Raw genomic sequence first — 57,671 nt, 5'->3', positions numbered from 1 at the left:
TTCGAGTCAACACCGGCGAGAGCAGCGATTACTAAAGAAATCACACCAAGTATCAGCACCGTAAAGATAAATTTTGACGCAGCCCTGAGAGATACGACAAGCACAACGAGCGACACACCCATCGCTATCATCGAACTGATGCTACCGGTACCGACCAAGGCCGCAGCGTTTATCGTCGCAAGAAAAAACCGAATAATTCGATGCTTTCCATCAGCCTTGACTCCAAGGCAAATAAGGATCGCTACTACGCACATAAGACCTAGGACGTTTGGGTGTCCGGCCAAACCATTCGCACGTCCACTATTCGCCACCATGCCCAGAATCGGGATGCCGGCCAACTGTAGCAATCCTGCCACAGCCGACAATGTCTGCACCCCAACAAACCCAACTAAAACTCTGCCAATGAATGGAGGAATCGCGTTTCGGTAGAACGAAAACACCATAGGAGAAAACCAGAGCAAAACCACAAATTTTATTGCAACGAGTATTGACGCGTTCAAGTTGGAATTAACACCAGAGAAAAGCGCAGCTAAAGGAATGCATACGACAGCAAAACGCCATTTCGCGACGAGTGCCGATGATTTAAAGTGCCCGAATGCCATGCAGGCTATCAGTAGCAGCGAAATCAAGTCTGGAATTCTACTACTGAGGGAGGAAATTTCCAGTCGATATATAGGGACGCATGCCAGAATTGCAACCCACATCCAGGACATGATGATCACTGAGGTCTTTGGCTCACACTGATCAGGTTGCCCGATAATGCCCGGCACTGTAGTCAAAGCAGTCTTCATGACCGGATTCCTGCCAGTCGCCGTAAATCCTCCACCAAACTAGCCCGATGGGAATTGGACTTTTCGAGCACCGAGTTGAGCGATTCGACGTAACTGGCACGTTGACGCTCATCGTCTAGAAGTGCACGCATTTGGCGTACAACTCTGAACGGTTCGAATTTGTTCACGTTGTGAACAAATGCGTCGAGCCCAAGATCTTCGAACGCTCCGAATCCCTTCCGCTCATACGCCAGATGAATTACGAAATGACCAGCTTGCAATGCCATCAGTGCAGCATGCAGTCGAACGGCGACCACTACTCGAGATTTCTCGCCAAATCCTGGACTCATTAGCTCTTGACGGGACAATATACGGCGAGGACCGATAGATCGCATCGATTCTGTATCGTTGTTTCCTGCAGTCGCACTTTGAACGTATCCGTCGAAAACCCCCACTTGGCGAGAAAAGTCAATTACAAGTGGACTTATCTTTCCTCGCACGGAACGGATCGAGACCACGGGGATCGAGTCGACATCGAATGACGCGGTTTGTCGAGGAGATGACGAGAGAATCGCCAGATCGCTAGTTCTCACAACACCCGCTTGCGCAAACTCTACCGAACTTCGATCGTCGCGAACGTGCACGATCTCCACGTTCGTGAGTCGCGAGTTCAACAGCCGTCCGATGAGCGGGGACGCCGGTCCGATACTCTGCGGGAGATAGATCGACGGCGTCCTTGTCCGCGATGCCGCCAACAGTTGAGGACCATGAACGAGCGCCATCTTGATTGCTTCAGTTGCATGCCCTGCACGTAGGTATCCACCGCCCACACCCACGATGACATCGAATTCGGACAGCGACCGGAGAGTCTTTACGTAGCTTCGGTTGTAACCGAACAAGCTAGGACTCGAGTCGACGATTTCAACGTCGAGTCCTGTGAATGTGTCGGGATGAGAAGCAGCGACTGTGATCTGCGCATTCGCGCCAAATGCGTCGCGGATTAGCGAGAGAGTCTCACGCACCAACAAGCCGTCGCCGGCATTCTCGGCGCTGTACGCGTGAAGAACCAAGACCTTCAATTTTCTAAGACCTTCCTGTACACAGCAAGATGTGCATCGACGCTCGCCGCCCACGAGAATTTGGACGACCACTCCTTGCCATGACGCGCCGCCGATGCGAGCCAGTTCGAATCAGCCAACGTCTCGGAAATCCCGCTGGAGATCGCATCGGTATCAACCGACTTCAAGATTCTCGACGGACCGGCGACCTCCGCGAGTGCGCCACAATTCGACGTCAGCACGGGAGCTCCCGCAGCCATCGCTTCGAGAACTGGAAATCCGAATCCTTCATATCGACTCGGAAAGACAAAAAGCGCGCACCGCTGCATCAACGCAGCACGATCGTCGTCAGAAACGAATCCTAGATATATGACATCGGGGCTGTTCTCGATGGTGGACATCGCTTCTCCGTAGTTCCAGGCCGGCTTACCCGCGATTACCAACGGCAAACCGAACCCTCGCACCTCTTTCGACGCTACTGCGTTGACAAGTGCTGGTATATTCTTTCGCGGCTCGATATTTCCTACATAAAGCATGAACTCATCGGGAATAAGATCAGATACTTCACGGGAAAGCGGTACGCGCGATGCAAACGAAGCCCAATCGATCCCGTGAGGTATGACTGAAATGCTGCCGAAGGAAACGTCGAAGATCTCGGCAATATCATATGCACTGGATTGCGAGACAGTAATTAGTGCATCAGTCGAAGAAATAGCTCGCGAGACCCGTGTGCGCCAAAGTCTTTCCTGAGCTGGCCCCCTAACGCCGCTGATCCACCTACTGGCGACACCGTGCACTGTAACGACAGACGGAGTGTTTGTAGACATCAAAGGTCCGGTGTCGGCTACATAGTGAAGAACATCAACGCCGCTTCTTTCGAGACCTACGCGTGTCTCCTCGAGCATCGTTCGAATTGCGTTACTCGAGAACGGCATGGAAACGACCTCGACATCACGCGCACGTAGTCCTTCGGCGAGAGTCCTCGCGTAGGTTGTGTTGCCTCCGACATGGCGGTCGAGTATGCGTCCCGGCATCGAAACCTTCATCGGTTACCCCCGTAGAGTATTTCGAGTGCTCGACTTTGTACTTCCGGAGAGTGAACCTCAAGCGAGTCTTCGGTTGCTGCGCGGGCAGCTCTTTGGAATTTCTGGTCCGTAAAGAATCGATCGACTGCAATGGCTGCCCCAGTCGCATCGTTCGACGTCATTGCAAACCCCAGACCTTCCAGACAATCGATACCCCTCACCAAGACCGGAGTTCCGAGGGAAGCGGCCTCCAGCAAGGTGATCGGAGCGCCTTCCCATTGCGCCGTATGCAAATACAAATCCGCCGAGGCAAGGTGGCGATACACTTGATCATTTGGCAGCCAACCGGTCACAACAACACCGGCATTCGTTAACTTCGTTCGCATATCAGAATCACCATCTCCCACCCATATCCACTGCACTTGCGCATTCGACGCCAGAGCGGTTTGCACCAGGAAGTCTGGATCCTTCTGCTCTGAGATTCTGCCTACCATCACTACCTTCGGCAGGGCATCCGAAGTCGATGTGAATTTGGGTGGCTGGTTCCGATGAGGAACCACGTTAGGGATATAGACAACATTGGCGCGCGCCCCTGCCAGTCGAACTGCAGATGACACCTCGAATGGACTGATTCCCGCTACGGTCTGCTTGCGTTGCGTCAAGAGGACTTCAGTTGCCCGGTACGCCATTCGCATGAAACGTCCGTAGTCGCGCCGCAAGAATGCGTATGCGTGTGGTGTGTACACGATTTTAGTTTCAGAGGGGAGGATGAATGCCCGCAAAAGCCCGGCAAGGCTGGAATGGAGGTGAACAACTCGCGGGCGGGTTTTCTGTATGTAAGCTCGGACATGGAGCAAAAAAGAAGGTAGCGAACCGTCATAGCCTTCCATAGTCGCTGTCGAGTGCTCGCCTATGTTGTGTTCAGCCCGCACACGAACCAATACGTGATGGGTGAAGCTCGGAGAGTTCTCGATGTATCGCGAGATCGCCGACTGCACACCTCCACCATATGCCTCCGAAACATGCAGAACGTCGATCGATTTGCACTCGAGCGTCGAACTTGTGTTGTTCATGACTATTCCAAACTCTTGTCTCTGGTTCTTATCGACCACTCAAGTTCTCAGCGATTTCTTCCGAGTTCTTCAACAAAAGCGAACGGAGTCCTCTCGTATCCCGCAGTGAATTCAGAACTCGCGTCAGCCGGTCAATTCAGGGAAAGCGCTTCTTCCCCGATCAGTCGGACTACGGCCTTCCCAGACCACGGTACGACCATCCTGCAGAACGCCATTGATCAGGATTCAAACAGTTCCTTCCATCAATCAAGTTCTTCTGCCGCACAACAGAATTCAACGAACGTGGCTTCAGATCCTTGAATTCTCTCCACTCTGTCAGCACGAGTACGACGTCCGCTCCCTCACACGCTTCCAAGGCAGACGTGCTGTATGTGAGTGTGGGGAACAGAGCGCGGGAGTTATCCATGGCTTTCGGGTCGTAAACGTTCACCGCTGCACCCTGAAGTTGGATCTGACCTGCAACATTCAGCGCAGGGGAGTCGCGAACATCGTCGGAATCGGGCTTGAAGGCGGCTCCAAGTACTGCCACTCTGGCACCCAACAGCGAACCGCATGCTTCCCGAGCCAGTTCAACCATTCGCGTACGACGACGCATATTGATGTTGTCGACCTCTCGCAGGAAGGTCAGCGCCTGGTCGGCGCCTAGCTCTCCTGCCCGCGCCATGAACGCACGTATGTCCTTTGGTAGACATCCGCCGCCGAATCCGATGCCCGCGTTCAGGAATTTCCGGCCAATGCGATCATCATGTCCGATCGCGTCGGCCAGCACTGTCACATCAGCTCCCGCTGCCTCACATACCTCGGCAATAGCGTTGATAAACGAAATCTTGGTAGCCAGAAAGGCATTCGCGGATGCCTTTACCAGCTCGGCCGTCGCCAGGTCGGTCACGAGGAACGGAATTTTCTCTCCGAGCAGCTGCGCGTAAACCTCGCGCGCCAATTCTTCCGCTCGTCCCGTTCGTTCTCGATCCACACCAAGCACCAATCGGTCCGGATGCAAGGTGTCCTTGACTGCGTATCCCTCTCGGAGAAACTCGGGATTCCAGGCAACCTCGACACCCTCGCCTGCGGGAGCGAGTTCTCGAGCCATCGTGCCAAGTCGTTCCGCTGTCCCCACAGGCACGGTCGACTTTCCGAAAATGACTGCAGGTTTGGTCAGCAACGGCGCCAGAGTTGCAACGACCGCATCTACGTATTTCATGTCTGCGGCATACTCGCCCTTCTTTTGAGGCGTGCCTACACCGAGAAAGTGCACCTCAGCGAACTCGGCTGCCTCCTCGTAGGAGGAGGTGAAGCGCAATCGGCCGGCCGCGATATTGCGTTGCAGGATCTCTTCGAGGCCCGGTTCCCAAAATGGAACCTCTCCGGCTTCGAGCTTCTGCAACTTCGATTCATCGACGTCCACCCCCAACACCTCATGACCTAATTCGGCCATACATGCCGCGTGCGTAGCGCCCAGATACCCGGTACCGAAGACTGTGATCCGCATGATCTTGCAATTCCTTTACGTTCAGCCGACAAAGTGTGGGCGATAGTTTGTCCGAAAATCTGTTCTAGGGGTCCAAAGGGACGGAGGCCGTGATCGAGTTGCCGCACCGTCCGTTGCCATGACATGACATGACATGACATGGAAGATTCCACGCAAATTCGATTGATGGGTGATGTGGATCAGTACGCCCCGTCGCTAGCCGCTACTGCCCGCAGAGTCTTGGCAACGATCAGAACGTCTCCCATCATCGACCAGTTGTCGACGTAGGAAAGATCCAGTCGCACAGTGTCTTCCCATGAAAGGTCGGAGCGTCCGCTCACCTGCCACAGTCCGGTAATTCCGGGCTTGACCAGAAGCCGACGACTCACTGTGCCGTCATACATCTCCACTTCCCGTCGAAGTGGAGGACGCGGACCCACAACACTCATCTCACGTCGTAGCACATTGAGGAACTGTGGCAGCTCGTCGATCGAGTATCTGCGTAAGAAGCGCCCCACAGTAGTGACCCGAGGGTCATCACGCATCTTGAACAACACGCCGGCACCCTCATTGTCCTGCATCAGGCTGTCGACTTGCTTGTCGGCATTCTGCACCATCGAACGAAACTTGAGCATGGGGAACGGTTCGCCGTACAAGCCCATCCGCTCCGACCTATACAGGATGGGGCCGGGGCTGGTCAGCTTCACTGCCACTGCCGCAGCAAGGAGCACCGGACTGATGAGGATCAAAATCGTTGTCGCAAAGACGATGTCGAACGATGTCTTCGCAAACTTCTGTGCGCTGTGATAACGCGGGCGCTCCACATGGATCAGCGGAAGGCCGGCAACGGGGCGCATCGAGAGTCTGGGTCCAGCCACATCGAGAATGCCAGGGGACACAACAAGATCCACCCTCTTGCTCTCGAGATCCCATGCGAGCTTGCGCATTCCGTCCAAGCCCAGATGTTCGGTAGCGGTCACCGCCACAGTGTCCGCGCCAACCACGTCAAGTGCCCGGGTGACGTCGTGTTCGTCGCCCAAAACGGGGATACTTCGGCCTCTTACCGTAATTACTTCATTCGCGTCACTGTTGTGACCCGGTGTGCAAACCCCTACCACTCTGAATCCGTCAGCTGATCCCCGCTCGAAGTTCTCGGCCAGGTTTACGACGCCTTGACGATTGCCCACGACAAGTACAGATGTCCTGAACTCGCCTCGCGCCCTTCGGCGGGCAATGACGCGTCGCCAGAACCAACGGTTGACCAGCAGCGCTACGATCCCGAGTGGAAAGGCAAAAGCCAGATAGAGACGTGCGATGTCGATCTGAAGTAGCAAGCTGCATATCGCAATCAGGCCGAATAGGCGTACCGTGCTCACGAAAATTCTTCGATACTCTTCCGGCCCGCTTCCGATCACTCGAATCGATCTGGTCCGGAATATGCTGAGCACCGCAATCCACATGGCGATCAAGACAAGCGAGACTGCGGTATAGCTGTAGTTGCCGAGTCCATCGGCACTTACCCCGCCCGAGTCCGCACCGAAGCGAAACCACTGGGCAAGAAACACTGCCACGGCAATAATTGCCGAATCACTGATGGCCAACCGTCGAATGTAGGCAGCTTGCCATCGATGCCGCGAAGACGCCTCAGGCTTGACATCAGGCGGAACTGGTTGAGCGTCAGGTCCCACGTAAGGGCTTGTGCGGGGCTCCTCGCTGTCATTGAGCGTTGTCACCTGTTCAGCTCTCCTTCCTCGTCGGATATTTCCGGATCAACCACTCTCTTGCAGTGCTCGAACAGTCCGAAATTGCCTGACCACCTGAACCAACCAGAGCACGTGGCAAGTGCTCCGCACATCGGTTTCACTTCGATTGGCCGGACTCTGCGAATGTCCGTTACGTACCAAGTGGGTTCTATTCCACCACCGTCTCGCGGCATGATCAAATGCAATAACACCGCAGGTTGACAGCGGTAACCCACCCAGATCCTCAAAGTCACTCGAAACGACTGATCGTCAACAAACAATCATTGTCGCTCGAGAAATTTGCGTGACCCGTCTACGCAATCTCCACCACCTTGGCAATCAATCAGCAAATACGGGATCCGGTCCTCTTTGCCCGGATCCCGACAGTGCGCCAATCAGTTGCCAGCCACCCAAACAGCGGAGATATGCGCAGATCAAATCTATTTCCGTCCCAGCAACTGTAACTTCGGCCGAACGAGGGGGATACGGACCAAATCACCCGGGAGGTTTGCGACCTTTGTCCCGTTTCGAATTTTGACCATTCGCAGCCGGAAACTACGGCAACCCAAAGGCGAATGAAACGGCCTCGTAAACTCGGGCCCACACAAGCCGATAGGCATCTGCTGGACATTCGTCCACTTCTCGGCGATATTATTTACCTCACATGAGTTAGAAATCCCACTATGTGACATAGTGCCGATTTCAAGTATTACCCTGGCGGCACTTCCTGCATCCTCGCTAAGCCTCACCATGTCGAAAACCAGCAAAATCACGCTTACCTGTTGCGCCCCATTGGGGTCGTTCCGCGGTCCACTCCCCTGAAAGCCGCCACGTCTCAACAATTCTGACCGAAAGTAACTATCAGTCGGGGACTTACGTCCCCCTGTGGCTGCATTTGATAATTTTCCAACGCGCAACAAAGCTGCAGATGCCTTTTCCTACGAATGGAGCACATACCTCAGCGGTCGTGATTCGATCGTGGTGCCGGCACTGTTGAAACGCCCATATCTCCCAATTCGTACATCACGCGGAATCGCGTAAGGTCAAAATTCGGACACGTCCGCAGGCTCCCGCGACGATCCGCAGCAGGCTCGTTCACCAGTCACGCTCGAATGGGATCACACATCTTGAAGATCAGCAGTATCCGCGCTGAGTCGGGAATTGTTCCGCGGCTCACAGTCCGTTGGTTGATGATTGCCGCAGCCACGATCTTTGCCTTCTGGCCGACGTGGAACAACCTCTGGCGTAGCACGGTAGACGGCACCGCGATCGGATTTGTATTTGTACTGCCATTGCTGTGCCTGGTCACTGCAGTGGGCACCGACCTCCGACGTGGTCCCGAACTCCCCATTCATGATCGCGAGACAGACAAGATCGTGGGCGGCATAGGGTTGCTGGTCGCGCTCGGGATGCAGGCATTGCTGATGCCGCGTTTCGCGGAGAACTACGAGCTAATGCACATCGATGTGCTCTCTGCTTGGATATTCGTCTGGGGTGCGGCGGTTCTCATGTTCGGGCTACGCCCCGTCAATCGATATTGGTTGATCTGGTTGGCACCTATGGTCTTGAGCCCCTTGTTCTATCGCACATTGGCCACAGAATTGGGTGGCACGCGGTTCGCGTACAGCGTCATCATGGTTTTTGTCGCATCAGCGGCTACAACCATCGCGGTCAGCCGAACTTGGAAACGAGGTTTAGTTGCATTCTTGGTCTCGACCGGTCTGGGCACCGCCTTGGTTTACTACCTTTCACATCAATATCCCACAGTTCCGCTCTTCATTATTCAGCTTTTCCCGACTGTTGGCATCGCCTTATTAGTCGGTGCACTATTTTATCTTTACGAACGACGAGGAAAGTCGCTGAAGCCGTTCGACCGACCGCTTCGAAATCCATCGACAAAGTCAAGTAATTGGACGATCGTCTTCGTATTCGGCGTGGCGATTCTGATGTTTCTCACTCCACTGCCCAATCAGCAGAGTCTTGCGATTTCCCAGGGACCACCCGCCACTGCAGACCCGAGGTTGGTAGTGCCCGCAGGCTGGAGCCAACTCTCGACTGAAGAATTCGACTGGCCTCGCCGGTACTTCGGGTCGACCTCTACATTGACGCGACAAACAATCCGCGCCGACACACCGAACCCGGCTTGGGACGCCCTGATGCGTCCGCGCACAGTGCAAATGGACGTCCTGCAAGTAAGACGCCCGACCACGCTCGCGGTCTACCCGAGTAGCTCGACATACGAGTTGCAGAATGCGCGAGTGAGCCCGACAGTTCAAGTTGAACTGACACGAGGCGTAACGGCCGAGATGTACACGATCGTCGACGACAATCTTCTCCTCACCTGGAGCAATCTCAACTTCATTTGGACTCGCGGTGACGGCGCAGCCCAACGAGTCAGTCTCATTACCGTCGACAACCATGAGCCGGATGCCTATTTCCCGGAGCCGAGTCCATCCATGGCTTCAAACGGAAGCAACTCTCTTGCTTTGCTTTTGCGTGGAAAGAGTTCGACTGAGGACAACGAATCACAGTACAAGGACCTCGGGATGCTCGAGGCAGTAGGACGACTCATCGTGGAGGCACAACAATGGTGAATCCCAACATCCTCGTGAACGGCGATCGCCAATCTGACGCGTTCAAGGAGGCAGCACTGCATGACGCAGTGAGCGGACTGCGTGAGCGTAAACCGATCTCCTCGGCCTCGGTAGCTTTCTACCCCTGGCAGCGCAATGTGTTGTGGGCCCTTCTGGCAATCACAATCCTGTGTCTCGTCTTCTTCCTCACTCCCACACTCATCACACTGACACTTATCTGCGTGGTCGGATACGTCTGGACGATGGTCGATAGACTCATCCTCTTCACCCGCGGTCTCGACGCATCGTCGATCATGACTATCAGCGACGAGGTTGCACTCGCTCTCGTCGATGACGAATTACCGCCGTACACGATCCTTGTACCGGCGTACAACGAACCAGAAGTTGTCGGCGATCTCATCTCCGCAATGAGGGCCATCGACTATCCGACCGACAAACTCCAAGTTCTCCTACTGCTGGAAGAAGACGACCTGATAACTATCGAGGCCGCGCAAAAAGCCGGTGTCGACAAAGTAGTCAGTATTTTGAAAGTCCCTGCTGCAGATCCGCGCACAAAACCCAAGGCATGTAACTACGGACTCCACTTTTCAACGGGCGAGATCATTACCATCTATGACGCCGAAGACTCACCCGATCCCCTTCAATTACGCCGGGTAGTCGCAACTTTCGCTCAATTGCCGTCGAATACTGCCTGCGTTCAGGCGAAACTCGCCTTTCACAACGGTACGCAAAATCTGCTGACAGCATGGTTCACCGCAGACTATGCCCTGTGGTTCAGCTTTATCCTGCCCGGTCTCATGCGCAGCAACTCCCCCATCCCACTCGGCGGGACATCAAATCACCTACGTCGCAGCGTGCTTGACGATATTGGCGCTTGGGACCCATTCAATGTCACCGAGGATGCGGATCTAGGTGTGCGCATTGCCGAGAGCGGATATCGCACGGCCGTCTTGGACTCGACCACACTCGAAGAGGCGAACAGCGACACGATCAACTGGATTCGTCAACGATCCCGCTGGTACAAGGGCTACTTGCAGACATGGCTGGTGCACATGCGCCGACCAGTCCAGTTGTGGCGTGGGATTGGAACGATCGGGTTCTTGCGATTCACTATCCTGATGGCAGGAACACCGGTAGTTGCCACTCTGAACACGATCTTCTGGCTTCTGAGCCTCGCCTGGATACTCGGACAACCTGAAGTCATCCAGGATATCTTCCCTGCTTACGTCTATTTCCCGGCCCTCGTATCGCTCGTCTTCGGAAATGCCGCAGTGATGTACATGAACCTTGTTGCCTGCAGGGAAACCCGGAATGCCGCTTTGCTGGTCGCCTGTCTGACTGCACCGCTGTATTGGGTCCTGATGAGCATCGCTGCGATCAAAGGCACATATCAGTTGATCATGAATCCGTCATACTGGGAGAAAACGTTTCACGGATTGAGCAATTGATCGGCTCTGCAACCAAATTCAACTGGCCCGGGACAATGTCCCGGGCCAGTTGAATTCAGTAAGTCAGTTGCGGATCTGGTTGCCGGAGACGTTCTTCCAGCCAGATTCGCAATGCCGGACCGTACTCCTCGCGTCCTAGAGCATGATCGAGTGAAGCACGCAGGAATCCGCCAGGGTTGCCGAGGTCGTGACGCGATCCCCGATGCACGACGACGTGAACGGGATGTCCCTCGCTGATCATCAGGGCGATCGCGTCGGTCAGCTGCAACTCCCCGCCCTTACCCGGTTTGATGGCACGCAATGCGTCAAAGATGCTGCGATCCAGCAGATATCGACCAACAGCAGCCAAGGTTGAGGGTGCGCTGGCCACGTCGGGCTTCTCCACCATGCCCACGACCTTCAGAACGTCTGGGTTGTCGGGGTCCGGTTCGACATCGAAGATGCCGTACGAACTCACGTCATCTCGCGGTACGTCGAATGCACACAGGACAGATCCACCACGCTCCGCCCTGACCTGCGCCATGACATCCAGAACGCCACAGGGCTGAACCAGATCATCCGGAAGCAGCACCGCAATCGCGTCCTCGTCTGCCCCGAGGACCGACTCGGCCAAGCCGACGGCGTGCCCCAACCCCAGCGGGGAATCCTGAACAACTGGTTCCACCGAGATCAGACCGGGTGCCTTACGAATCTTCTCGAGGAGATGGTGTTTGCCTGCGTCCAGTAACCTGCCTTCCAGGACAATGTCCTCCAGGAAATGTGCCATCACACCGGCTTTTCCGGGTGCGGTGACGATGACCAAACGTTGAGCGCCTGCCGCGGCGGCCTCACTAGCCACCAATTCGATCCCTGGTGTATCCACAACCGGCAACAGCTCTTTGGGAACTGTCTTGGTAGCCGGTAAGAAGCGAGTGCCGAGTCCTGCCGCCGGCACCACCGCAGTCTTGATCGAGCATGATCGCACTGTAGCCATCATTCACCTTTCCTGATGCAGACTCATTTTTCATCTACACGCCGCCGATGCCGCGCGGATCTCTTCGATGAGTGCCTATCGGATTCAGAGCTGCACGTTGCAAACTACTGCGAAACATACGTCAGTTTCGCACTACATTACACCGGCTCCGCATCATGAAAGAAGCTACACAATTCCCGCAACAAACTACCGAAAGACACAGCGCCCCTGGGACCTTCGTCCCAGGGGCGCTGTTAGAACCAGACCTCGTCAGCCCCATTCGGCTTCGGATGCAACAACTCCGTACAGCGGGTCGTCGTAGCCGATATCCATGGTGCATTCCGTCGGTCGAGGGTCCGGCACAAAGGCCCACAGCAACGCGCCGGCGGTGCCAGCCGTCTTCTGGCCCGCGATCTTGTCCCCGATGTGTGTCGCCCTCGTCGTAAGAGGCTCACAACTGCCTGCCAATTCACCGATCTCGGCAACCAACAACGGCTTCCCCGCGGAGTTGGCCTGGTCGATTCGCCGCGCCAAGCCGTTCCACTGATCACCAGGAAGAGGAACGCCATCTGCCCCGTAATCGTGGTATTGAACGACATCGACGTAGGGCGATTCGCTGACATACTCGTAATCGTCACCGCCAGTGCCACATTGGCCACCCCCCAGCAGCCCGGCTGTAATCAGAGTCTTCGGATCCAGCGCTCGGACCTCTGCACCAGCTGCATCGTAGAACGAGCGGAGAATCTGTGCGGTATCCGACGGACACGTCCTGGTCCACCAGTTACACGCCGCGTCGGTGCATAAACTCGGTTCCGGCTCACCCACCAACTCCCAAGCCGCCAGCGAAGGAGAATCCTTCCAGCGCGCGACTGCTATGTGCATCCAGTCCTGAAAACTGATCAGAGACTTCGCCGCGGTTGCGTCGAAATCCTTCCAGCCATCGACGTACCAGCTTCGTTCCTTGAAGGTCTCGTCCTCACACGCCCCGTCCTGAGGCGAGAGGACAGGCAGGATCATCTGATCGTGATCCTCGGCCGCTGCGAACACCGCATCCATGGGCCCGAAATCCAGTTCGCCCGTAGCCTTGTTGATGGCCAATGCTTGAAAAAGATTGAAGCGCGTCAACGACTTGGCCGGCAGAGATCCGAAATAGGCGTCGAGATCCACCATCGCACCGCAACCCCAGTTCACCGACCAGTCGGTGGCGAGCTGATATGCATTGAATCCCGTTGGCCACCAGTCTTGTCCGTCAAGTTTCAATCCGTCGACGGTGGCAGTTACGCGCGCTCCCGGTTGCGGAGCCGCGTCCACCGTACGTGTCGCCACGCAACTTACTGTAAGCACCGTCGCAGCACTGACGAGAACCGCGGCCGCTCGACGCCAGATCGACGTCCGATGCGCCATTTTTTTCACTCTCGGAGACATGTTCACCCATCACTCGAACGCAGCATCCCCCCGCGTCCAAAGTGTCCCACAAATCAGGTGGTTTAGCCTCCTGATTGGTGATTTCCTGTCAGCCGATACAGCCGCCAAGCAGGCGGTACTGTGCCGCCGTCATTTTCGACCTCGATGACCAACGCGCCTATTCCCCCGGACCCTGTTTCGTACATCGTCGGGTACCTCCGATTGATCGCATCTGCCACTCCCCGCTCCTCGTTCGGAACTGTCAAGATGTACTCAACGCCGTTCTCGGACGGGTTGTTCAGGATCTTCACGAAGTCGGTATCGGATGTAATCACAAACTGTTTCGGTTTGTCCGACGCGGTGACGACACCAAAGGCCAGCACGGTATCTGCCAACACCGATCCGTCCGGGAGATCGAGTGCGTCCAGATAGTCTGCAATCCTGCGTTCAGCGCCGAAAGTGCGCAGAATTGCTTGTTCATCGGGGTCTTGACGGCCGGGAATAATCACACTCGCAAGCGAGTGTTCCAATGAAGCCAACCGTGGACTGCCCATTGCGACAAATGTGAGCGCCGTCGACCCGAGCAGTAGTACCAGCGAGATTACAAGCATGATCGACGGGCCTGCATACTTCGGCTGATCAGGAATAGCCTCCGCAACGGCGGCACGCCCCGGCCTACGTGACACCACCGTTCGGTCGCGAGGAGCGATCAGCACGGCCAACACGAAGCACAGTGGGACTACCGCCAGATAGAAGCGCAGGAACGGAAAGGTCGAACCCATCATGTAGAGCAAAGTTTGTGCACCGATTACGGCTCCGAACAACAAGATCGGGACAACTACTTCGGGATCACGTCGTCGCCACGCCAAAATAAGTGCAGCGGCAGTAAGTATCGGGAACGCCGGCCCGAGTACAAAAATCTCGGTGAGCGAGAACATCAGTCTGCTCAATGGTGTATCGGCAGCGCCACCAGCCTGCTCGATAATTGCGCTGTTTCCGTATACCGACGAAAACTGTTGAAATGCTTGGCCTGTGATCAACCAACTCGAAGCTGACCAAGCAAGAAAGGCAATAAGTCCGGGAATCAGCACAACCGTCGCGTCAATTCCAGCTGCCCACCACCGATGAAACTTGCTGTCGTCATCAGTCTTCGGAAATCTGACCCAGCTGACGACGAAGACAAGGACTACCGCAACGAACATGGGGGCAAGCGCGTCGTATCTGGTCAAATATGCCAAGGCAAGCGACAAACCTGCCGCAATCAAGTCATGCGCGTCGTCATTGCGCATCCATCTGATCAGGCGACGAACGGCCCAGATGACGAAGAAGAGATACGGCGCTTCGCTCATGCCGTTTGACGCGTACATGAGGATCATCGGATTGACCGCAAACAACACAGTCAACGTCACCGTCACCCATTTTGCGCAACCTCGATCGAGTGCGATACCTCGAATTTGCATGACGGCGCCGGCCATGAACAGGGCGGACATCACTGATGCAGTGATGTTCCAGCGCAACAACTCCGGCCACAGTTGACCGAGGAGTCCCATCGGAATCTGTGCCACCGCAGGCAACGGAGTGAACACAAAACCGACAGCTGCAAAATGGGGATCTCGACTCCACAGCATCGCAGAGACTGCAGCAACGCGACTCATTGCATCGGTGAAGATGAACTTGACCTCAGCGTTCAACCACACACCGAGAGCGATATACACCACGGCCACTACGGAATACACGCCCCAAGGAAGTCTTTGACGATGCTCCCCACCTGGTTCGGCGGAACGTGGTCGCGACTCCTCTGCTGATTCCTCGGTTGCCTCTTCAGTTGAAGTGGCCGTCACTTTGCACGGCGCCTGAAGACTACGACACCACTCACGGCGATCACGAGCAGTGCTGCGGTGCCGGCTGCGATCAAACCCATTGTGGCGGTACTGATGCCACTGTCACTGTCGGTCGTCTTCGCGCCGCCTGCCGGCGAGACATCGACGCCGATATCGAAGGGTTCGACCCCACGAGGGGCCACGAGAACATCGCCGGTCAGCCGTCCGAACCGCGTCGTATCTGCCTCCAACCAGTTCAGCATGTTGTCGACGTCGGTTGCCTCGCCGTTTGAGGTAACCACGATAATTTCGTGATTCGGAACCACTGCAACCTGAATGCTTCCGTACGCAGCATCGAACTGGAGACCGCGCAAACGCAACAAACCTTGATCTGCAGTGTCCATCGGTAGCGGGAGATCCGTTCCCGCCGGTAGGTTTCCGTCAGCAGCGATCAGCACGGCCGGCAACGGACTCGACGCAGCGTTGCTGAATGTCTGAACTCTCGGCTGCAGTGGCAAGTAACTCATCCGCTGCATCGCCACCAGAACACGTTGCGCCCGAACGGCGTCAGCAAAATCGCCGCGGGTGGTTCCCACCTCAATGGTGGGCAGCATCGACTGTGGCAATGACTGGAAGCCCCCGGGAATGGGAGGATCTGCGACATTCGAGCTGATCGTACTTGCGGGATCAACCGTCAGCGTTGATCCATTGCTGCTTCCGCATTGGAAGTCACCGGCAACGTCCAGCGCTACAGTCACCCGCATGTCGCGGGTGACTAAGCCTTCAGGGATCATGAACTCGATGTCGAACCGACCGCTGTTGTCCACCGCTCGAGTGTCGAGACGCTGATCACCCACGCTGAACGACAACTCCGCACTCCGTGTACTCGGCATGGGAACGTACGAACCGATCATCCGCACCGTGACGTTTTTCATTGCTCGACCCAATTGGGACTGACTGAACGGCACTGAGACTTCGACATGCTCGAGCCCGGTCGATGTCAAGGATGCAAGCCGTAAGTCTCCGAGAGGAACAACGTCGCGAGAGATTTCAGCGACCGACTCCCCCGGCGCTTTCAGCGCCTGGCTTGCTGCCCAAAAACCGTTGAAGTTAGCCGCGAGAAGATTGACCTGCGGCACAAGCGATCTGTCGTCACCCACGATTCGCAGAACAGGATATCCGCTCGATCCGGCAACCAGGTCGATATCTCCGTCGCCCTCAGCGCCGATGAGGATATTGCGCTCGAACAGACCGGGGGCGTTTTCCGGAAGTAACTGCCCGGCCGGCAACTCGGCTAAGACCACAGAATCAGGTTGACTGCCATATCGATTGACTATCGATGTGCTGAGCAACAACGCAGCGCTCTGCTGCGACTGCGATGTGCTGTCGGCCAGATAGATCGTCGCCTTGCGCAGAATCGGTGGAAAGAACGATGACACCGTTGCCGGCTGTTGCTCGATACCCTTGTACACGACCGCAGTGTCGCGAAGCGCAAGTGGCTGATACTTGCTCCTGTCATAGCACCGATCATCAATGGGGACGAGATGTCCGATCATGGAAACTGCGATGCTTCTATCCACAACCTTCAAACCTGAGAGCGGAATGGAGATCGGTAATCCAGCGCCCACCTGACCCGCATCGAATTCCACTCGCGTCACGGGACGCCCATCGGCACTCACTTCGATCCAGCCTCGACTGAAATCGATGGGCGCCGTGACTGTCCCGACCAGAGCCGTTGCAGTAAGCCCGTCCGGCACCGGAAGCGAAACGGTCAACGGCTCGTCGTTCGCTGAGAACAGCACATCCGTGCCCCGGCCGAGTTCAGTGAAGGACACGGCCCCGACGTCGGTGTCCGCTGCCACTGACTGCTCGTCCACTTGCGCAGCCGCAACGCCGGTAAGCGGAGAGATCAGACAGAACACCACTGCGAGCGCTATCAGAGTGCGGCTCAGCCCGGTCGAACTCGGGACCATCAACAACTCTCCTCGGGATCGGACTCACGAAACACGAACGATGCTTCATGGGCAGAAGAGCTCGACGACCCCGTCCCACCCAAACGATCACGTGATCGGGTTGATTTCAACAAACAGACCATAACGGCCAATTAGTACGGTGGCTAATTATCCCGAACAATGAGATTTCCATCTCATCGCACGAACACGAAGTAGGTCACGAAAGAATGCGCCAAAGGTCCCTACATTCTGGACGGTATGTGAATTCACGACGAGTTCACTAGCGCCAGATAGCAATTGAGAATTTGCTATCCCACCGCAAATCTATCATCTCCGCCATCCAAGGGGCATGAACGCGATCCCGATCACCGGTTCGGTGCCACATCCTTCGTTTATCCACCCCATTGACTGTGCCATCAGCACCACACTGACGCCGACGCCCAATGCCTCGACAACGAATCAGTTCATGATTGCACTATTGCGCTGGCCCACCTGCGAGTTGATCATGCACCTCCCCTTACCAGGAGAAGCAAAGAATCCAGAAGAATAGGCGAAAAGCTCAGTTGCACTGCAGTAACAGCTTCCCAAGAGAACAAGAATAGTCGGAGTTTGACACCGTCAACGAGGTACGTGTCTGACCGTCGAAGATCACCACCAGTTGCGTCTATCCGGTTCGCCCGCCGGCCGACTCACCGTCCGAAACCCGTTTCTCCGAATCAACTCCGAACACTCGAATTCGCAAACGCTGCCAACTCTTGCATGACCCTGAACCAAGATCAACAAGATACCCGCAGATGGCCTGTGTCTCATAATCTTTCCGAGCGCCCCGGTAACCGGAGCATTGCCGAATTTTACGACCGGGTTCACGTATCGAACTCACACGACCAGTCAGTTACCTTGCAGTCATGGCGGCCCGGGGCGCCGATCCCTGCCAGAGCTAATCATGCCATCACTTTCTGGAAGTTGTGTCGCGGTTCTCCGCTTCGTGACTGTGCGTCGCCACCCCAAAGATCATTCGACGCGTCGAGTTGGGAATACCGAATGCTCGCGATCACGTCGCGATCGACGTACACGGAGTCGTTCACAGCAATTCGCAAAATGCCACGTGGACACGAGTAACTAAATATGTGGAAGCGCTAGGTCGAGAGTGGGCCCGAGCGACCGAGAGTAGGTAGCCGTCATGTGCGTGCGGTCTCGATAGACCATCACATCGCCGATAACCGGTGAGCAAGGGTCACGTGGACAAATCGCAGCAGTGACGTCAATTACGTTCACAGGAGTGGTTTCTGCGGCCTCCAACTGTGCTAGTCCTCGGGTTCCGAAAGCTGTTGCACGGTCAGTTGCACAGAGATCCGGCGAGCTCAGATGCCCAGCGAGACAATCGGCAGGATCGACTCCGGAGGCGGGGGTATCACGGAGGACAAATACGGGAATTCCGATACTTGTCACTTTCGTCCAGGCAGAGGCCATCCCCTCGACCATGGCCAGATGATTGTCGGTCGACCCGGAAATCTGATAATCGATATTCGACGTAAATACCGCCGCCGGTTTCATCTGTTCGATCTCCGACATGACTCGTGCATTCCACTCCGTGCATAACGGAGCAGGCGCACCCCGATTGATCACCGTCGCATCGATGAGGGCACAGGACGACTTCGTGAAACTCACCAAACGCCAACCTCGTTGTTGAGCGACGTATTCCATCGCATCCACCCAATGCGAAGCATGAGAGTCGCCAATCAAGGCGACGGTTGTCTCCGAATCGAGAACTCCGAACTCACAAGCGACAGGCTCCGATGAGCCGAAGCCCTGCTGACATCCGCGGGCGTACACCGGCGGATTGTCATCTGCTGCAACGAGGGGGCTCGGTGAAATCGCTTGCCCGGGCGTCAAACGATCGAAGCCTGGTTGCCCGATTCGTTGGGCACCGAAGTCAACCGGGCTACTTGCACTCGTATACACAGGACGTGGTGCCGATCGCTCAGCGAGCAACCCCGCAGCCGATACCGCTCCGCCGGCCACGAGCGCCACGACAATACCCATCGCACCGATCTGCATGGATCTTGTGGTGGAAAGACCTCGACGTTGATGGATCGGTACCTCGACGAAATAGTACGACAGCGCCGCGGGAATTACGGAGATTACGACGAGAAGGACGCCCATAGAAACGGAAAGCTCACTGATACCGCCTGTTACGAGGTAGCCACCGATTACGAGCACGGGCCAGTGCCATAGATAGAGCGAGTAGGACATCGCTCCGATCTTCTGCACAATGCCGTTTTGGCAAATCCGAACTGGCCCAACGCTCTTGGCCGCAGGCCCCGCCGCAATAATGACAGCCACCGCCAAGGTCGGGACAAGTGCGATCCAACCAGGAAACGGAAACGAGGGCGGGAGCAGCATTCCCGTTGCCAGCACGACGGCAACGCCGACCCAGGCCGCCACTGCAGCAACCACGCGGGGTAGTCGAGCCCACGTTGTCATCGTCAGCGCGACGATACCGCCAAGCGCAAGCTCCCAGATTCGCGTGGTTGTAACGAAATACGAAGGGCCCGGTGCCACCGGTGTCCGCAAAATTGACCAGCTCAGCGAAATCACGAAAGCCCCAACGAGTAGGCCGAGCACCAGCTTGGTTGCCGAAACAGCCCTGAGTTGCCGGACCACAACACCGATCACGACGAGGAGCAGTGGCCACACCAGGTAAAACTGCTCCTCCACCGAGAGAGACCAGAAATGCTGAACGGGACTCGGAGCTGCGTCTTGGGCGAGGTAGTTCGTGGAGCCCGACGCCAGCAGCCAGTTGACAACGTACGCACCGGCAGCTGCAATGTCCTGGCCCGTGCTCCACCAACGGGTCGGAGGAAGAATGAGCCACGTTGCGATTGCGGTTACAACAAGAGTCAGCGCGCTCGCCGGTATAAGCCGTCGAGCTCGTCGCGCATAAAACTTGACTATCGATACGGTTCCGGTATTCACCAGTTCTCGGTGGAGAATGCCGGTCATGAGAAAGCCTGAGATCACGAAGAAGACGTCAACGCCAACGAAACCACCCGGCAGCCAAGTGACTCCAGCATGCCAAATAAGAACGAAGAGCACGGCAACTGCGCGCAACCCTTCGATATCTGGCCGGAAATTCGGCTTCGATGTCGACTCTCTGCCGTTCCTGCCTCCGCGCTTGGACTTCTGCAGTAGTGAAGAAACCACGAATAAACCCCTCGATGACCGGCCCCCAAGTAGAGTTGGAGGGACTAACGAAATATAGCTGCCATAAGGGGCATTTGCCTTGTCATAAAATATGCAATGGACCTTGGGCCATATGGCATAGGGACATTAGTGCCCGATAACTGACCCGCCCGGCGTTCTGCCCTCCCATCCCACACTCAACCGCCGGATTCACTATTTGAACGAGCAGCTCCTGGCTCATACGTGGCCATCTCGACTCTTGACGATCGCCTAATTCGAAAGGACGGCGTCGGCCAGCTCAGCAGCAAGTCCCGTCGAATATTCTGGGGTGATATGAACGGTATCTCGCCGCATGGTTGTGGATCCGACGAACATCGGGCAGATGCCTTCCGCTGTGCAAAACCAGGACTGCGTGTCCACGTACGTGGCACCCGTTTGGGTGGCGGCGGCCTTCTCCGCCTCTGCTGCCGACCGCCAGAGCGGCTGTATGGTGCTCACGCAGTTGGACGGGCCACCAGTCCGCTTCACGCATGTCTGAGGATTCTTTCCTGTGGGCGCCGGCGATAGCACGACAACCTTTGCGCCGGTCGCCGCGTAAGACTGGTATGCAGCGACCGCGCCGGCCTGCCACTCTTGCGTTGCCTTTTCATCCGCGGCGCCTGACTCGAGGTACTTCATCAGCCCCTCATTGCCTGACGCGATAACGATGTCGGGCTTGAGTTCTGCGATTCGTCGCGGAACCCATTCATGGTGTGTATTGCACTCGGTGTTGGGGACGCCGTCCTTGGTCACTTTCACGTCGACCGCTGGGCACGCTGCACGGGTCAGTCCCTTCACCGTGTATCCAAGAGGAACGAGTGCTTCGCGTAAGCCCGACAGCCACGTGATGGAGATCGAATCACCAACAACAACTGCAAGCTTCTCGCCCGATCCGTAGGTGCAGTAATTCGGGTTGCCCGCATCGGTGTGCCCGCAGCCATCCGAGTCTTCCGGGGGCTTTGCGTTCGCGATATCGTCCAGTGCAGGGCTCAAGTCTGCAGGCCACTGGGATGACTTCAGCGCATCGGATATCTCCTTTGCCCGACCAGTCAATCCAACGACCGTCTCGGAACTATCCGCGTTCGACGGAACTGCGGAAACGTAGGCAGTACTCACTACTGGCGGCACGAGGGCGACCGCCATCAATCCAGCGGCGACTAGTGCGAGCGCACCAATTCCAATGCTCTGATTGGCCTCGCTCAATTTCACTGTGGGCAAACGCCAGCGTGAGACATCCAGGAATGAACGATCATTCCTCTCCGCTCCAGTCTCCAACCACTTCGAGGACCGAATCGGGTTCTCAAAGAAGTGATAGGCGGCGATCGCGAACCCGAACATCAGGAAAAGCGCTGCGATGTAGTAGTAAGTTCCGCTATCCATCAGTGCAGCGAGCAGAACGATCACCGGCCAATGCCACAAGTACAGCGAATACGAAATGTCGCCGATATAGGTGCTCACTCGATTTGTCAGTATCTGTAGATATTTCTGTGTGCCCCCAACACCAGCGCAAATTATCAGTGCTGCCCCCAACACTGGAACTGCCGCCCAGGGGGCGGGGAAACCACCACCACTTTCGGTGATTGCGAAAGCTCCGACGCCGATCATGATCAGTCCTGCCCATGCAAGAAACGGTCGGAGCCGATCAGGGATGCCTTCGAAATAAGCAACCGTGATAGCCAACAACGCACCGACCCCCAACTCCCACACCCTGGTAAGGGTGGAGAAGTATGCCCACGTGGGATTGCTCGCCGTGTCTAGAACTGAATAGACGAACGAAGCCAGAACCACGACGCCCATGACACCGCCCGCGAGCGCGATCCGGGCTCGGCCTGTCCATGCCATTCGTGCCGCCACGACCGCGATCACGAAGATGACCGCGGGCCACACGAAATAGAATTGTTCCTCGACGCTGAGCGACCAATAGTGCTGCAGAGGAGACACCGGTCCCGACGCAGTGAAATAGTCGGTGCCCTCGATTCCGAAGCGCCAGTTCGAGACGAAGAAGAATGCCGCGACACTGTCAAGGACAGTCGATTTGAAACGCGATCCTGCGTAGATGAAATACGCGGCTGCCACTGTCACGGCCAAAACTAAGGTCGCGGCGGGAAGAATTCTCCGGACACGTCGACGGTAGAAACTCGAGAACGAGATTCGCCCCGTCTTCTCTACGGTGTGCATCAATGATCCGGTGATCAGAAATCCTGAGATTACGAAGAAAACATCGACGCCGATAAACCCGCCGCGAGGCCAGTCGAAGAGGTGAGACAGCACCACGAGCATGACCGCGACCATTCGTAGGCCTTGGATGTCGAGACGCTGGTGTGCCTTTAACCCTTGGCCACCCTTATGCCGCTGGCTGCGTTTCTTCCTCGATACAAGTGCAGTAACCACGAATCGACCCCTATTAATGGCCCTCGAAAATGTTTGAGGGGTTAACGCAATATAGCTGCCGATTGGGACATTTGCCTGATCGTGAAATTCACAATGGACTTTGGTCCATCGAATAGGGGACGGAACTCTTCCGCTCAGAATTTCTCATCATGCGGCATCCATTCCTTAACATTTCGTACCGGCCGGGCCACGATCGCCGTAGAAAGCCTGAGACAACCCCGACGAGGATCAGACGTACATTCGTAACCCCAAGGAAATGCAGAGTCATCGCGGCCCGGGAACGCGCCCGCATTCTCGAAGCGAGTCCGGCAGCGAAAGCTGCTTGTAGCGAACCCTTCTCGTGGAGAGCCAATTCCGGAGACAGTGACAACTGACAGGACAACTGACAGAAAATTCACGAGCACGATCCAGAAGTGGGACTCGATGGCAACGGGACGCCGGGCCAGCAAAATGTTTGCTCATGCCACGACGTGAGAAGGCAACGAAGAGTGGCAGATTCGGCTAAGTTCCGCGACAGGCCCAACGAAGGATACAAGACTTGACGACAAGCTGCAGTTCACGTCAGCACAGCACGAAACTGCACGGCCTTCCTCTGCAATTCCTCAGAACGTGCTCAACCCCAGCGACTTTGGTCGTAGAGAAGGCCGCAGGCGACCGCCACCACTGTAAGAACGCACAGTCCGATCACGAGGAAGGTTTCCAAGCGGCCAGTGGGATCTATGCGAGGGTCAATGCGGAAGAATTTTCGTCCAGATCGAGAGCTTTTTGTCACTCGGCGATCATCTCACTCCGGCCGCCTCGAGGGTGTAGTGCAAAAGGCTTGAAACCCTAAGACCAACCGCCCCAGAATTCATCATTACGGACCCCGCCGCGCTTCACACATTCGCGCTCTATCCAGACCCATGATCATCGAGGATCGAAGCGACGGGGCAACCTGACACCTGCACCATCCCCGACACAGTGCCGTTCGAGCTGCGGGTGGGAACAAAGACGAGGGTCTCCAGGCCAGCATTTTGTAACTAGCCGAATGCGCGTATCGCACGGAAAAGTTGCCAAACTGTCGCAGAACGGACGACATCACACCAAGAAATCGCCACGCTCTCTGGCGTGCGGAACCACACTCAGGCAATATGTCCGTTATGAGCGGTTTCTCTCGATGGGTCGAGCGTCAACTAGAACTTCGCCCTGACCAAGACATCTCCGATGCTGCGCGTGCGCTACAGATCCGACCGTCCGAGTTGAAACGGTGGCTCGGATCGAAGCGCCCGCCCACTCAGGAGACGATGCGCTTGGCTAGTCGTGTCTTCAATGCCCCCATCCGGGAAATCCTGATCGCTGCGGAGTACCTGACCGTCGAAGAGGCCTCACCCGACGGACTCCCGGTGTCAGAAATCAGTACGCAGGAACTGTTGGCGGAGCTTTCCCGACGCGAAGACTCCACGATAAAGATCCTGAGCGGCACGGCGGACACTGCAAGTAATGGCTGGTGAGAAACCCTAACCGGGTGTAGACCCGGCAAACACTTGCGCCGGCGCACCGTCGGCAGCAGTCATCGTGACCGAATCACCCGCGCGCAGCCACACAGCCTCACTACCGGAGATTTCCATCTGGCGATCACCGGCCCAAATCTTCACCCGCCCCGATGTACACAGCACCACAGCAGGGCCATCTCCGCCGAGCGCCACTTCGCGGTTCGCGTCCAGTTCCCATCTCCGAAGAACGAACTCCGGGACGGGAGCCGGGTAGACGTATTCGCTTCCTCTGTCGCACGGTTTCGGATCGAGAACATCCACCGGGATCGGAGTGAAGTCGAGGATGCTCGACAATTCGTCGACATCGATGTGCTTGGTCGTCAGTCCGCCGCGGAGAACGTTGTCTGAATTGGCCATGATCTCGACAGCGCTTCCGCTGAGATACGCGTGGAGGTTCCCGGCGGAGAGAAAAAGCCCTTCCCCCGGCGCCAACGACACCCGATTGAGCAAGAGCGACATCAGCACGCCCGGGTCGCCGGGATAGCGGCGAGCCAGATCGAGCGCGGTCGCCAACTCTGCCTCGAACAAATCGACGATCCATCCTCCCGCGTCCAACAGCGCAGTTGCCCGATCGATCACCTCGAGCGCCAAAAGATCGTGATGTTCGCGAGAGTTGCGCATCCAACGCAGCGCCACAGCCTGCAATTCCGCTGGGCACGGATTTGCCGCAAGTGATGCGACGTCGTCAGCTACACCCGAAAGGTCCAGTGCGGTCAGCAGCCTCACCGTCGAACCAATGTCGCGAAAGCCGGCCAAGGCCTCGAATCTTTCCAGCGCGACAACAAGTTCCGGCTTGTGCCGGTTGTCGCGATAGTTACGATAGCTGGCTGAAAGATCAATTCCGGCAGCATTCTCGCGGGCGAATCCCGCGGCGGCTTGTGCACTCGTGGGATGAGCCTGCAAAGACAGCGGCTTTTCTGCTGCCAGGATTTTCAGCAGAAATGGCAACGTACCGCCGAAAGCCTCGGCGCACTGCGCGCCCAATTGCGTCTGGGGATCTTCGCGGATCCTGTCGATCAGAGTTGTCGAACCGGATGGCTCCCCCACTGTCGAGGGGGCAGATTCGTGCGCTCCGAACCACAGCTCGGCTTCCGGTGTGGGCGACGGGAATGGCCGTCCGGCCAATTCTGCGAGGGTGCGGCGCGAACCCCAGTCATAGGATTTGATCACTCCGGTGATCAGTTCCATCGCACACCTCCCTTCATGGCAAATATCCTCCTGTGTGAAGGATCAACGCGCTCAGAGTCGCACAAAGGTCAACGCAAGGGAAAACAGCAACCACACTCACGCACTACGTCCATCAGAGACACAGACCAAAGTCCCACGCAGCTCACTGAAATTTCCTCCACCACAAGGAATTCGATCAGCAGAATACTGCGATCACCGAAACTCCGGATCCTCGACTACCCGCTCGGAATACTGCGCAACGGTCACACCTCGCACTTGGGCCCGAGAAGCCAAAACCTTCATGGCAGAGTCGATGTCGATCTGTTCAAGTTCGGCAATGACTCCCGCAGCCTGTTCGATTGTGGTGCGGGAGGAGAGAATATGTTGCGCCGCAACGGTTGCCGCTTCGGACCGACCGTCGACGTCCGACATCGACAGTGCAATCGCAGCCAAATCAGCCAGCGACTGCCCGAATGCGTTATCCCGAGGCCGAGAGTTCCACGGATCCGTCGTGAACACTGCCAACCCACCGAGAGGCCGATCGGCAAGTCGCAGCGGAAATACGCGGCAGGCGCCGAGTCCAGAGCGAGCTGCGGATTGCGCAAACGCATGCCATCTGGGGCTTGCGATCTCGAAGTCGTCGATCATGACGACCGACCCGGTCAATGCGCTCAGCACCACAGGGTTACGGTGCACCAGATCGCGGTGCGGTTCAAACCCCTCGTCGACGGATTCACACACGATCTCGACGCCGGTTGAATCCGTGGCACGCAGAAGCAGCACACACCACGCGGCTGTGAACGATCGTCGGGTTCGTTCGGTGATGGACTCGAGCAGGGTGCGCGAGTCGAAATCGGTGGTCAGCAAATGAGTGATCTCCGCAATCATCACCTGCGGCAACGGAGCATTCATCTGCGTCCTTCCTTGCTCGTCTTTACTCGACATACTTGCACTCCCCCAGCCCTTGCAATCCCCCAAGCGGATTCCTCAATCGCTTTCGCCTCCCCCGTCCGAGAATCGGAGTCGGCGATGAACCACGTCACCGGCCACCTCCCAAATCGGCTTGTCCGACGAATACGCGGTGGCCCGTAGCCGTGACAATGCCTCGGTCACAGGAACTTTCAATTGCACGGCAATCATCCCCACGGCTTGATTAACCTCGGGGCGATGAAACGCATTGGCCATTCCCCCGGTGTGTGAGTCTTCGTCGAGAGACAACTCGTCGAGCAACGACGACGCAATAGCATCGGCCGACGCCACCGCTGCGTCGAGTTGAAACTGCGTCAGCGCGCCGGGAACGCGCCGGTAAAGCTCGAGCACACCGAAGACCCGTCGCCCACCGCGCAACGGGAACGCGTAGACACCACCGACACCGGAACGTTCCGCGTCACTGGAGAACCCGGGCCAGGATGCAGCGTGTACCGAATCCGATGTGTCGTTGCACAGGACCGGGCTGCCAGAGAGAAACGCGTCGACGCACGGACCGTCACCACTGGTGAACTGGAGCTCGTCGAGGTGTTGCGCAAGGGCATCCGTCGCATACATAAGTTCCCGTGCGGATGAACTGCTCAGAACTGTCACCGCAGCGCCGTCGACCGCAGTGAGTGAAATGCACTTGGAACACAAATCAGCAGTGACGGGGAGTTCGACCACGGCGCGCGCTCCCCGAGAGAGCGCCGATCCACTCTCGTCGGATTCTCCGGAGGATTCCGACCAGTCCTGTCCGTCACTGCGAGAACGTGTGCCCACAAGACTCACCTCCTCGCGCATCCGACGGCAGTCCAATTCTGCATCAATATTTCACGCCGCTACGCCGCGGCGACGCCGAACAAGCGTACTGTCGAGGTTACCGAATATCGGGACATCTCCGGCGCGCGACCGGGTTGGACGTGTCGATGCCACAGCACAATGAGGTGGCGGTAATCTGACGCGCAGACCAGGACCCGATACCGATGGTTATTTCGCGTGGTCCCCGGCCTTCTCCCGATAATTCTGATTCGTTCCGGCGCGCTCAACTGGCGGATCCCGTCGGTATGGACAAGCTCCGTGGGCTCATGAATGTCTCGGCCACATCACCGGATCATGTGATCGAGCTGATGACTCGCTGCACTGGCGCTGCGGTCGAACTTGTCTCCGGTGTAGACCACGCGGGTGTGACCGCAACATTGGACAACGCACCGTTTACCGTGGCGCCTACCGATCCGCTGGTCGAGGCTTTCGACCGCGCGCAGTACGAATTCGGCGACGGACCATGCCTCAGCGCCTCGAGAACGGGAAACTACATCCGCATGTCGGTAACAGAGGTGGAAGAGCGTTGGCCGGTGCTCGGGCACAGCGCTCGGGCAGCACAACTCACAGATTTCCTCGCGGTGCCTCTCTTCGCTGAAAGAGTGCCGGTGGGTTCGTTCAACCTCTATTCACAGAAGAGCATCGAACACTCGGTTCACGACCGAGATCTGGTGACGGTGCTGGCCGATTATCTTGGTCATGCGCTCGAAGTTGCGGCTCATGACGACAGACGCGATCGGGCGGCCGGCAGTCTGCGAGAAGCGATCAGAGCACGAGGCGATATCGAACGCGCAGTGGGCGTTGTGATGAACCAGAACGATTGTGATGCTTTGGATGCATTTCGTGAGCTGGAAACCCGATCCGCCACGAATTCGGACAATATACTCGAGGTAGCTCGTCAGATTCTCGCATCCATCGATGACGGGTCGTCCTGAGAAACCTAACGAGGTAGCCATGACGGAACGCTTTGAAGACGATGTTCTCGACAGGAAACGCGTCGCAGACGCCGCTCCGAGCGACGTCCTCGACAAACTCGACGCCCTCGTCTCCGCATTGGCCGATGTGGCCGCAAGCGTGGGTCCGGACAGCGCAACCGACGCTCTGCTGGAACGCGCGTGCATTCGTACCGTGGAAACCATTTCCGAAGCCGATATGGCAGGCGTAACTCTCCTCTCCGAATCCGGCGTACCCCGGACCGCGGCGAGCACGAGCAAGGATGTCCTGGACATCGACTTCGACCAGTACGTCTGCGGCGAAGGCCCGTGCCTCGACGCTGCACGGACGCGGACGGTAGTTCGCGCTACCGTCGTCGATTCCGCTTCACGCTGGCCGAAATTCAGCGCGAATCTGCGGGGAGCGGGAGTGCAGAGCTTCCTGTCTGCACCCTTGTGGGTCGACGACAGACATGCGGGTGCCCTCAACATCTACGGCCGCGGCGCCCACGGATTCAGTGAAGTGGACGCATTGATCGTGCGTGTCTACACAACGTCGATCGAGGGGCTGCTACGAGTGTCGAAGGAAATCGAGTTCGCGAAGAATGAAATCGCGGGCCTCAATACCGCGATGAAGTCCCGTGCCACGATCGAACAAGCCAAAGGGATCCTGATGGCGATCCGCGGGCTCAGTTCCGAGTCGGCGTTTCAGGTACTCATCAGAGAATCCCAGCGAACGCAACTGAAGTTGAGCGTGATTGCGGACCAAATCGTGCGACGGGCCGAAGCTTCTCGGTGAATTTGGGCAAAACAGACCAACAGTACGACTTATGTCACTTTTGACAACCATTGGTTTATAACGAATTACACCCGGGTATGCCTCTGTCTGTGGAGCGAAGTAACTATAACCTCGCTTCTCCGAATTCGAGCCCTACGACACGACCCAGGAGCATAGCCAGTGACAACCTTGCCGACTGATCTGCACGCGGGATCGACAATCCCCACACTTGCCTGTATTCGAGTGCCCGCCGCAGCCGACCAACTCAGCACCCTACGCGGAATGACCTGCAACATTGCCTACAACCACGGTTTCGACGTCGACGGCGTCGCCGACCTTGAACTGGCCATAGACGAAACAGCCAGCATGCTGATCGCGCTGGCAGCACCAGGGACCGACATCACCTGCACCTTCACAGCCCCAGAGAACGCACTCCGCATCGCTGTATCGGCAACCTCCACCGCGGGGCAGCCCGCCGGCAGAAGCTCGTTCAGTTGGTTTGTGCTCGAGTCGCTCACCGACAGCGTCGAACTCGACGTTGACCAAGCCTCAATTGCGTACATCGGGATCGACGACGCGCGTCGGCGTGATGCAAGTAACGCCGGCGCCGTGACGATAACCCTGCAAAAGAACCTTCTTCAGAGCCCCCAGTAACACGCATCTCACACATTCTCCACACACGAGTGGCCTTCGATAACACGCCGGAGTAAGAAAAATCCGAGGCAACATCTTTGGCGACCATCTCCCTTGAACACAACTTCACAGCAGGTCAGAGGGCATATTGGGGGAATCGACCTCAGAGGCCAATGTCCCGAATGTCGATACTCGTCAAGGTTTTGTGGAAGTTATCGGAGACAGAAAAAGAAGAGCATGGCAGGATCAAGGGTGAGACCGAACTCTCGATGGGAGGGCTCGGCTCGATGGATCCAGGAGAATTTGGTTATGGCTCAGGGCAGTGTCAAGTGGTTCAACGGTGAAAAGGGCTTCGGATTCATCGAGCAGGAAGGTGGCGGACCGGATGTGTTCGTTCACTACTCGGAGATCCAGGGCAGCGGCTACAAGTCCCTCGACGAGGGCCAGAAGGTCGAGTTCGAGATCGGACAGGGCCAGAAGGGCCCCCAGGCTCAGAACGTTCGCGCCATCTGAGTTCGATCCCCGTCTGACTTCAGACTGAAAAGGCTGGACGCCCGCACTTGCTGCAGGCATCCAGCCTTTTCTCATGTGTCCGTCCGACGGCGCGCTGCGGCGTCGACGCCTGGCATCGCACGATCGAACGGCTACTCGGTCAATCGTCAGCGCGGCGTTTACCCACTTCGGCACTCCGTCAAACTTGATCGAGACATGTTTCACGGAAACACCTTTCGCCTCCCCCACTCATCACTGGAATACCGCGGTGCATACGCGACCATGTGGTTACCTGGAAGTCCGCGACGCCGAAATACGGCGTGACGCAAGGGTGAGGAAAGGATCGTCGCCGTGACCATCGACCAGGTTCTTGTAGTAGTCCCCGCCCACAACGAAGCCGGAGACCTCCCGCACTGCATCGACGCACTGCTGGAAGCTGCGCGCCACACCGACGTTCCCGTTCGGATTGTCACAGTCCTGGACAGTTGCTCCGACCGATCGAGCGAAGTGATCCCAAGGGGCATCGACATCATTCGAGTACAGCACCACAACGTCGGGAAATCTCGCGCCACCGGATTCTCGACGTTCGGGTCCGACAGTCGCAGTGCGTCCGCGTCGACGTGGTTTGCCACCACCGACGCCGATTCTGGCGTCGGCCCCACCTGGCTTGCACGGCAACTCGACTACGCGCGCAGCGCCGACGTTGTTGCCGGGACAGTTCGCATCACCGACTGGGATGATCAGCCGTCATCCGTCCAACAGCTCTACGAACAGCGGTATCACGCGCATCCGGAAGGTCGACACGGGCACATCCACGGCGCAAACCTCGGCATCCGAGCCGACAAGTATTGGAGCGTAGGAGGATTCTCCCATCTCGAGGAAGGTGAGGACGTCGATCTGGTTCGTCGGCTCAGCAAAAACGGCGCTCGGATCGCATGGGCGCAGGACATCGCAGTCACAACGTCGGCACGCACGGACGGACGCACACCCGGCGGTTTCGCCGGACACATACGAGAACTCGGCACAGAGACAGTGGATGTGGCGCGATGACACGACTACACACGCTTCTGAAAGAAATCGACCTCTATCTCCCCCTGCCTGGCAGCGGCGCAACGGCAGCGCGATGGAATGCTCTCGCCGAACTCGCCCGCGCAAATGTCGTACTGGGCCGAATGGCCGAGGCGCACGCCGACGCGACCGCGATACTGGCAGAACTGGACGGGCCGGAACCCGAACCTGGTCAACTGTGGGGCGTGTGGGCCGCTGAGCCACCGCAGCCCGTCGTGAATGCATCGGAACACGTGGGCATCTGGACGCTGACCGGACGCAAGTTGTGGTGTTCGGGAGCAAGTATCTGCACGCACGCTCTGGTTACCGCACTGATCGACGGCACACCATCGCTGTTTGCCGTCGAGCTCGGCCTACCTGGCGTGCATCCCGTTCCCGATTCGTGGAAAGCAGTCGGCATGGCCGAAAGCGATTCCAGTGCAGTGGACTTCGATGCCGTCCCGGCGATCCCCGTCGGCAACATCGGAGATTACCTCACCCGGCCAGGATTCTGGCACGGGGCGATCGGGGTGGCCGCGTGCTGGTACGGCGGTGCCTGCGGAGTGGCCGATGCGTTGAGAAGCAAAGCAACACAGAGCCAAGATCCTTATGTCCTTGCGCATTTCGGGGCGGTTGATGCCGCGTTGACAGCCGCCCGCTACACCCTCGACGCTGCGGCAGCCGAAATCGACGACGATCCACTCGACAAGAACGGAAAGGCACATCAAAGGGCGCTGGCAGTACGAGCAATCGTGGAACGGGCGGCTACCGAGACCCTCGATCGAGTCGGACGCGCTCTGGGGGCAGCACCGTTATGCCTGGACGGCGACCATGCAGCGCGCGTTGCCGATCTCACCGTCTACCTTCGGCAAAGCCACGCCGAGAAGGATCTGGCTCAGCTCGGCCGCCTGGCAGCACAAGGACCATCTACGTGGTGAACTCGAAACTGTTCGCTCAGAAGCCCGTCGACGACGGTGGTACACCGGAATCCGTCTGGCAGCAGTGGCAGCGGCCATTCCCCGCGCTCGACCTCTCGGCGTGTCCACGGCTGGTCATCGTTGCACCTCATCCGGACGATGAGATTCTGGGCCTCGGCGGAACAGCGCTGATGGCAGCGCGTTCGGGCATCGAGGTGCAGATCGTCTCCGTGACAGACGGCGGCGCGTCACATCCCGGTTCTCCCACTGTCACGAGAATGGAACTCGAACGGCGTCGCCGAATCGAGTCCGTCCGAGCGGCACAGGAACTCGGCATTCCCATTCCGACACGGTTGATGCTGCCTGACGGAGAAATCCGCACGCACAGCGCTGAGCTTGCCGACAGACTCCGCGAGATTCTCGCCGAAGCTCCTGCGGGAACCTGGTGTGCCTCGACGTGGCGCGGGGACGGCCATCCCGACCACGAGGCAACCGGAAGAGCGGCAGCGCAGGCGTGTGCCGACACCGACACCCGTCTGCTCGAGTACCCCGTCTGGACGTGGCATTGGGCAACGCCGGAACATCCGAGTGTTCCCTGGGATCGGCTGCACACAATTCCACTTCCCTCCGATGTGCGTCAAGCGAAAACCTCTGCAGTGCAACAGTTCACCACACAGATTTTGCCACTCTCCGACCATCCCGCCGATCAACCGATACTCCCGCCACACGCCCTGACCCGGCTGCTGCGGACCTATGAGACCGTGTTCGTATGAGTGATCCGCGACTTCCCTCCGACTACTTCGACAAGATGTACGCAGCTCAGTCGGATCCGTGGGACTTCGAAACACGCTGGTACGAAAAGAGAAAATACGCCCTCACCACTGCAATGCTGCCCAAGCCCCGATACCGCCTGGCCTTCGAACCTGGATGCTCCATCGGGGTCCTCACCGAAATGCTGGCTGATCGGTGCGATGCGGTGATCGCCACCGACATCGTGCCGTCGGCGCTCGAGACTGCCCGTCGACGACTCGCCGGACAGGCCGTCGAGTTCAGGCAATGGGCCCTCGGCGTCGACGACTGGCCGGACGCCGCCTTCGATCTCATAGTGCTCAGCGAAATCGGCTACTACCTCAGCGTCGAGAAACTCACCGAAGCGATGCAGCGCACCGTCGAACACCTCGAACCCGGTGGCACGCTTGTGTGTGCCCATTGGCGTCACATCGTGCCGGAATATCCGCAGGCCGGCGATGCCGTTCACTCGCTGGTGCGGCAGACTCCCGGATTGGCACAACTCGCGGCGTATCAGGACGAGGACGTCGTGATCGACGTGTTCGTCAAAAGCTCGCAGACACCGCAGTCCGTGGCTGCATCGGAAGGCCTGGTCTGACGGCTTTCAGCGGACCTTGTGGGGCACCGAAACCGCAGTGTCAGCGGCGTTGCGGGCCAGCGCGACAGTGGCCGCGATCATGGCGACAACGGCGAGAACAAGAATCGCAGCCACCGTGCGATCTGCGTCGAGGTACTCACCGAGAACCACAAACCCGAGCAGCGATGCGATCACCGGCTCCATGATCGTTGTCGCCGGCAACGACGCTTGTAGATCCCCCGCTTGAAAAGCCGACTGCTGCACCGAGGTTGCCACCGCGGCAACCACGACAAGAGCGTAGAACTCGAACGATGTCAGAACAGCTGACGGGCCGAGCGTCACCAAGTGCACAACACCTTTGGTGAGCACTGCGGCAACTCCGAACAGTGAGCCGCCCGCTATTCCGAGGAGCAACGCCCTCGCCGATCCGGTACGCCGATTCGCTCCGACAAGACACAACGCGATCAACGGCAACCCGATCAACGTGATCATGATCCAATGCTGCGTCTCCGCACGCGGTTGCCCTGGCCGTGGATCACCGACAACCACCAGCACCGCCACCGACGTGGTGAGCGCGGCTGCCCACAACCACTCTCTCGCGCTGATCGTGCGCCCACCGAATCTTGCGCCGAGTGGGAGTGCAAACAACAGCGACAACACCAGCAGCGGCTGCACCAGCAGTAGTGATCCCAAGCCGAGCGCCGCAGCCTGAAGCGCGTAACCCGCGATACCGACGATCGTGCCCAGCCACCAGATCGGGCTGTGCACGAGCGTCGTGATCGGTCCGAGCGCGCCGATGGAATCATCCGGGACCACTGCTGCCGTGCGCTGGCGAACTACCGTGCCGATCGCGATGCAGGCCGCAGCACCAATGGCAAACAACACTGCGAGGAAGGTGTGGGACACCTCGCTACTTTCGCACAGGATCAGTACTTCTTGCCCGGCGCCAACTCGGAATCGAGCGCAAGATCGGTATCGCCCTGCAGTTCACCGACCTCGGACTTCAGAATCCTCATCGACCGCCCCAGTCCGCGGGCCGCGTCTGGCAGCTTCTTGGAACCGAACAACACCAGCAGGACTACCGCCACGATGGCCCAGTGGGTGGGGCTCAGCGCGCCCATCAGGCGGGTTCCTTGCCTTCGGGGTACACCGCGTCGACCTCTACCTCGACCAGCCAGCCCGCAACCGGGAGTCCGGCAACTTCGAGTGCGAAGCGAGTGGGGCGAGCACTGTTTCGTTCGATCGGAGCGATGGGTGCCGCGGTTCCCATCGGAACCAACTCTGTCTCACCGGAATCGAGGTTGGTATTGGCAAAGAACTGACGGTAGGCGCGATTCCAGCCGGTGTAATCGGCCTTGTCCGAGCCGGGCGCGTTGTCGAGGAAGACGCGCATCGTGACCACGTCTTCGAGCGTCAGTCCTTGGGCTTCGAGATTGTCACGAATCTTCTTGAGCACGTTGATGCCCTGCGCTTCGGTCACTGTCACACCGGCCGGCAGTACGCCACCGGAGAACTGTGAGTCGATGTACGACTCCGGCGATCCTTCGGGTGCGGCTTTGTTTCCGGCCGACGGGCCGATGCCACTGGTTTTGTAGATCGCCGTGTCGGCGCCGATGGCTACCCCCTGCGCGATCATCGGATTGGCCTGTCCGGCTTCGAGAACCGACCTCGAAATGAAGGAGTTGGTGGTGGTTTCCGCCTCGGCGGTATCGGACGAGCACGCGGTCGCGGTGCCGAGTAGCACGGACGCGGCAAACGCTGCGGCAACAACTTTGGTGGTGCGAGATTTCATGGTGTCTCCTCGAAAGTGGTGGTAGGAACTTCTAGTGCTAGGCGCCCTGCGCGACCCGCTGGTGCAGGTGGGTGACAACGTCCTGCGCCGACGTGAAGGCGCCGTGCTGCCACGCAATTGCGTTGGAGAGGTGATCACCGGCGAAGTAGATGCGGTCGACGGGCTCGAGTAGTTTGGTGTATTCGGGAGTTGCCATGCCGCCGTGCGAATCTCCCGCGCCGGCCCACGATGCCCAGGCCGACTCCGAGTACTTGGTGCGACGCCAGCTTCCTGAGAAGGACGAGGAGATATCGCGGGTGTACTTCTCGCCGTGGATCTCCGAGCCTTCGGCGATCGCCTTGGCGAGGCGTTGCTTGTGCGTGAGTGATTCGAACGCCTGCTGACGCTTACCCGAGCTGTAGTACGCGACAACAATTCCGCGGTCGGAGTTGTAGTGATCGTAGGGAAACATGATCTGTGAGATATCGCGGTCGGTGTTGGAGGCGCCGCCGTAGATTCGGTCTTCGGTCTCCCACCAACGACGCGAGTACTCGATGCCGAGCTTGCCGGACGACGACGGCTTAGCAGCGTCCAAAGCGAGAAGGATGTCGGAAGGTAGGTTGTTGTCGAGACGCTTGATCAGGTGCGGCGGAATGGTGCAGATGGCGTAGTCGGCGGTGATCGACTTTGCCTTGCCGTCGACCACGTAGTCGACGGTGACGCCCTCGGGAACGTTCTTCATTCCGCTGACCTCGGCGCCGAACTCGATGTTCTCCATGCCGATCTCGTCCTGGAACTTGTAGTAGATCCGGTCCATACCGCCGACCGGGGTCATCATCGTCATGGCCTGGTCGTAGCCGAACTCGAAGGAGAACGCGCGTCCGATACCGCCCTGGATGACATCGCTCATTCCGAAGGGTTCGATCTCGGTGCCGAAGTTCAAGCCGGCACCCGGCTCGACCGAGTGACCTCGACGCGAGGATCCCACGTAGCGTCCGTCGCTGCCCAGATCGCCGAAGTCCTCGAGGAACGACGACAGCGCTTCCTTGTCTTCCTTGGTGAGCACCTCGTCGAGCGCGCCCTGGTTGGTGGCCTTCTGCAGTAGTTCGGACATGTAGCCGTAGGTGTCTGCTTTTGCTGCCCGGTACGTGATCGACTGATTGGCAAGGGGCTTGCTGCCGGTGTAGTTGACGAATGTGTTGGCATTCTGGTTGCCGAACATCTGCAGTTCGACGCCCAACTCGCGGCAGTAGTCGATGGTGTTGTGATTCTGCGGGATTCGCGTTGCACCGAGGTTGTAGAAGTGCCCCTCCGAGAACGTGCAGGTCTGGGTCTCGCCGTTGAGATCCGTTTCCTCCGTCCCGTTACGGATCGACCACACTCGTCCACCCGGACGGGTGCGGGCTTCGAGGACAGTGACTTTGTATCCGGCCTTCTGCAACTCGTACGCCGAGCACAGACCCGCCGGGCCGCCGCCCAGGATCACCACGGAATGACTGCCCTTGACCTGCCCGATCAAGTCACCCGCTGCCGGCGCCTGAAAACGTCGCGGTGACGCCGAAGCTGCCGGTGCCAAACCGATGGAAGACATAGCTCCAAGCGCCAGGCCCGCGCCGCCGGTGATTCCCAGACTGCGCATGAAAGATCTACGTGTGTACGACATTCAAGCTCCCAAGTGTGCGCCCGGCGACCCGGGTTGTTGGTGTGGACACAACAATGGCGGGGCGATGGGTCGAGAACTTGTCACGCAGGAAACAGTCCGTGGGATTCGAGTGAGAATCAGCCGCCGCACCGACAGGTACTCTCTCAGCCGGATGCGATCAGGGGACTCACTGACGAAACTTCTCCGTTACAGAAGTGCATTAGCGTCCCGCGCATGTCCGCACTCACCGAGGCCATCGCGCGATCGTTCACCACGCGCGAGAAGCAACCAACCGCGCGCTCCCCGCTGCGCGCGCTCGGGCGTCGACAACTCTCGGGCGCCGAAGTACTGGCGCAATCGGTGGCAACCACCGCACCGGCCGTCTCGATGGTTGTGCTGCCCGTCACCATGCTGACACACGGACACCTTCTCAGTGGGATGATCACGATCATCGTCGCGACCGTGCTGGTCACATTGATCGCGTTCTGCATCTCCCAATTCACCCGGAGGATGGCAGCATCGGGCGGACTCCACAGTTTTGCGTTTCGGGGACTGGGCGCGCGAGCCGCCATCACCACCGGCATCGCCATCCTCGTCAAATATGTCGGCAGTGCGGTGATGACGCTCTATCACGGTGGACTGGCGGTGATTACGCTCCTCGGGTTTGCCGGCATACGCGTGCACGGCACATTTCAGCTGATCGCCCTGTACAGCGTGCTCGCGGCTCTCATCCTTGCGTGCCTGCTCCGGAGCGTCAGATTTGCAGCGCTCGCAATTCTCGTGGCCGAAAGCTGTTCCCTGCTCTTCATTGTCGCGCTCATGCTGATCGGCGGAGATCAACAAGCACAGATCAGTCCGTCCACCTCGGGCCACGGACTACTCATCACCGCACTCGCCGCGCTCTTTGCGCTCGCCGGATTCGAGAGCGCCGCCTTCTTCGGCCCCGAAGCCCGCCGCCCTCTGGTAACCGTGACGCGTACAGTCCTTTTCACCCCGATCATCTGCGGCGCCCTCTTCATCTTTGCCGGCTGGGCCGCCTGGACCGGGCGCAGCGACACCCTCGTCAATGCGTACCTGCACGGAACCTCCACCGGTGTCAGCCCTGCCGTAGTGATCGCGCTCAACATCGGAATGGGATGCTCGTGGCTCGCGTCGTCGATGGCGTCGTCGAACGCCGCGTCTCGGCTGCTCTACTCGTTCGGTGTCGAACGCCTCCTCCCCCGCGCTTTTGCACACGTGCACAGCGCGTTCCGCACCCCCGACGTCGCGTTGAGCGCAGTTGTTGCCGTCGTGCTGTTCGGCGGTGGCACCTTCGCCGTGATCGGACGAGGTGTGTTCTTCGAAGACCTCCGACTGACAGTGCGGGCAGCCGTGATTGTCGCCTACGCACTCGTGGCGATCAGTTCAGTCGTATTCCTCACACGCATCGGCGAGGACACACCCCGCGTACTCGCCGCCGCATCCTGTGGCAGCGGGGCGGGCGCCGTGGTCCTCGGATACCTGGTGTACGCGAACATCGTCGATCACACGTACATCGCACCGATCGCGGTACTGGTGATCCTCAGCTCGGGCACACTGTGGCAGTTCTATCTGCGTCGTCGCAGCCCGAAAAGCCTCCTGCACATCGGCGCCTTCGACCAGCCCGAAACCGAGGACGTACTCCCCGGCGCCGGCGTCTTTGCCACCGACGCTGCCGGCAACGTCGTGCTGGTGGGCGAATCCGCAGCCGGTCCGCGCTGATGGTGGGTCGACCACGAGATCTCGGCGGCCATGAACCGAGAGCCGTGCAGCGCGCATTGGCATTGCTCGAATCGGCGGCGCAGCTCGGATCCGGCGCCACCGCCAAAGACATTGCCGCACTGGCCGGCATCCCGCCCGCCACGGCGTACCGGTTGCTCAACATCCTTGTCGCCGACGGCTACCTGGTCCGGATCGCGGACCTCTCCGGATTTGCACTCGGCCGACGCACCCGCGAATTGGCCGGAGCCGCCGCCGAACCCACACCGGTGGACAACTCCGTACTCCTCGAAGAACTACGCGACCAAGTGCGCTACGGCGTGTATCTCGCGTCGTACGACAAGGGGAAGGTCCGACTTGTCGACCGCGATCCCGATCACGAGCTTTCCGGTGAACGCACTCTCGTGAGCACGCTGCACGCCTCTGCCATCGGAAAACTGTTGTTATCCTCGCGGCCCGAACTGGCTGCAAAGCCGCTCAAGAAGGTCACCGCGCACACCATCACCGACGCCGATCACCTCGAACTCGAACTCTCCCGCATCAGACGCGGTGAGCCGGCGCGGGAGGTCGACGAGATTCGCATCGGGCGCTCAGCGCTTGCCGTTCCGATCAGCGATGGCCAGAACGGTGTTGTCGGCTCGCTGGCCGCTATCGGCCCCACCGGCAGATTGTCGACCGAGGACACCGGGCTCGAGGCTTTGCTCCGCGACTACGCCGGCCGGATGGTCTCTCCGTCGTTGTGCCGAGCCAGCTGACTCTCACAGCCCGAAAATTCGCTTCACGAAACCGAGGTGTTCGTCTGCCCACCCGATGAGCCCGAGCGTCTGATCCAGATTCTGAGGCGGAGTGCGTACCAGCGTGTCGCGTCTGACCAGACGATCGAAATCGACAGCCGGAGAATCGAACTGCACGCCGGCACCGGCCATGATGTTCATCAACTCCTGGGCCAGAACCCCGTAGGCCACAGTGGTCGGATGCACCCCGTCCAAGGAGAACAAGCCACCCGACGCGCGGCCACCCAGACCGTCTGCGGCCAGGAATCGTGAATCCGGCACAGGCACAAGATCAGTCAAGGCCTTGGGCAGCGGATAGGGCGTCCACCACGACGGCCGTGCGTTGACGTCGTCGACGTACCGTCTGGATGCGACGCGCTCGAGCAGTCCCGCGACGTCAAAAAGGTGCCAGTCCTTGCCCACCCGGCGAGCATTCACCACAGCCCGCTCGATCCCGGTGTTGTACAGGTCTATCGCAGTATCAACCGCCCACGCCTGCGCTCCCGTGATGTGCTGATCACGTCGTGGATCGAAGTCGGCGTCAAGCACCCACGGCCGAGCGTAGTACGGGAAATATCGTGAGCCGGTTTCGACCTTTCCACCTAGCCCGCGCGCGATCGGGGCGATTGTCACGTGCGGCACGGTGCACAGGATGACGTGCTGCGCGTTGATCTTCCGGATAGCGGCAAGCACTTCGGCGTATTCGCTTGCAAAGTGATCCGGCTGCCACACTGTGTAATCCCGTTTGCCATCCGGGTCACGGAACTTGTTGCCACTCCACTGCACCCGCAGATCCGTCACAGTCCGCAGCGCATTGTTCGCCCCGAGAAACACGACCAGGGTTTCGATGCACTCCTTGCCCAGTTCGGCCGCCGCGTCGAACACCGTCATCTTCTTCTCTGCGTCGGACCCACGCGGCAACACTCGCAATGCCGTCCGCTCGCCGTTGTTCTCGACAATCTGGCTGAGCAGATCATCATGTGGTTGATGCAGTGCCGCTTCACAACTCGTGGCAGTCTTGGTCAGAGCATCGCGCAAATCCCATCCGTACACCGACAGGTTGTGATTGATCGCCGAGAACGTTGGTGCGACGCTGCCTGGACCCCGTTCCCAGTAGTCCTCGACCTGATCCATGAATCCGCGTGCCGCAAACAATGCCAGCGGAATCTCCCACACGTCAGTTGAAGTACCGAAACGCTCTTCCAATGTGCGTAGCAACAATTCGATGTTGAGCGGCAGTCCACCGGGGCCGCCGTAGCGAGGAAACCGGAAGCTGTCGAACCAGCCGAGCTGCCACGCGATGATCGACGGATACGACAGGTCGGTGTTGAAGACAGCCCCACTCTGAAACCCTTGTGAAAGGGAGTCGCCGATCACCACCAACCGGTGGCCGACCTGCCCAGCGGCGGGTGCAACAGGAATCCCGAGTGTGGAATCAAACTTCGGAACACGCGGCCCTTCTGCCGCCGCAGCAACCACGTCGGCCGGGGTGTCGGAAGGCAGTTCCATTGCCGATCACTTCTCGGTCTCGGAATCGGTTTCCGCTTCGATCGACCTGGCCACCTCGTCGGCCCACTGCTGATTGCGGATTTCGAAATCAGCACGGTCGCGTCGGGAGATGGCTTTACCCCAAAGAATGGCGATCGGTACAGCGCAGACCACCCAGAGGATCAGTCCGCCGACGACAATCCACCACATAGCCTGCAATTATGCCCGATTCGGGGGAGATTCCATACCCATGACGGCCTTACGTGGTCGCTCTGTCGGCTATCGCCGTCCGTAACGATTCCCGCGCCTGCGACCACCGGCCACAAACCATCCTCGTGCCGCAATGCCGAACGCCACGAATGAGAATAAGTCCGACACGGTGAGGCCGTTCTCCGGAGTCAGCGTCCACAACACTTGCCCTTCGAGTGGGCCGTTGAGCAGCAACCACATCAGCGCGGCAAACGCCGTGGCAATCGCGCTGATCCGCGAAGGCTTGACCAAACACACCGTGCTGGTTACAAACAGCAGGTTCATGAAAACCATGCCGTAGAACAACGCGGTCATACGTGCGGCTTCCGTCAGCCCCGGTTGAAGTTCAGGTACGCCTTCGACGGCGTCGGACCGCGCTGGCCCTGGTACTTGGAACCGGCCTCGGAACTTCCGTACGGGAACTCTGCAGCACTCGACAGCTTGAGCAGGCAGAGCTGACCGATCTTCATTCCCGGCCACAGCGTGATCGGAAGATTTGCGACGTTCGACAGTTCCAACGTGATGTGACCGCTGAATCCCGGATCGATGAAACCAGCAGTCGAGTGAGTCAGCAGACCCAGACGGCCCAAGCTCGACTTGCCTTCCAATCGGCCGGCAAGGTCGTTGGGCAGCGAGCACACTTCGAGCGTCGAACCGAGGACGAACTCGCCGGGGTGCAGCACAAAAGGCTCACCCTCCGCGGGCTCGACCAGGCTCGTCAGCTCATCCTGACGCTGCGCCGGATCGATGTGCGTGTATCGCGTGTTGTTGAAAACCCGAAACAACCCGTCCAGGCGCACGTCGACGCTCGACGGTTGGACCATCGAATCGTCGAACGGGTCGATGCCCAGGCGTCCAACTGAAATTTCGGCACGGATGTCACGATCGGAGAGCAGCACAGGTAGAGGTTACCGGGTCACCACTTGAGCGCAGACCAATCACCAGGCCGATCGGGCAATGCTGTGACGAACAGCTCGGGTTCGTGTGTGTCAAGAAATCGAGCGCGGGGACGAGTTGCCAGGCGGGGCTCCCACACATCGGAAATGGCGTCTGATAACCTTCGGAAAGCACGTTGATCGGGGAAGAAAACCCCTCCGACCGGCTGCGACGCCGATGTAGTTCAATGGTAGAACATCAGCTTCCCAAGCTGAATACGCGGGTTCGATTCCCGTCATCGGCTCCATATTAATTTCGTGGGCCGCTTCCATAGCTGATTTCTTCATTCTTCGGCTCGATCGGGTCGGTATCGACGGATCTTCGCCGAGCACTGCGGGCTCTCGAAACGTCGGGAGAGACAACTTCGGTGATCGAGGCGATGCTAGCCGGATGGGCGTTGCAGCAGCGAACACGATCAGCTGGTCCTCATGGTTGCGTTTCTTCGACCCAGACGGGGTGTTCTCGGCTGTCGTGGAGCACCCAGGTACGGGATTCGTCGCCGATGCGGTCGGGGTCGGCGAGCCAGCATGTTGCGTCGGGCGCCCATCCGGCGATGACGCTGGCCGTCTCGTCGTCGACTCCGATCGCGGTTCCCGCTGCGGCCAGGTATCCCGCGACGGTGAGATGCACGCCCGCATAGTCTTCGGCGACGAGCTGCCAGTTGGGGATGACCCATCGCCCTGATCGCCTCGTTGTCCGGTACCAGTCGTGTCGTTTCTCCGCGGTGACTTCGAGGGGGAACCGTCTGCAGAGTTCCGCCCACGCCGGCGCGCCGTCGATCTCGTAGATGCGAGCGCCGGCGGGTGTGCCGACCTTTCGCACGGTGATGCGGTTCCAGCCGCTGCTGTCTTCGACGAACCACAATTCTGCCGGGGTGCCGTCGAAGAGTGTCCGTGTCGAACACCGAACAGACGGATACGACCACCAGTGACCGGTCCAGTTCGCCGTGGGATCGGTTGGGCGGTCAGCGGCTCGCGATTCCCATTCGAGGTTGCGTTCGTACCAGTCGCTCAGTAGTTCTGCAGCCGCGGGCTCGAAGGTATCGGGGCTGTCGTCGCCCCGGCTGACTATCGACCATTGGTCGGTCTCGGCGAGGGCCGTCGTCCACCACTGGGTGTGTAGGGATCGTGCGATGTGCTCGGCGACCCGTCGAAGCTCACGCCGCACCGGCTCGGTTGCGGCGAGGACGTCTTCACCGTCGGGGTCCTGCCAGTAGCGCGCTGAGTCCGTCGCGGCGGCGAGGGCCGAACGGAGTGCAACCTCGGTGACCTCGGGAAGCGGCACCTGGGACAGGCGGTGCGCTACATCGTCGGCAGTGACAACGGCACATAGCGGCTCTTCAGGAGGCTCCCCAGCGCCAGACTCGTACGCCACGCGTGAGTACGTCACGCGTGAGTCTCGCTCGGGGTCAAGATGATAGGAGGCCAGGAAAATCATGGAACGGAACGAGTCGTCATGCGGCTCGGGTCGCCGGATCTGTTCGGCATCCATCACGTAGTCGAGCAGCATCCGCCGTCCGCGTGGGCCGGCCAACAACGCATCCGCTGTACTCGTTGCACTCACTGGCTCGGGCTCCTCAATTTCCGTCATGACTGTGTCTACCAGTGTCGCGGCGTCTACCAGTGTGTCGACCTATCGGTGTTGTGCGCTCGGACCAAATACCCCGCGGGCCCAGCGGATCGGGCATCACTCATCGAACACGAACCTGGCGTTGCCATCTTCTGGTATCTCGTGAACGATCACCTCATTGCCGATGCCCATGACAACGGCCACGAAAGTAACAGTCTGCCTGTCGATCCCGACGAACCAACTGATCGAGACACCCTGCTGACGGGGAACTCGACGGAAACCCGATTCGGCCCCTTCCACCGTCGATGCCGGGTGCAACGACTGGGCGGTGTCCATCACCGTTTGCCGCACGACGTCGAGGTCGATCAGGTCATCGTCCGGTCCGATCTGTGACGGCTGAAAATACGTCAGAGCGAACGGTAGCCGAATCATCATCGGCTCGGGCGCGGGATCCTGCACCGGGTTGTCACTGAAGTCGACGTTCCAGCTGAGCACGCCGTCCTCGATAGTCGGGACAAGACTGGAATGTTCGATACCTGACTCGACACTGATACGCACCGAATCGACGTAATCCGCCAACGACGCCGACTCCGGATCACCTTCGTCAGCGCCCCCCGCGCCGAACTCGCGGACGCACCCTTGCCGCTGCCCACCGCGGGTGTCGACGAACAACAGATCACCGCATGCGTGCTCCGCGATCGGAATGTACGTACGCAGAAACATGTATGCAATTTCCCCGGCCGACTGCTGCCGAGCAATCGTCACCCACTCATCGCTGAAATCTTCGGTGTCATGGAGGTGCTCTCGCGAGTCCCGGTGCCGTGCGACGACCTCGTCGAGACAGAGCAGATCGAAGTCCGGAAGCACACTTCCGACGAAGGCTTCTCCGCCAACCGGCCGTACCTGGCCGTCGTGAAGGGAGAAGAACTCGCGAATCTCCGCAGTCCACGGCGCCGTATCGCGCTCTGCATCTTCTCGCTCGGAGAGGGGCCGCGGCGGACGCACCGCCCCTGCCGTGATCGGCGCCTTCTGGCGAAGAACCTGCATGTACCGCAGCCACACGTCAGTGATGGTCATCGCCTGAATGTATCCGCCCAGTCAGGGTGACGAGCCTTTCGGCCCGCACCGCGCCAGGCTCGGTCTCATCGGCTGTACGGCCTTCGATGCTGATGGTCAGCCAGCCCTGACTGTCGGCATGATGGGCCAGATAGTTGAGCAACGACGTCTTCCCGACGCCCCGCAGTCCGGAGAGGATCATTCCACGGTCGTAATTGCGACGTTTGCTGCGCGCGACAAGGAGATCGAACGCGTCGATCTGGTCGTTGCGGCCTTCGAGTGCGGGCGGGTCGTGGCCCATTACGGGCCTGCCTCGAAGCGCTCTTTTCGGGCTGACGGATCCCGAAACCCGTATCTACGTCGAACGTCGAAGAACCGAGGGCCGCACACAACCAAACGATCATGCGATCCCTCGAGCGTTACGTCACCCGGCAGCTGTTCCGAACACTCGCCACTGCACACCCAATCTCAGTGTCTTGTTCTGCCCCGGGTTTGACAGAAACATCCGAAACCCGGAAGGACGCACAGCATGGCTGCACCGCGGAGTTGCTCGCTGACTACGCCGAACATCCTTGCACCGTAGTGCTTTCGACTCACCTCCTCACCGAGGTAGCCAATCCGTTCGGGCACGTGATCGTGGTCGAGCGAGGCCGCATCGTGGTCGACGAGGACGCGGATACACTACTCAACCGCGCAGTTGTCGCAATTGGTTCCTTCGCTGCCATCGACGCTTTTGCCGCGTCCGGCACCGTGAGACGCTCGGCAGCCACGCTCGCATCATGGTGCAGGCCCACGAGGAGTGCACGTAATGTCGAAAGTAGGTACTCGCAGGAAGATTCGGTTTGCTCTCGACGAGATCTCGGAACTGATGGTCGACGCCACGTCGGTGGCCACGGCGAGCAGGTCGGGCACCGCGGCCAAGAGCTCCCGGGCACGCTCGAGAGCCATCGACGGGTCAGGCACACCCACTGCAGCAACGACCTCGAACCCATGGACCGTCGATTCGAGGATCACCATATCCAGGAAGGCACCGAGCGCGACCGACTGCAAGATCGGGTGCGTAATCACGGTGACGCGGCTGAGCCCGGTGAGTCATTCGATATCGAAACGCTGAACTATTGCTTCTCGATCGACGTCGGCCTCGATCTGTCGGGCAATTTCTGTGAGCTGACCGTACCCCTACCATGCACCGACCTGGACGATCCAACGGGGCTAGGCTCGTGAACAATCGAATTGATCACGCGCCTAACACCCTTCACACCGTGAAACTCAGAATAGAAGCTTGAGTTTCAGCTTCACGATCGTCGCCGCATCCAACCCGAGTCCGTCCACGAGATACCGGTCGAATGAACCGTAAGTGCTGTCCAATTCATCGAAAGCTGCCTGGAGATAACTGGGATCGACACCGAGAAGCTGACGATAGACCTCCGCGTACTCCGGTCCTTTCACTGCAGCGATCCGAGCTATCTTTGCCTCGATAGCTGCCGCTGAGTACTCATTCGTCAGCAGATAGTCCGCCATGATCGTTTCCCGCGGTACCCCGGCGATGCTCAGTAGCAGAGCCGATCCCCATCCGGTTCGGTCCTTGCCGGCGGTGCAGTGAAATATCTGCGCGCCCGGAGTGTCAGCGAGTTCGGTCAATAACTGACCGAATCCGGCGCGGGAGACGGGATCGCTGACTGTCGACCGGTATCCCGACTGGACGTACGCCAGTGCCTGGTCCTTCGTGGTGATGGCAGCGACCTCACCGCTCGGATCAGCGGCAAGCACCTGAATCTTCTCGTAGCGAACGCCACTGGGCAGAGTGTTCGGGTTCGCAGCGATCTCGCCCTCGGTACGCAAGTCGTATACCGCTGTCAGATGTAGTAATTCGAGGGTCGCCAGGTCTTCGGCGTTCGGGGTAATGGCGTTTGCGCGGTAGAACACTCCCTGGCGTACATGCAGCCCACCGGTGCCCACATAACCGGATCCCGTGCCTGCCACGTCGCGGAAATTATCCACCGATGCCAGACGTGGTGCTACAACGGTCGACGGTGCACTCGAGGCGAAGTCCGACGATCCGAATGACGGGAGCGTACTCGACTCGGCAGTTGCAGCAGCGGTGCCGACGAGCAGGAATGAACCTGCCGCAGCGAGCGCGACACACGTCCTGGCTTGTTGACGTAAGGCGAAGGGGCGGTGTGGCATTAAGTGAAGCCTTTCCAGTGGTGGCAGACAGGTTTTCGACAAGTTCGGAATTGACCGGGTGTCTCGACAAGGAATGTCGAGCGTGTGCAGCGATGAAAGCTATTCCGCTGCAACCCACACACCCCGACAATCGACATCCCTTGTCCTCGCATGTGTCGAAGGCAGGAATGTCCTGCCATCGCCCAGTGTCGCTGTGACGATGGCACACTCGGGTTTCAGTCCCGCTGTGCGGAACCACTGGGCGTCTCACGAACGCAAGATTGCCAACGGCGGCAGAAGAATCTCGTTACGGCCAACTTTCAGCGGCAGTCGGCGGCGGACATTCGTTGAGGTAGGAGGTTCTGCCAGCAGATGCGCGTTCCCTAGCAGGGCGATCTGCGCATTCCTGGCAATCTCGTTGATGAAACTCGGGTAGATGACGCTTAGTTAAAGTTGCATCGTTCACAAGAAGCCGTATCAAACGCAGGACGATTCAGCACTGAGGCGATCCGTGCTGCTGTGATTGCTGCGGCAACTGCAGGCAAGTCTTGGGACGCTTCTCGGCGGCTCAAAAACCAGCCGACGTTCCACGGTACGGTCAGAGGCCGAAACACCCTCTCTTGCGGTTGATCAGCCGCGACGGACTCAAGAACTAGCAGTGTTGCCACTCCGCCAGCGACCATATCGGCCCCGGCCACCGCCCCAAACGCGGTCGACTTAGTCCACCGAGGAGTGTGACCGGCTCGCTCGAACATCCGTTCCACGTTGGCATCCCAGGAGCTCATCGTGCGGTCGATGGACACCATAGGGTGCTGCGCGACCAGCGGGATCGTAAGTATCTGGTAGTTCGCCAGCGGATGGGACTGATCCATCAACACCACGACCCTCTCCTCGCTAAGCAGCTCGGAAACCAGACCCGGGCCGACAACCTCCGGACCCAACGCCAGCGCAAGCTCCCCACTGCACAACTGGCTGGCGACCTCGCTCCACGGCACCGTCGTTTGGTGCACCGGCACCTCGGCACGGATGGCGCCAAGTATCTGGCGCGCCAACCGCCTTGACGGATCTCCCACACACACCCGCAACTTCGTGCCGCCAGCGACAAGCTGAGCGTCGACGACAGCGAGCGCGGCATCCTGCAGGATTCTGCGTGCCCGGTCCGCGAGCAACGACCCCGCATCGGTCGGTTCGACGAGTCGACTCGTGCGACGGAACAGCTCTACGCCCAGACGCCGTTCCATGCGCGCGATCGCCTGACTCAGAGCAGGCTGTGCCATGGGAATTGCCGCCGCAGCGCGGGTGAAATTGAGCTCGCGCTCAAGCACCGCCACATACCGAAGTTCGCGCATCGAAATATCAAGCATTTCAACATGCTAGGTCTTGATCGTATTGGTATTGGTGCTTTAGAGCACACCGCGTCAAAGTTGGGGAAGCAGAGCGAGGAGGACCGATGTTCATCAGTGCCATAAATGCCCATATACCCTGGAATGTGAACAAAAAAGATTTGTTCTCCCCATCAAGGCTCATTCTCGGGGCAAGTGGAAGACTGCGGCAGATGGCAAGTATTTTCCGGGGCAGGCGTGTGGGTCACCGACGCCACAGTGATTGCCCTCGGCCTGCCCCAGAACGTCGGCACGATTCCGCACCCCTTCGTGACGACTGAATATTTCGCTGAACCCCACTCCTCATAGAATACAGAGGCGGGCGCTACCGTCCCGGTTCGCTCCGATGCTCGCGATAGCTCGCGAATGCATGACGTCGTCGAGCACGAAGTCTGTGATATCGACAATCACCAAATGGCATCTGACGCAGCACAACACGCTTCCCAGGCCACACTTGAAATCCGTGCCAAGAACTCGGTCCGCAGGCCGTGATGTGCACGGTTAATCCATGACACCTACCTCAATCAGCCGGTTCGATGTCGGTACCTCGATGCGGTGACAGCACGCACGCATCGGCACTCGGAGGTCACCACCTGCGCACTATCCGTCGGATTTGATATCGCAGTAGAAAGTGGCGTCCCTGCGCCCGATTCAACGTGTCTCCAATTTTTATTGCGTGGACGCTCCTGCGTCGCGCCGAAATGATTTCCTGGCGTTCGTCAGGAAATGCGCTCCTCTTTCCGCCAGAACCACTACGAACAGACCAAATACAGAACGCGGAGACGAATGTGACGAAATCCTATTTCGCGAAGTACGGGAGGACAGCCATCGCGCTGCTCGGCGCCGGCGTCATTCTCACAGGCTGCGCCAGCAGCAACGACACAGCCAGTAGTAATGCCGGTACGTTCCAAACTGGCATGGTCAACGTACAGCCAACGCCTGGAGATGCCGTCAAGGGCGGCACGCTCACATACGGCGTCCAGTTTTTGCCCACCTCACTGGACCCCGCAAAGACTGCCGCACGCGACGACGCAGGCGGTGCGCTCGCCGCCGTTTACGACGTATTGATGAGCTACAACACCGCGACAGGTGAATTCGATCCGAAGTTGGCGAACTCCCTCGACACCAACGACGAAGGCGCCACGTGGACGCTGAAGTTGCGCAACGACGTAGCGTTCAGTGACGGCACTCCACTTGATGCTAATGCCGTGATCGCGAGCATCAACCGTTACAACGACGGCAAGGGTAACGGTAGCGAACTCTGGCTCGCGTCCGTGGAGTCGATCGAATCAACTGGCCCGACCACTGTCGTCTTCCGCCTCAACTCTCCGTGGCAGCGATTCCCATCGATGCTCGCACTCGGGCATGGGATGATCGTCTCGCCGTCTGCAGCCGAAGGTGACACTTTCAAGGCGATCGGCGCCGGACCGTTCACCGACGAGAAGTTTTCCCCCAATGAAGAACGAGTGTTCAAGGCCAACCCGACGTACTACGGCGGTCAAGTCAACCTTGATCAGCTCCGGATGGTGCCGCTCAACGGACCACAGGCCAATCTCGAATCCTTGGACGCCGGCCAGCTCAACATCGCGTACATCCGGGGGAACAGCTCAGCGATCAACACGGCCAAGGACAAGGGCTACCCCGGCTACATCAGTGTCCTCAACACTGGTGGCGCAGAGATCATCAACAACCGAGAAGGCCACCCTGGATCGGATATCCGAGTACGTCAGGCAATCGCCTACGCCTTGAATCCTGATCTCATCGACCAACGCGCCGAGAACAGTGAAGGGTTGCCCGGTTCTGAACTGTTCGGCTCCACGTCGCGGTGGCACATCGACACCCCTGGAATCGCATACGACCCGGCGAAGGCCACTGAACTGGTGACTCAGGCAAAGGCTGACGGGTTCAGCGGCACACTCAACTACGTTGTGCTCAACGAACCGAAGGACCAAGCTGGCGGCCTTGCGGTGCAGTCTCTTCTGCAGGCCGTCGGTTTCGAGGTGAACATCATTCCGGTCAACAATGCCGCAGACCTAAGCCTGAAGGTCTACGTCAAGCATGATTTCGACTTGTCACACTCGGGAATGGGTTTATACGAGGCGATCCCGGACCTTGGACTGTACTCGACCGTAAATAGTCAATCACGCTCTAACACAGCTGGTTACGCTAACACTGACATGGACAATCTGCTCCTCGAACTACAGCACGCGAAGGACGACAAGGCGTCGGAAGTGGTGCTGACGAAGATTCAAACGCTATGGAACGAGACTGTGCCATCCGCGCCGATCAGCGGGTTGCCCTCATTCTGGGCGTGGCAGAAGAACGTGTACGAGATTGTTCCGAGCGCCGCCGGAATCATGCTGTTCGATCAAGCTTGGATAGACACGAAGTAGCTCACTGATGACCAACGGTGACCTTATCTCTAGAACCGTCGACCTATCGCCCTTTACGAGCCAAGAATAAATGGAGAGCCAACAATGAACGTCGCAGTTAGTACGGAGACCCTAGAACAGCGGATCTCTCGACTCGAAGCCATCGAAGCGATCAAGGCGTTGAAGTACCGCTACTGGCGAGCCTGCGACGGAAAAGACCCCGACGGGTTCCGAGCCAGCTTTGTCGCGATTGGCGCATCGATCGACTTCGGCGAGGTGGGGGCTTTCGACGATGCAGACGGCATCGCAAATGTCTATAGGGCAGTGGCATTACAAAAGGATGGTGGCCAGCATGTGATCCTCGATATGCATCACGGACTCCACCCAGATATTCGGATCACTAGCGACACCACCGCTGAAGGCGCATGGACGCTCCGGTTCCGACAGCTGAACATGCGAGACCTAACCGAAAAGGTCAGTGCCGTCGAGTACGACGATGCCTACGTCATTGAGGACGGTCAGTGGAAGGTGAGCAAATGCCACGCCACCGTACTTTGGGCTGTCGTACGCCCCCTTGATCCCGAGGCGACCGTAGTAGAGAACTTCTCACGACAGGTCAAGCCTCTGAACAGCGCCGAATTGCTCTCGTAACCGGAGCCAGCCGAGGCGTCAGGCGCGGTACCGCTATTGCACTGGGCGCCGCCGGATGGACTGTCCATGTCACCGGGCTCCCCGGACCTGCAGATCGAGCCCGAGCAATCATCAGAACTTGTCAATCCCGGGAGGACGTACCTTCCCGGACGATGATCTGCAAGGAATCGGAATTCTGATCAAAGCCAGCGCGCCAACGCTGACGGGAAGGCAGTTCGAGAACCTGGGCCTGCACCGAAACATCGAGGGCGGCAACCGGTTCGTCGCAGATGAGTAGTGCCGGATGGACAGAAACAGCCCGCGCGATCGCCGCCCTCTGCCGTTCTCCACCCGAGAGTGCGGGGGGCTTACGGCCAACATAGATCGCGGGAAGCCCTGCTATGTCCAGGGTTTCAGCGATTTCGTCTTCGTCGATGTCACTCCTCCTGCCGAGAGCCTGCTGGCGCACACTTATCGATTCACGCAATGCTGCACCGCTGGTTCGCGCAGGGTTGAGGAAGCATAGGGATCTTGGAATATCACCTGAACCTGCCGCGCCAACTCGGCACGAATCTGCCGTGGGTCAAGTCCAAATGCATGGTGTTTGAGGACGGGCACTGCGTGATCTCCTTGCTCGGGCTGTCAATGCTGCTGGGGTAGTTGAGGTCACCTTCTCATCGATTGTGTTGTCGTCACCGGTTTTCGGGCGCACGACGATCACTCTGGAGCGGGCCAGGATGTCCAGTCCGAGATATCGGCGACCTTCGGTCCATTCGCCGTGTTGCTCGGCCAAGACCGCGCCGACGAGCCGAATCAGCGAAGTTCAATCGGGGAAGATGCCTGCCGACGACATCGGTTCGGCGTCGGATTCCTTGTTGAGTCGTTCCTGTGGATTGTTGGACCAGATCTGACGCCAGATCTCCCTGGTTGCCGCGCGGCGAGGTACCACTGGAAGTCGCGCAGAGCTACCGTGTTGCATTTACTCGCTGACGCCACGGAATTCAGCAGACAACCATTAATAGACGAATCTAGCTGACCACCAACATAATTAACTCTCTATACCTGCGCCAGCTCTGGCAGCCGAGGAACAAACTACCACTGAGACGCATGCCCTGCACCACTCAACGGCACCGGCCATCAGGAAGTGTTGACCACAGTCCTCGAATTGATCACGCCGGACTCAACTATTGCGAGGAAGTGGACTCCTCCGGCATCGAAACTGTCACTGTAGCGTTCATCGACGTCGACACCTCGCAGGACGTCGCCTATCCCCTCCAGCGGATTCGCTTTTCAATCTCTTATTCACACGTTCTCATCAATGCAAGCGCACACGCGAGCAGGTAAGCCCCGGAACATTCAAGTAAAACGCCACACGCCCAATCGAACTGCAACGCAACGCCGCCCAACTGCGTTCTCACATCCCGGCCGTGAAAACGGCTAGACACGTCGGCCACATCTGTGACGACGTAGCCAACACCGACCTCGGCACCACCAATGGGCCGACTTCAACGTCGCCCACGAACTCACCAAAGCTACCCAAACTCGGGGCTGGGTCTGGACCGTAGAACTCACACGACCTACTGCGTTCCTCCACTGAAGGCTGACACAAATCGACTGGTCAAAAACTTCCCCCGACTATGGGCGTGAAACGACAGGATCCGTCTCGCAGAACAAGCGGCACGTCGATGTGAAGCGCGAGAGCGGAATTCAGACGTCGCCGACGCCAGTACTCGTGCCGAAATCATGCAACACCTTCGAGAACAACTCTCGACAAGAAAGCCGCATAAATTCCGGCGATCCATTGGTTCGTTTGCGACGCGAGACGGCGTCGCACCCTTCATCCGGGTCATCGCTGCATCGCGCCTCGACACAGCGAGCTGAGGGAAGTACCTGCTGACATCACTACCACCGCCAACAATCAACTGCTCGATTCCACAATCATCTCGCACACACCTACCCAGCAACAGACCAACCGAAGGACCCTAGTGAGGCGATCCCACCCTCGACGCCGATCGCTATAGCCCCGACGGCGAGCTCTCCGACTACAGCATCGGGGCGCAGAAACTCTCCCCGAACAACCTGAGCGGCAATCAAATCCAGTGGATCAACTGACCGCCGCCAGTAAATAGCCCTATGCGACGCATGAGCGGTGTCACACTATCGTGACAGTCATGAAACCTGCGCCGCTCCCTCCGCGCCCTCTCCGAACGGTTATAACCTTCGTCGAATGTTTAAACCTGATAACCCATCTCCTGGGAATGGGTGGACAACCCGCCGGGGGGGGGTTGGGCCCCCCCCCCCCCCCCCCCCGGAATGGATCGAAGGAACCGTCTTCACTTCCTACTTCTGGCCAGGCATCATCCTCGGCATAATCGTCGGCGGAAGCCAGGCACTCACACTCGTTGCTCAGCACGGCAGGTACACACTGGCGTGGGGCCTACACGCCGCCGCCGGACTGATCATGACGATCTGGGTCTTCGTCGAAATCGCCATCATCCTCGTCTGGTCACCGCTGCACGGCATCTATTTGGCCACCGGCATCACTCAGACAACCCTCGCCGTGCTCGCTCTAGGCGCCTGGCCGCACCCCTTCCTCCAACGAACACCGAAGCATCCACCATCGCGGTTCTGACCGCAGGTGATGAGGGCGCCTGAAGGCCGGGACATCCGGACGGGAAAAGATTTAGGTGACACAGAATCAGCGATTCAGGCGTGCCATGAGTGAACTGGCTTCCTGGAAAGCGTCTCCGCTACCGGTGAGATGGCGATGTGTCCCGGAGAGTTTGCGGGTCAACCCGAAATCGGCTGCCCTCGGCGCAGGTGTCAGCGAAAGCCCCACAATCGGTGTCGAGGTGGCTGACGAACCCGCACAATTCGACCGAGAGGCACCGGGTGCGAGCGCGGAGCGCTTCACAGTCGCCCGCGCAACGGCCTAGAAGTAGTACCTAACGCCTATGCCTGTGTCGATTCCGGAGGCCTCCTCGACCGGCGCAATTTGTCACGGTAGCAGTCGCATTCATTCTAGTCAGTCGTTTTCACGACGTCCTATCCGATTCGTGCTGGCCAGTGAAAACAGATACGCCCAAGCAGATCAATCAATTGATTGATTTTCGGCCATTCGATTGATTAATTCGACCATTATCGCTACCGTGTTCAACATCCGCCGTGACCCACTTCACATAACGCCCTTCCCTTGAGGGTGTTCGAAATTCAGCTCAGGCTCAACTGTTTCGATTCTTCCGGATCGGAATGCATATGCTGCGAAAGAGATTGGACCAACATGCAAACCCTCGACTACGCCGTTACCACTCGTGGGCCGTCCGCTACCGACAAACTCCACTATCACGAGGCCGGAGACGGACATCCGCTCGTTCTGCTACACGGGTCAGGCCCGGGAGTATCCGGGTGGTCAAACTTCTCGAAGAACCTGCCAGCGTTCGCCCGACACTTTCGCACCATCGTCGTCGATATGCCCGGTTTCGGCGCGAGCCCCGATATGGAATACAACCGGCCGTATCCAGAGATCGCGGCGCAGACGCTGGTGACTTTTCTCGACGACCTGGGGATCGAAAGGACTCACCTACTGGGAAACTCGATGGGAGGATGGGTCGCGCTCGAAACTGCCGCGCTTGCTCCTAATCGCGTCGAGCGCATGGCCCTGATGGGACCCGGTGGCCTGTACGCACCGCTACTGGGACCAATGATGAGCGAGGGCGCGCGACGCCTCAACGACTTCCTCGTCGATCCCACCAGGGAGGCCCTCGAAGCATGGATTGACTCGATGGTTTACGACCCGGCCACAATCACCCCACAGCTTCTCGACGAACGCTGGACCAACGCCACCGCCCCCCGTGCAATCGAGCGCATGCGCGCGGTCATGGCATCGCTCGCACTGCCCGGCAAAGCTCCGCTATGGGCTCGCACCGACGAAATTCCACACAAGACACTGGTCACGTGGGGCCGCGACGACCGAATGCTCCCGCCGGACGGCGCCCTGTTCGCGCTGCGGCGGATGCCGAAGGCCGACCTGCACATCCTCGGCGAATGCGGGCATTGGGCTCAGGTCGAGCGCAAGCACGACTTCGAGTCCCTCGTAACCGAATTCCTCACTCGCTGATCCGATAGCTCTTTCCTGAAAGGAACTTTCACACATGCATTTCCGTCACGATTCCCTGGATGCCATCCTCTCCGAAGGGAAACGTTTGCAGGAAAGCGAAGCCGATTGCATCGAGGAGCGCAAACTCTCTGTAGACACCGCAAAGATCCTGCGTGACGCGGGCATCATGCGCCTCCTCCAGCCGAAGCGCTACGGCGGTTTCGAAACTGATCCGGGCGTCTTCAACGCCGCGATGTACGAAATCGCACGGCTCTCGAGTTCCGCGGGCTGGGTCACCGGAGTCGTCGGCGTCCATTCATGGCACCTCGGACTGTTTCCCGATCAGGCGCAGAAGGACGTGTGGGGCGAGGACCCCGACGTGTGGATCAGCTCATCGTACAGTCCAGCCGGCACAGCCCGAATCGTCCCTGGCGGTTACGAACTCACCGGACGTTGGGGCTTCTCGTCCGGCAGCGACCACTGTGACTGGGTCTTCGTGGGCGCAATGGTCACCGACAAGAACGGGCAGCGAACCGGACAGCAACTCCACCTACTGCTCCCCCGCGCCGACTACACAATCGACGACGTCTGGTTCACCTCCGGACTCTCAGGCACCGGTAGCAACGACATCGTCGTCGATAGCGCGTTCGTGCCCGAGCATCGGGTTCACGACGTCGAGGACCTGTACGCGGAACGCTATCCCGGAAACGAGGTGAATACCGCCCGACTTTATCGACTCCCGTGGTACACCCTGTTCGTCAATGCCGTCGTCGTGCCCTTAGTAGGCATGTCTCGCCGGGTGGTCGACGAAGCAGTAGGGATTCACAAGTCCCGGTTGGCAATTGACGCGACAAAGTTGCCGCACCCGGCGACGCTGGCGCGCCTGGCCGAGGCGGATTTCGAGGTCGACACCGCGTATCGGATCCTTCAGGCAGACCTGGCCGACGCCTACGCAGCCGTCGAGCGCGTCGAGAACCTTCCAATGGAGATTCGTCAGCGCACCAAACGCGACCATATCGCCGCAGTCGGGCTTGCGGTCTCGGCCGCCGACAAGGGATACCAAGTGGGCGGTCCACGCTCGATCTCGACATCGAGCCCGCTGCAGGCAGTGTGGCGGGACGTCCATGCCGGACAGCACCACGCCGTCAACTTGCCGGACAAGGTCAATCATGAGTACGGCCAATACCTGCTCACCGGCGCCCCTGGGGCCCTCTACTAATGCCAGGAGTATTGCAATGCCTGTTCTATCGCTTGGATATCTGCGCCTGAATGTAGAGTCGGTGAACCAGTGGAAGCCCTTCGCCGGCGACTTCATGGGAATGATGCCCGTCGAAGGTCCACTACCGAACTCCCTGCATTACCGCATTGACCATTACCCGCCACGGCTAGTGGTCACCGAATCCACGACGTCGGGGCTGGAAGCAGTCGGATTCGAGGTCCTCGACCGGTCGGATCTGCGTGAGCTCGTGGCCCGCGTAGAGGCCACCGGCACCGAGACCCATCCCGGCACCGCGGAAGAATGTGCGGTGCGGCAAGTCAGCGGGTTCGCGGCATTCGACGATCCGTCCGGCAACCGCGTAGAGCTGTTTTACGGACCGGTGCTCAGTCACCGGCCGCTAGAGCTCCCGCACGTGTCCGGCTTCGTTACGGGCGACCAAGGCATGGGGCACGTCATCTTGAACGTCGTCGACACCGAAAGCGCGTACGAATTCTACGTAGGAGTACTCGGATTCACCGAACGCAACTCGCTCAAACTGCCCGGTGGCATCAGCTACTTCCTCGGATGTAACGCACGCCAACACACGCTGGGGCTCAACCCGGCCGAGGGTCCCGCACTGATGCACTTCATGCTGGAGACCTCCGAACTCGACGACCTGGGAAAAGCTCTCGACCGTGCCCATGATCTCGAAATCCCGATGATGCAGTCGCTGGGCAAACACACCAACGACCAGATGCTCTCCTTCTACAGCTACTCGCCCGAGGGACACGCCACCGAAATCGGTTGGGGCGGAATCAGGATCGAGGGATCGACCCCGACTTACCGGATCACCGAGGGCGCGGTGTGGGGCCACCGCTACACCCCACCGCCGGCAGACGCCAAAGGACTCCCTCGATGACGGGCACACCTGATGCCGAGGTGCCGGTTGGTTCCTCTACATCGATCGCGGACGAAACGCATAAGTGGACTCCGAGACTGGTCGCCATCCTAATTGTGATTATCCTCGTTTCCGAG

At 58.7% G+C, this 57,671-nt stretch carries 51 protein-coding genes, 1 tRNA gene and 1 pseudogene (2 of these 53 running past the window's edge); 23 read left to right on the top strand and 30 right to left on the bottom strand.

Annotation, left to right across the window (positions count from 1 at the left end; all coding sequences use genetic code 11):
* From ACFRFQ_RS01780 to ACFRFQ_RS01755, 6 genes are all read right to left on the bottom strand, one after another.
* Positions 1-791: the 5' portion of an O-antigen ligase family protein gene (locus ACFRFQ_RS01780; RefSeq protein WP_378652359.1), read on the bottom strand. It extends 481 nt beyond the left edge of the window; only the first 791 of its 1,272 coding nucleotides appear in the window; it begins with the start codon at positions 789-791; the stop codon falls past the left edge of the window.
* A complete protein-coding gene (locus ACFRFQ_RS01775; RefSeq protein WP_378652356.1) occupies positions 788-1,903 on the bottom strand; it encodes a polysaccharide pyruvyl transferase family protein in 1,116 nt (371 codons plus the stop codon). Before ACFRFQ_RS01775 ends, ACFRFQ_RS01780 begins: the two co-directional genes overlap by 4 nt.
* Positions 1,846-2,874 carry a glycosyltransferase family 4 protein gene (locus tag ACFRFQ_RS01770; protein WP_378652353.1) on the bottom strand — a complete coding sequence of 343 codons (1,029 nt, stop codon included), beginning with the start codon at positions 2,872-2,874 and terminating at the stop codon, positions 1,846-1,848. The genes ACFRFQ_RS01775 and ACFRFQ_RS01770 overlap by 58 nt, the downstream gene beginning before the upstream one ends.
* The gene (locus tag ACFRFQ_RS01765; RefSeq protein ID WP_378652350.1) at positions 2,871-3,926 is read right to left on the bottom strand and encodes a glycosyltransferase family 4 protein; all 1,056 of its coding nucleotides are present in this window, start codon (positions 3,924-3,926) and stop codon (positions 2,871-2,873) included. The genes ACFRFQ_RS01770 and ACFRFQ_RS01765 overlap by 4 nt, the downstream gene beginning before the upstream one ends.
* 169 nt (positions 3,927-4,095) lie before the next feature.
* Positions 4,096-5,415, bottom strand: coding sequence for a UDP-glucose dehydrogenase family protein (locus tag ACFRFQ_RS01760; RefSeq protein WP_378652347.1), 1,320 nt, complete (start codon positions 5,413-5,415; stop codon positions 4,096-4,098).
* A 179-nt stretch (positions 5,416-5,594) separates the two neighbouring features.
* Positions 5,595-7,082, bottom strand: a complete 1,488-nt coding sequence (locus tag ACFRFQ_RS01755) for a sugar transferase (protein ID WP_378653490.1) — start codon at positions 7,080-7,082, stop codon at positions 5,595-5,597.
* A gap of 1,166 nt (positions 7,083-8,248) precedes the next feature.
* On the opposite strand from ACFRFQ_RS01755, the gene ACFRFQ_RS01750 reads away from it, so the two are divergent.
* Both ACFRFQ_RS01750 and ACFRFQ_RS01745 read left to right on the top strand, forming a co-directional pair.
* A complete protein-coding gene (locus ACFRFQ_RS01750) occupies positions 8,249-9,730 on the top strand; it encodes a hypothetical protein (protein WP_378652345.1) in 1,482 nt (493 codons plus the stop codon).
* The gene (locus ACFRFQ_RS01745) at positions 9,724-11,178 is read left to right on the top strand and encodes a glycosyltransferase (RefSeq protein ID WP_378652343.1); all 1,455 of its coding nucleotides are present in this window, start codon (positions 9,724-9,726) and stop codon (positions 11,176-11,178) included. The genes ACFRFQ_RS01750 and ACFRFQ_RS01745 overlap by 7 nt, the downstream gene beginning before the upstream one ends.
* A 55-nt stretch (positions 11,179-11,233) precedes the next feature.
* Here the strand turns inward: ACFRFQ_RS01745 and ACFRFQ_RS01740 are convergent, their stop codons facing one another.
* The 6 genes from ACFRFQ_RS01740 to ACFRFQ_RS01715 all read right to left on the bottom strand — a co-directional run bounded on the left by ACFRFQ_RS01740 (position 11,234) and on the right by ACFRFQ_RS01715 (position 22,919).
* Positions 11,234-12,151, bottom strand: coding sequence for a UTP--glucose-1-phosphate uridylyltransferase (locus tag ACFRFQ_RS01740; RefSeq protein ID WP_378653487.1), 918 nt, complete (start codon positions 12,149-12,151; stop codon positions 11,234-11,236).
* A 249-nt stretch (positions 12,152-12,400) separates the two neighbouring features.
* Positions 12,401-13,534: a beta-mannosidase gene (locus ACFRFQ_RS01735; protein WP_378652341.1), complete on the bottom strand. Its 1,134-nt coding sequence runs from the start codon at positions 13,532-13,534 to the stop codon at positions 12,401-12,403.
* 83 nt (positions 13,535-13,617) lie between these two features.
* Positions 13,618-15,270, bottom strand: coding sequence for an ArnT family glycosyltransferase (locus tag ACFRFQ_RS01730; RefSeq protein WP_378653485.1), 1,653 nt, complete (start codon positions 15,268-15,270; stop codon positions 13,618-13,620).
* Positions 15,271-15,371: 101 nt separating this feature from the next.
* Positions 15,372-17,327, bottom strand: a complete 1,956-nt coding sequence (locus tag ACFRFQ_RS01725) for a hypothetical protein (RefSeq protein WP_378652339.1) — start codon at positions 17,325-17,327, stop codon at positions 15,372-15,374.
* Positions 17,328-18,425: 1,098 nt separating this feature from the next.
* On the bottom strand, positions 18,426-20,510 hold the full coding sequence (locus tag ACFRFQ_RS01720) for an acyltransferase family protein (RefSeq protein ID WP_378652336.1): 2,085 nt from the start codon (positions 20,508-20,510) through the stop codon (positions 18,426-18,428).
* A gap of 249 nt (positions 20,511-20,759) precedes the next feature.
* Positions 20,760-22,919: an acyltransferase family protein gene (locus ACFRFQ_RS01715; RefSeq protein ID WP_378652333.1), complete on the bottom strand. Its 2,160-nt coding sequence runs from the start codon at positions 22,917-22,919 to the stop codon at positions 20,760-20,762.
* A 1,139-nt stretch (positions 22,920-24,058) separates the two neighbouring features.
* Between ACFRFQ_RS01715 and ACFRFQ_RS01710 the strand changes: the two genes are divergently transcribed.
* Positions 24,059-24,409, top strand: a complete 351-nt coding sequence (locus ACFRFQ_RS01710; protein ID WP_378652331.1) for a helix-turn-helix domain-containing protein — start codon at positions 24,059-24,061, stop codon at positions 24,407-24,409.
* Positions 24,410-24,415: 6 nt separating this feature from the next.
* Here ACFRFQ_RS01710 and manA read toward each other — a convergent pair whose 3' ends face one another.
* The 3 genes from manA to ACFRFQ_RS01695 form a co-directional block, all read right to left on the bottom strand.
* The gene (manA, locus tag ACFRFQ_RS01705) at positions 24,416-25,639 is read right to left on the bottom strand and encodes a mannose-6-phosphate isomerase, class I (protein ID WP_378652328.1); all 1,224 of its coding nucleotides are present in this window, start codon (positions 25,637-25,639) and stop codon (positions 24,416-24,418) included.
* A 192-nt stretch (positions 25,640-25,831) separates the two neighbouring features.
* Positions 25,832-26,530 carry a GAF domain-containing protein gene (locus tag ACFRFQ_RS01700; protein ID WP_378652326.1) on the bottom strand — a complete coding sequence of 233 codons (699 nt, stop codon included), beginning with the start codon at positions 26,528-26,530 and terminating at the stop codon, positions 25,832-25,834.
* 75 nt (positions 26,531-26,605) lie between these two features.
* A complete protein-coding gene (locus ACFRFQ_RS01695) occupies positions 26,606-27,367 on the bottom strand; it encodes a GAF and ANTAR domain-containing protein (protein WP_378652323.1) in 762 nt (253 codons plus the stop codon).
* 203 nt (positions 27,368-27,570) lie between these two features.
* Between ACFRFQ_RS01695 and ACFRFQ_RS01690 the strand changes: the two genes are divergently transcribed.
* The 8 genes from ACFRFQ_RS01690 to ACFRFQ_RS01655 all read left to right on the top strand — a co-directional run bounded on the left by ACFRFQ_RS01690 (position 27,571) and on the right by ACFRFQ_RS01655 (position 33,592).
* A complete protein-coding gene (locus ACFRFQ_RS01690) occupies positions 27,571-28,341 on the top strand; it encodes a GAF and ANTAR domain-containing protein (RefSeq protein ID WP_378652320.1) in 771 nt (256 codons plus the stop codon).
* A 19-nt stretch (positions 28,342-28,360) separates the two neighbouring features.
* Positions 28,361-29,137, top strand: a complete 777-nt coding sequence (locus ACFRFQ_RS01685; protein WP_378652317.1) for an ANTAR domain-containing protein — start codon at positions 28,361-28,363, stop codon at positions 29,135-29,137.
* 159 nt (positions 29,138-29,296) lie between these two features.
* Positions 29,297-29,770 carry an anti-sigma factor gene (locus tag ACFRFQ_RS01680; RefSeq protein ID WP_378652314.1) on the top strand — a complete coding sequence of 158 codons (474 nt, stop codon included), beginning with the start codon at positions 29,297-29,299 and terminating at the stop codon, positions 29,768-29,770.
* A 288-nt stretch (positions 29,771-30,058) separates the two neighbouring features.
* A complete protein-coding gene (locus ACFRFQ_RS01675) occupies positions 30,059-30,262 on the top strand; it encodes a cold-shock protein (protein ID WP_003943666.1) in 204 nt (67 codons plus the stop codon).
* 330 nt (positions 30,263-30,592) lie between these two features.
* Positions 30,593-31,291 carry a glycosyltransferase gene (locus ACFRFQ_RS01670; protein WP_378652311.1) on the top strand — a complete coding sequence of 233 codons (699 nt, stop codon included), beginning with the start codon at positions 30,593-30,595 and terminating at the stop codon, positions 31,289-31,291.
* Positions 31,288-32,226 carry an acyl-CoA dehydrogenase family protein gene (locus ACFRFQ_RS01665; RefSeq protein WP_378652309.1) on the top strand — a complete coding sequence of 313 codons (939 nt, stop codon included), beginning with the start codon at positions 31,288-31,290 and terminating at the stop codon, positions 32,224-32,226. Before ACFRFQ_RS01670 ends, ACFRFQ_RS01665 begins: the two co-directional genes overlap by 4 nt.
* A complete protein-coding gene (locus ACFRFQ_RS01660) occupies positions 32,220-32,978 on the top strand; it encodes a PIG-L deacetylase family protein (RefSeq protein ID WP_378652306.1) in 759 nt (252 codons plus the stop codon). Before ACFRFQ_RS01665 ends, ACFRFQ_RS01660 begins: the two co-directional genes overlap by 7 nt.
* Positions 32,975-33,592 (top strand): class I SAM-dependent methyltransferase, encoded by a 618-nt coding sequence (locus ACFRFQ_RS01655; protein ID WP_378652303.1) that lies wholly within the window; start codon positions 32,975-32,977, stop codon positions 33,590-33,592. The genes ACFRFQ_RS01660 and ACFRFQ_RS01655 overlap by 4 nt, the downstream gene beginning before the upstream one ends.
* 6 nt (positions 33,593-33,598) lie before the next feature.
* On the opposite strand, the gene ACFRFQ_RS01650 is transcribed toward ACFRFQ_RS01655, so the two are convergent.
* Genes ACFRFQ_RS01650 through ACFRFQ_RS01635 form a run of 4 tightly spaced genes read right to left on the bottom strand, consistent with a single transcriptional unit; the run spans position 33,599 to position 36,981 of the window.
* Positions 33,599-34,477, bottom strand: a complete 879-nt coding sequence (locus ACFRFQ_RS01650) for a DMT family transporter (protein WP_378652301.1) — start codon at positions 34,475-34,477, stop codon at positions 33,599-33,601.
* Between the two features lie 20 nt (positions 34,478-34,497).
* Complete coding sequence (tatA, locus tag ACFRFQ_RS01645; RefSeq protein ID WP_378652299.1) at positions 34,498-34,692, bottom strand: Sec-independent protein translocase subunit TatA; 195 nt, start codon at positions 34,690-34,692, stop codon at positions 34,498-34,500.
* Entirely contained in the window at positions 34,692-35,363 is a 672-nt protein-coding gene (locus ACFRFQ_RS01640; RefSeq protein WP_378652296.1) for a Rid family hydrolase, read from the bottom strand. The genes tatA and ACFRFQ_RS01640 overlap by 1 nt, the downstream gene beginning before the upstream one ends.
* A 37-nt stretch (positions 35,364-35,400) precedes the next feature.
* Positions 35,401-36,981 carry a flavin monoamine oxidase family protein gene (locus ACFRFQ_RS01635; RefSeq protein ID WP_378653482.1) on the bottom strand — a complete coding sequence of 527 codons (1,581 nt, stop codon included), beginning with the start codon at positions 36,979-36,981 and terminating at the stop codon, positions 35,401-35,403.
* A 237-nt stretch (positions 36,982-37,218) separates the two neighbouring features.
* Here ACFRFQ_RS01635 and ACFRFQ_RS01630 point away from each other — a divergent pair, with 237 nt between their 5' ends.
* Together ACFRFQ_RS01630 and ACFRFQ_RS01625 are read left to right on the top strand one after the other, a co-directional pair.
* Entirely contained in the window at positions 37,219-38,724 is a 1,506-nt protein-coding gene (locus ACFRFQ_RS01630; RefSeq protein WP_378652293.1) for an APC family permease, read from the top strand.
* A complete protein-coding gene (locus ACFRFQ_RS01625) occupies positions 38,724-39,476 on the top strand; it encodes an IclR family transcriptional regulator (RefSeq protein ID WP_378652291.1) in 753 nt (250 codons plus the stop codon). Before ACFRFQ_RS01630 ends, ACFRFQ_RS01625 begins: the two co-directional genes overlap by 1 nt.
* A gap of 3 nt (positions 39,477-39,479) precedes the next feature.
* On the opposite strand, the gene ACFRFQ_RS01620 is transcribed toward ACFRFQ_RS01625, so the two are convergent.
* The 4 genes from ACFRFQ_RS01620 to dcd form a co-directional block, all read right to left on the bottom strand.
* Positions 39,480-41,003: a hypothetical protein gene (locus ACFRFQ_RS01620; RefSeq protein WP_378652289.1), complete on the bottom strand. Its 1,524-nt coding sequence runs from the start codon at positions 41,001-41,003 to the stop codon at positions 39,480-39,482.
* Between the two features lie 6 nt (positions 41,004-41,009).
* A complete protein-coding gene (locus ACFRFQ_RS01615; RefSeq protein ID WP_378652286.1) occupies positions 41,010-41,192 on the bottom strand; it encodes a hypothetical protein in 183 nt (60 codons plus the stop codon).
* A 69-nt stretch (positions 41,193-41,261) separates the two neighbouring features.
* Positions 41,262-41,546, bottom strand: coding sequence for a hypothetical protein (locus ACFRFQ_RS01610; protein WP_138870073.1), 285 nt, complete (start codon positions 41,544-41,546; stop codon positions 41,262-41,264).
* A gap of 14 nt (positions 41,547-41,560) precedes the next feature.
* Positions 41,561-42,130: a dCTP deaminase gene (dcd, locus tag ACFRFQ_RS01605; RefSeq protein WP_095886886.1), complete on the bottom strand. Its 570-nt coding sequence runs from the start codon at positions 42,128-42,130 to the stop codon at positions 41,561-41,563.
* Positions 42,131-42,340: 210 nt separating this feature from the next.
* On the opposite strand from dcd, the gene ACFRFQ_RS01600 reads away from it, so the two are divergent.
* Positions 42,341-42,414, top strand: a tRNA-Gly gene (locus ACFRFQ_RS01600).
* A gap of 179 nt (positions 42,415-42,593) precedes the next feature.
* Here ACFRFQ_RS01600 and ACFRFQ_RS01595 read toward each other — a convergent pair.
* From ACFRFQ_RS01595 to ACFRFQ_RS01585, 3 genes are all read right to left on the bottom strand, one after another.
* A complete protein-coding gene (locus ACFRFQ_RS01595; protein ID WP_378652283.1) occupies positions 42,594-43,730 on the bottom strand; it encodes a hypothetical protein in 1,137 nt (378 codons plus the stop codon).
* Positions 43,731-43,853: 123 nt separating this feature from the next.
* Positions 43,854-44,813 (bottom strand): SMI1/KNR4 family protein, encoded by a 960-nt coding sequence (locus ACFRFQ_RS01590; protein ID WP_378652281.1) that lies wholly within the window; start codon positions 44,811-44,813, stop codon positions 43,854-43,856.
* Positions 44,800-45,093: an ATP-binding protein gene (locus tag ACFRFQ_RS01585; RefSeq protein WP_378652278.1), complete on the bottom strand. Its 294-nt coding sequence runs from the start codon at positions 45,091-45,093 to the stop codon at positions 44,800-44,802. The genes ACFRFQ_RS01590 and ACFRFQ_RS01585 overlap by 14 nt, the downstream gene beginning before the upstream one ends.
* 281 nt (positions 45,094-45,374) lie before the next feature.
* On the opposite strand from ACFRFQ_RS01585, the gene ACFRFQ_RS01580 reads away from it, so the two are divergent.
* Complete coding sequence (locus tag ACFRFQ_RS01580; RefSeq protein ID WP_378652276.1) at positions 45,375-46,016, top strand: hypothetical protein; 642 nt, start codon at positions 45,375-45,377, stop codon at positions 46,014-46,016.
* A 45-nt stretch (positions 46,017-46,061) separates the two neighbouring features.
* On the opposite strand, the gene ACFRFQ_RS01575 is transcribed toward ACFRFQ_RS01580, so the two are convergent.
* A complete protein-coding gene (locus tag ACFRFQ_RS01575) occupies positions 46,062-46,979 on the bottom strand; it encodes a tyrosine-protein phosphatase (protein WP_378652273.1) in 918 nt (305 codons plus the stop codon).
* 422 nt (positions 46,980-47,401) lie between these two features.
* Positions 47,402-48,322, bottom strand: coding sequence for a LysR family transcriptional regulator (locus ACFRFQ_RS01570; RefSeq protein ID WP_378652271.1), 921 nt, complete (start codon positions 48,320-48,322; stop codon positions 47,402-47,404).
* A gap of 806 nt (positions 48,323-49,128) precedes the next feature.
* On the opposite strand from ACFRFQ_RS01570, the gene ACFRFQ_RS01565 reads away from it, so the two are divergent.
* Together ACFRFQ_RS01565 and ACFRFQ_RS01560 are read left to right on the top strand one after the other, a co-directional pair.
* Positions 49,129-50,733, top strand: a complete 1,605-nt coding sequence (locus tag ACFRFQ_RS01565; RefSeq protein ID WP_378652269.1) for an ABC transporter substrate-binding protein — start codon at positions 49,129-49,131, stop codon at positions 50,731-50,733.
* 84 nt (positions 50,734-50,817) lie between these two features.
* A complete protein-coding gene (locus ACFRFQ_RS01560) occupies positions 50,818-51,363 on the top strand; it encodes a nuclear transport factor 2 family protein (RefSeq protein ID WP_378652266.1) in 546 nt (181 codons plus the stop codon).
* A 121-nt stretch (positions 51,364-51,484) separates the two neighbouring features.
* On the opposite strand, the gene ACFRFQ_RS01555 is transcribed toward ACFRFQ_RS01560, so the two are convergent.
* Together ACFRFQ_RS01555 and ACFRFQ_RS01550 are read right to left on the bottom strand one after the other, a co-directional pair.
* The gene (locus ACFRFQ_RS01555; RefSeq protein WP_378652264.1) at positions 51,485-51,829 is read right to left on the bottom strand and encodes an ATP-binding cassette domain-containing protein; all 345 of its coding nucleotides are present in this window, start codon (positions 51,827-51,829) and stop codon (positions 51,485-51,487) included.
* A 96-nt stretch (positions 51,830-51,925) separates the two neighbouring features.
* Positions 51,926-52,267, bottom strand: a pseudogene (locus ACFRFQ_RS01550) (transposase); the annotation flags it as partial.
* Positions 52,268-53,803: 1,536 nt separating this feature from the next.
* Here ACFRFQ_RS01550 and ACFRFQ_RS01545 point away from each other — a divergent pair.
* The 6 genes from ACFRFQ_RS01545 to ACFRFQ_RS01520 all read left to right on the top strand — a co-directional run.
* On the top strand, positions 53,804-53,974 hold the full coding sequence (locus ACFRFQ_RS01545) for a hypothetical protein (RefSeq protein WP_378652261.1): 171 nt from the start codon (positions 53,804-53,806) through the stop codon (positions 53,972-53,974).
* An 85-nt stretch (positions 53,975-54,059) separates the two neighbouring features.
* Positions 54,060-54,278, top strand: a complete 219-nt coding sequence (locus tag ACFRFQ_RS01540; protein WP_378652259.1) for a hypothetical protein — start codon at positions 54,060-54,062, stop codon at positions 54,276-54,278.
* A 344-nt stretch (positions 54,279-54,622) separates the two neighbouring features.
* Positions 54,623-55,459, top strand: a complete 837-nt coding sequence (locus tag ACFRFQ_RS01535) for an alpha/beta fold hydrolase (protein WP_378652257.1) — start codon at positions 54,623-54,625, stop codon at positions 55,457-55,459.
* Positions 55,460-55,493: 34 nt separating this feature from the next.
* Positions 55,494-56,657 (top strand): acyl-CoA dehydrogenase, encoded by a 1,164-nt coding sequence (locus tag ACFRFQ_RS01530; protein WP_378652255.1) that lies wholly within the window; start codon positions 55,494-55,496, stop codon positions 56,655-56,657.
* Between the two features lie 16 nt (positions 56,658-56,673).
* Positions 56,674-57,555, top strand: a complete 882-nt coding sequence (locus ACFRFQ_RS01525) for a VOC family protein (RefSeq protein ID WP_378652253.1) — start codon at positions 56,674-56,676, stop codon at positions 57,553-57,555.
* Positions 57,552-57,671, top strand: the 5' end (the start) of a protein-coding gene (locus ACFRFQ_RS01520; protein ID WP_378652250.1) for an MFS transporter. It continues 1,341 nt past the right edge of the window; the window shows 120 of its 1,461 coding nt (coding positions 1-120); it begins with the start codon at positions 57,552-57,554; its stop codon lies off the right edge, out of view. The genes ACFRFQ_RS01525 and ACFRFQ_RS01520 overlap by 4 nt, the downstream gene beginning before the upstream one ends.

The sequence above is a fragment of the Rhodococcus sp. NPDC056743 genome, assembly GCF_042790355.1.
Lineage (GTDB): Bacteria > Actinomycetota > Actinomycetes > Mycobacteriales > Mycobacteriaceae > Rhodococcus_F.
Note: the sequence above shows the minus strand (reverse complement) of the source record. Positions and strands in the feature narration are given on the sequence as shown.

Excerpts from the sequence above, each read along its gene's own strand:
- ACFRFQ_RS01770 (WP_378652353.1), bottom strand. The coding sequence starts at position 2,874 with ATGAAGGTTTCGATGCCGGGACGCATACTCGACCGCCATGTCGGAGGC.
- ACFRFQ_RS01765 (WP_378652350.1), bottom strand. The coding sequence starts at position 3,926 with ATGAACAACACAAGTTCGACGCTCGAGTGCAAATCGATCGACGTTCTG.
- ACFRFQ_RS01760 (WP_378652347.1), bottom strand. The coding sequence starts at position 5,415 with ATGCGGATCACAGTCTTCGGTACCGGGTATCTGGGCGCTACGCACGCG.
- ACFRFQ_RS01750 (WP_378652345.1), top strand. The coding sequence starts at position 8,249 with ATGGGATCACACATCTTGAAGATCAGCAGTATCCGCGCTGAGTCGGGA.
- ACFRFQ_RS01745 (WP_378652343.1), top strand. The coding sequence starts at position 9,724 with ATGGTGAATCCCAACATCCTCGTGAACGGCGATCGCCAATCTGACGCG.
- ACFRFQ_RS01740 (WP_378653487.1), bottom strand. The coding sequence starts at position 12,151 with ATGGCTACAGTGCGATCATGCTCGATCAAGACTGCGGTGGTGCCGGCG.
- ACFRFQ_RS01735 (WP_378652341.1), bottom strand. The coding sequence starts at position 13,534 with ATGGCGCATCGGACGTCGATCTGGCGTCGAGCGGCCGCGGTTCTCGTC.
- ACFRFQ_RS01725 (WP_378652339.1), bottom strand. The coding sequence starts at position 17,327 with ATGGTCCCGAGTTCGACCGGGCTGAGCCGCACTCTGATAGCGCTCGCA.
- ACFRFQ_RS01710 (WP_378652331.1), top strand. The coding sequence starts at position 24,059 with ATGAGCGGTTTCTCTCGATGGGTCGAGCGTCAACTAGAACTTCGCCCT.
- manA (WP_378652328.1), bottom strand. The coding sequence starts at position 25,639 with ATGGAACTGATCACCGGAGTGATCAAATCCTATGACTGGGGTTCGCGC.
- ACFRFQ_RS01700 (WP_378652326.1), bottom strand. The coding sequence starts at position 26,530 with ATGAATGCTCCGTTGCCGCAGGTGATGATTGCGGAGATCACTCATTTG.
- ACFRFQ_RS01690 (WP_378652320.1), top strand. The coding sequence starts at position 27,571 with ATGGTTATTTCGCGTGGTCCCCGGCCTTCTCCCGATAATTCTGATTCG.
- ACFRFQ_RS01685 (WP_378652317.1), top strand. The coding sequence starts at position 28,361 with ATGACGGAACGCTTTGAAGACGATGTTCTCGACAGGAAACGCGTCGCA.
- ACFRFQ_RS01675 (WP_003943666.1), top strand. The coding sequence starts at position 30,059 with ATGGCTCAGGGCAGTGTCAAGTGGTTCAACGGTGAAAAGGGCTTCGGA.
- ACFRFQ_RS01665 (WP_378652309.1), top strand. The coding sequence starts at position 31,288 with ATGACACGACTACACACGCTTCTGAAAGAAATCGACCTCTATCTCCCC.
- ACFRFQ_RS01655 (WP_378652303.1), top strand. The coding sequence starts at position 32,975 with ATGAGTGATCCGCGACTTCCCTCCGACTACTTCGACAAGATGTACGCA.
- tatA (WP_378652299.1), bottom strand. The coding sequence starts at position 34,692 with ATGGGCGCGCTGAGCCCCACCCACTGGGCCATCGTGGCGGTAGTCCTG.
- ACFRFQ_RS01640 (WP_378652296.1), bottom strand. The coding sequence starts at position 35,363 with ATGAAATCTCGCACCACCAAAGTTGTTGCCGCAGCGTTTGCCGCGTCC.
- ACFRFQ_RS01635 (WP_378653482.1), bottom strand. The coding sequence starts at position 36,981 with ATGCGCAGTCTGGGAATCACCGGCGGCGCGGGCCTGGCGCTTGGAGCT.
- ACFRFQ_RS01630 (WP_378652293.1), top strand. The coding sequence starts at position 37,219 with ATGTCCGCACTCACCGAGGCCATCGCGCGATCGTTCACCACGCGCGAG.
- ACFRFQ_RS01625 (WP_378652291.1), top strand. The coding sequence starts at position 38,724 with ATGGTGGGTCGACCACGAGATCTCGGCGGCCATGAACCGAGAGCCGTG.
- ACFRFQ_RS01620 (WP_378652289.1), bottom strand. The coding sequence starts at position 41,003 with ATGGAACTGCCTTCCGACACCCCGGCCGACGTGGTTGCTGCGGCGGCA.
- ACFRFQ_RS01615 (WP_378652286.1), bottom strand. The coding sequence starts at position 41,192 with ATGTGGTGGATTGTCGTCGGCGGACTGATCCTCTGGGTGGTCTGCGCT.
- ACFRFQ_RS01610 (WP_138870073.1), bottom strand. The coding sequence starts at position 41,546 with ATGACCGCGTTGTTCTACGGCATGGTTTTCATGAACCTGCTGTTTGTA.
- ACFRFQ_RS01590 (WP_378652281.1), bottom strand. The coding sequence starts at position 44,813 with ATGACCATCACTGACGTGTGGCTGCGGTACATGCAGGTTCTTCGCCAG.
- ACFRFQ_RS01585 (WP_378652278.1), bottom strand. The coding sequence starts at position 45,093 with ATGGGCCACGACCCGCCCGCACTCGAAGGCCGCAACGACCAGATCGAC.
- ACFRFQ_RS01575 (WP_378652273.1), bottom strand. The coding sequence starts at position 46,979 with ATGCCACACCGCCCCTTCGCCTTACGTCAACAAGCCAGGACGTGTGTC.
- ACFRFQ_RS01570 (WP_378652271.1), bottom strand. The coding sequence starts at position 48,322 with ATGCTTGATATTTCGATGCGCGAACTTCGGTATGTGGCGGTGCTTGAG.
- ACFRFQ_RS01560 (WP_378652266.1), top strand. The coding sequence starts at position 50,818 with ATGAACGTCGCAGTTAGTACGGAGACCCTAGAACAGCGGATCTCTCGA.
- ACFRFQ_RS01545 (WP_378652261.1), top strand. The coding sequence starts at position 53,804 with ATGACGATCTGGGTCTTCGTCGAAATCGCCATCATCCTCGTCTGGTCA.
- ACFRFQ_RS01540 (WP_378652259.1), top strand. The coding sequence starts at position 54,060 with ATGAGTGAACTGGCTTCCTGGAAAGCGTCTCCGCTACCGGTGAGATGG.
- ACFRFQ_RS01535 (WP_378652257.1), top strand. The coding sequence starts at position 54,623 with ATGCAAACCCTCGACTACGCCGTTACCACTCGTGGGCCGTCCGCTACC.
- ACFRFQ_RS01530 (WP_378652255.1), top strand. The coding sequence starts at position 55,494 with ATGCATTTCCGTCACGATTCCCTGGATGCCATCCTCTCCGAAGGGAAA.
- ACFRFQ_RS01525 (WP_378652253.1), top strand. The coding sequence starts at position 56,674 with ATGCCTGTTCTATCGCTTGGATATCTGCGCCTGAATGTAGAGTCGGTG.